The following is a 57,671-nucleotide window of genomic DNA, read 5'->3' as shown; positions in this document are numbered from 1 at the left end:
CTAGGTGAGGGCCGCTTGCCAGGAGGTGCCGTTGCTGGTGGCGTCGCCCCGGAGGCGGTCACGGGCGGCGGTGTCGCCGTACAGGCTCCAGCGGAACCAGGCCGGGAAGGTGTTCTCCGTCTGGGCGTAGTACGGGTATTGCGGAGTCAGGAACGAGCCGTGGTCGGCGCCGTTCTGGGGTGCCTGCTGGGTTGCCCATGTCCACGCAGGCGACCGGAACGGCGGCGACGATGCGGTTGTCCGGCCAGGCGGTGAGCAGGCCGTGGGTGGTCATACCGCCCATCGAGTGGCCGGATACGCCGACCCCGGCCCTGGTGTCGATGTGCCCGGCGAACGCACAGCCCCCGCGGCATGTACAGCGAGACCGCGATGGCCACCGCACCGACCACGACGAGGTACCAGACACCGCTTTGCGCGAAGCGCCCCGACGCCGCTCATCCCGAGCCGTCGGTGAAGCGCCGTTCCAGCGCCAGCTCCCGTGCCAGCTCGACGCCGGTTTCCACACCGCCGTACAGGATCCCCTGATCCCCGAGGGTCGACACCGCCAGCCGCGGGGGTTCGAAGGGCACAATCTTGGACAGCTCCGCCCTCAGTGCGGGGATGTAATCGTGGAGCTGGCCGCCCACGCCGCCACCCAGGATGATCAGCTCGGGGTCCACGACCGTGATGACCGAGGCGAGGGCGAGAGCGAGGGTACGGGCCTCGTCGGCCATGATGTTGCGGGCAGCCACATCTCCCGCCTCAGCGGCCGCCAGAACGTCTTCGGCCCGTGTGGCGCTGGTCAGGCCATGCCGACGGGCCGCGTCGACAAGGGCGTCGGCGGCAGTGGCGGTCTCCAGCATGCCGCGATCCCGTACCGCTTGGGACAGGCCGAGCCGCGGGATGGGGTGGACGGGCATGAACGCCACCTCGCCCGCCATGCCACGGGCCCCGCGCAGCGGCTTGCCGTTCAGCACGATGCCCGCGCCGACCCCGGAACCGATGTGCAGGTAGACGAAGTTGTCGATGCCCCGGCCCAGTCCTCTGGCACTCTCCCCGAGCGCGCCCAGATCCACGTCGTTCTCGAAGCGGACGCCTCCGGCCTCGGCGAAGAACCCGGCGAGCTTCCTCACATGCAGCGCGTACTCCCAGCCCGGCAGGTTGGAGGCGAGCTTGAAGGACTGCTCCTGCGGATCGTAGACGCCCGGCGAGCCCACGACGACCTGGAGCAGCTCGGTCATGGTCAGTGAGCGTTCCGTGAGGGCGGAGGACACCACGTCCTCGATGACGCCGACCAGCCCCTCCGCGTCCCGGGCCGAAGGAACCCGGGCCAGATGCACCACGTCGCCGACGAGGTCGCAGAGCGCCAGCCTCACCCAGCGACGGCCGATGTCCAGGACGATGACCCATCCCGCGGTGGGTTCCGGCCCGAAGAGCTGCGGTGCCCGCCCGGCCTTGCCGGTGCGCACGCCCAGCCGCCGTACGAGTCCGGCGTCGACCAGCACGGTGACCGCGGCGCTGACGGTCGGCTTGGACAGCCCCGACACCGTGACGAGTTGCGGGATGGAGATGGAACCGGCCGCGTACACATGGTGGAAGACCGATCGCTCGTTGAGGTGGCGCATATAGGTGGTGCTGGTGGCGACCGGAGTCAGCTTTGCCAATGGCTCCCCCTCGGCTCTGGGACGTGGCGACAGGATATCGCTCGCTACCTCTTGTTAATTTAGGAGCCTCCCTTACAATCAACGCTCATGAAAGCGCTTCCGCCATCCGGCCCTGTCGTGGCCATCGATGTGGGTGGTACGAAGACCGCCCTCCTCGTCACGGGTCAGGAGGGCGGCTCGGCCCCTCGCACGGATCGCGTGCCGACACTTGCCGCCCAAGGTCCTCGGGATCTCTTCGCGCGGATCGAGGCGTCGGTGGCGCACCTGCTGGGCCCTGGCACGGGACTCACGGATGTCGTGGGCGTCGGCATGGTCTGTCCTGGGATCGCCACCGACGACGGGGTGCTGTTCGCGCCGAACACCCCTGGCTGGGAGAGCCTGCGGGTGCGCGAGGTGCTGGCCGCGATGTTCCCCGCGGCGCGGATCACCGTCATGAACGACGTGAAGGCGGCTGCCCTGGCCGAGGTCCGGCAGGGCCTGCTGAACGGGGTGGAATACGGCCTCTACCTCAACATCGGCACCGGACTCTCCTGCGCCCTGGTGGTGCGGGGGACCGTGCTGGACGGCGCGAACGGAGCGGCCGGCGAGATCGCGTACCAGGCTCTGGACCCTGACGACCTCGGCGCACACGACGGCAGGGCTCCGCTCGAGGAGACGTTCTCCGGCGCGGCGCTCGCCGAGGCGGCGCGCGCCTGGTCGGAAGGCGCCGCCACCCCCGGTACGGCGTTCGACCTGGCGCGGGCCGAGCCCGATTTCAGCGAACTGATCAACGAGCGTATGCGGCGGTTCGCCACCGCCGTCGCCAACCTCGCCACCGCCTTCGACCCGGCCCGGATCGTCGTAGGCGGTGGGATGGCCGAACGCCCCGAGGTGTTCGCCGGACTCGCCGTGGCTCTCAAGCGGCTGGTGCCCTTCCCGCCCGTGCTGCTGCGCTCGGACATGCACGACGATGCCTCGCTCACCGGCGCCCTGATCGCCGCCCGTGAGGCGGCACGACCTGGGCGTACCGCCGCCGCCCCGGGCGATACGGCGTCTTCCGTTCCGTTATCGGGCCGCGCCAGTGCGCCCTCGTCCGAAATGCGGACAATCTGCGGCTGATCCTCGGATCCCACTGCTCGCCCTGGGGGCGGCAGTACGTCTCACGTGAGCGCTAAGAAAGTTGGACGGCATGCGAAACAAGCTCATACCCATCGCGGCGGTGTTCGCACTCAGCCTCACAGGCTGCGCGTTCGGTGGTGAAAGCACCAGCGGAAACCAATCGGACACATTGAAGTTCTGGCTCTCCGGCGACGGGGCCCAGGGCGGTGGGTTCGCCGCGATGGCGAAGGAGTACACCAAGGAGACCGGCGTCAAGGTCGAGGTCGTCGACATCCCCTACGACGACCTGACGACCAAGCTGCGCAACGCCGCGCAGGCAGGCGATCTGCCGGCACTGGCCCGCGTGGGGACGGTCGACCCGGTGTGGGCCGACTCCCTGCTCGACCTCGGCAAGATCGCCACCACGAACCACATCAAGCCCGACCTTCTGTCGAAGTCGCCCAAGGGGCATATCGAGGCGCTTCCGACGGACCTCACGGCAGTCGGGCTGTTCATCAACAAGAGCCTGTTCGACAAGGCGAAGGTCAGCTATCCGACATCGGCCGACCACCAGTGGACCTGGGACGAGTTCACCGCGGCGGTGAAGAAGGTCCAGAAGAACACTGATGCCAAGTACGGCCTGGTGATGGACTCCTCCAGCCACCGGCTGCGTTCCTTCCTCTACCAGTTCGGAAGCAACGGCTTCCCCCTGGACGCCCAGGGCAAGTTCACGACCAACAAGCAGACCGCCACCGCGCTGGAGCGCTTCAAGGCGATGAACGACGACAAGCTCATGCCGCGCTCGGTGTGGCTGTCCGACGGTGACGCCGGCGCGTTGTTCAAGAGCGGACGGGTCGCCGCGTACTACTCGGGTGTCTGGCAGGTCACCGACTTCTCCAAGAACATCAAGGACTTCGCGTGGGCGTCCGTCCTCATGCCGAAGCAGCCGGTGCGTGCGACGAACCTGGGGACGAACTACCTCGTCGGATACGACGGTCCCAACGCGGCGAAGACGCGGAAGTTCATCAACTGGCTCTACAGCCCGAAGAACTACACGAAGCTGTGTGAGATCTCCGGCTTCCTGCCGGTGGAGGACGGCGTCCAGGTCGGCTACAAGGACCACAAGGAGGCGTACGACCTCTACAACGACGAGATCGCCAAGTCCGCTCCGGTGTCGGCACAGCAGATGAAGAACGAGCTCACCTACGCCTACAAGGGCATGAGCGGCGACAGCGACCCGATCAAGGACGAGACCGTCAAGTACCTCAGCGGCAGCCAGGACGTCCGCAAGACGATCAACGCGATCGAGAAGCAGATGGACGACCAGCTCACCGGATGACGCGAGGGAAGACGAGGAAGTGGAGAGGCCGACGCCGATGACGATCACCGCGGAACACCACCGCATCAGTCCGCCGTTGCCCGAAGTGACCCGGCGGCGCCGGCGCAGCCGTTACGTGCTCGCACCCGTCGTGTTCGCGGCGGTCAACATCGTCATGTTCCTGCTGTTCTTCATCTGGCCAGGGGCGCTCGGCCTGCTCTACTCGTTCACCAACTACCGTGGGTTCGGGCAGCCCGACTTCGTGGGGTTCGACAACTACCGCACGCTGTTCTCGGATCCGGAGTTCTACGCGGCCCTCCGACGTACCGCGGTGTACGTGGCGCTGTCCGTCCCCCTGACCTACGTGCTGTCCCTGTCCGTGGCGGTGCTACTCGTCAGCAAGTTCACCCGCGGCAAGACCCTCGCCAAGACCGTGTTCTTCTTCCCCTGGCTGATCTCCCCGATCGTCACGGGCGTGATCTGGCGCTGGCTGTTCGGCGAGAACTTCGGCTTCGTCAACTTCGTCCTGGGCGAACTCGGCTTCTCCGAAGTGGCGTGGTCGTCCAACGCGGACCTGTCCCTGGCCATCGTGATCTTCGCCTCCGCCTGGGCGGCCACGGCCTTCAACATGCTGCTGTTCATCGCGGCTCTGAAGAACGTGCCACGCTCGTACTACGAGGCGTCGGAGCTCGACGGGGCCGGCGGGTGGCAGCGGTTCCGGTACATCACCCTGCCCGCGATCGCACCCACGTCCTTCATGGTGATCCTGCTGTCGACGATCAACTCCATGAAGGAGTTCGCGATGATCCAGGCGCTCAACGGCGGTGGTCCGGGCACCGAGAACCGACTGATCGTGCAGTACATCTACGAGACCGGATTCAAGCAGGCCAAGGTGGGCTACGCGAGCGCCGTGTCCATGGTCCTGATGGTGATTCTGATGGTGATCGCGCTGGTTCAGATGCGTGTGGGCAGGGGACGGGGAGCGTCGTGAAGGACGGCAGAAGCGTGGTGAAGGACATCGGCGGCGCGAGCGCGCGGCGGCGTCCCCGAGGCGCGGGAACGGCCACGCGCACGGTCGGTTTCACCCTCGTGCTGTGGGCCATGGCCGCCCTGTTCGCCTTTCCGGTGCTGTGGTTCGTCCTCAGCGCCTTCAAACCGGGCAGCGAACTGTTCAGCTATCCCCTCTCCATCCTCCCGCGCCAGTGGACCCTTCAGGGGTTCGAGGACGCCTGGCAGCGGATCGACTTCGCGCGCTACTTCACCAACACCCTGGTTGTGGCGAGCCTGACCACCGTCCTCACGGTCCTCGCGAGTGCCACCACGGGCTATGCGCTCGCCAAGTACTCCGCGTGGTGGATCAAGGCCTTCTTCGTCTGCGTGCTGGCGACGACCATGCTGCCCACCGAGGTCATCCTCACGCCGTCCTTCACCGTCGTGCGGAACCTCGGGCTCTATGACTCCCTGGCGGGCGTCATCGTGCCGTCGATCATCACCGCGACCGGCATCTTCATGTTCCGCCAGTTCTTCCTGACGGTTCCCGACGAGCTGCTGGAAGCGGCCCGTATCGACGGCGCGAGCGAGTTCGGCATCTTCTTCAGGATCATGCTGCCGATCGCCCGGCCGATCGTGGTGACCTTGGCCATCTCCTCGTTCCAGTGGCGCTGGAACGACTACATCTGGCCGCTGATCGTGCTCAACGATCAGAACAGGTTCACTCTCCAGGTGGCCCTGCGCAATCTCGTCGGGGCCGAGACCATCGAATGGTCCGTCCTGCTGGCGGCTTCCGTCATCTCACTGCTGCCGCTGGTACTGATGTTCTTGGTGTTCCAGCGCCACATCATGAACGCCGATCTGGACGCGGGGCTGAAGGACTGACATGACACCGACCCCTCTCCTCGGCCCGGGCACCGACCTGGCGTTTGTGGACGCCCTGGTGGGACCGCTCGACCGGCGCGTCCCCGGCATCGTCACCGACTGGGCGGACGGTCGCTACGAGACCGCCCAGCACCGCACGCTCGCTGCCGACGCCAAGGCACTCCTCACCGCCTTGGCGTGCCCCCGCTCGCGCTGGCACGGCGCCGCGGACACTCTGCTCGGCCCCGTACAGGGCCTGATCGACCAGCTCACCACCGCTCAGGGAGACGACGGCCTGTTCGGCGGCGACAACCTCGCCTCCCCGCCCGACTCGTCGTTCACCGTGGGCGACGTCTGTGTGATGACCGAGCTGATCAACGCCACCGACCTCGGAAACGTGCCACGGATGGGCGAGGTGTACGCGGCGCTGGCCGGCATCCGGCGAGCCGTGACCCCGGCGCTCCTGGCCGGGGGAGTGCACACGCCCAACCACCGCTGGGAGCTGTGCGCGGCCCTCGCCCGCCTCCACCGCATCGAGCCCGACCCGCGGCTCCCCGCCCGCATCGACCAGTGGCTCGCGGAGGGCATCGACATCTGCCCGGACGGGATGTACTCCGAGCGCAGCCCCCTCTACGCCGCGTTCGTGACGAACCCCTCGCTCCTCGTCATAGCGGACGTGCTCGCCCGTCCCGAACTGGAGGAGAAGGTGCGGCGCAACCTCGACGCCTTCGCCCCGCTCTTCGACGAGGACGGCACGGTGGAATCCCTGCACTCCCGCCGGCAGGACCAGCGGATGCGCTTCGACGGCGCCGGATTCCTGCTTCAGTTCCGGCGCTTCGCCCTCCGGGAGTCGCGCGGTGACCACGCCCGGCTGGTCACCGACATCCTCGCGCGCGGGGTCGACGGCCAGATCGCGAGCCACGCCCTCGCGGAGGTACTCCTGGATCCCCGACTGGCCCGGCCCCTGCCGCCGTCCGGCCCCGCGAGGCCCGCTGTCGGGCAGACGGTGCTCGCCGACTCGGGGCTGGCCCGGGTCCGTGCGGGGCGGCGCTGCGTCACCGTCTTCGGTGGCAGTGACATCGCCCGGTTTCCGCGCATCGCCTCCGGCCTGTCGACCAACCCCACCTTTCTGCGGTTCCGCCAGGGAGACGCGGTCCTGGAGTCGTTGCGGCTGTCAGTCGCCTTCTTCGACCTCGGGCCCTTCCGCAGCGAGGGCCTGTACGTCAAGGGCGAGGGTCAATACGCGCTGACCCAGACCACCCGAGCCCACTTCTACCAGCCGCTCCCGACCGACCGGCACCGGGCCGACGGCAGCTATGAACTGGGCGACGACGGACGCTTCTTCGCCTCCATGGACTTCTCCCACCGCCCCACCGACGACCACCAGCTACGGATCGACGCCGACGTCGACGTCACCGATTCGGGTGTCGATGTCCGGCTGGATCTGCGCTCCATCCCGACCTCGTACGTCCTGGAACTCGTCTTCCGCCCTGGCGGCACGCTCAAGGGCGTCCGATCCCTCAGCGACCCCGACTCCTACGAACTGGTCGAGGGCATCGGCAGCTACACCGTGGGCGGGGACACCATCCGGTTCGGCCCCGGCAACGGCTCGGGTCCCGCCCAGCCGGCGGTTTTCGACGACGGCGAGCAGTTCTCCTACCTCGGCGCCCGCGACACCGTACCCGGGACACGGGTCTACATCACCGGACGGGTCCCGGGCACCTACACGCTGTCCCTCACCGGGACGCAGCCCTGAAACCGCCCCCGGCCTCGGCACTGTCCACGAGCCGGGAGTGAGATCGTCCTGCTCAGATGGCGGGAAGCGGGGGGAGCGGTTGCTCGGTCCGGATGGTCTTGTCCCAAGTGCCGTACCTGACTCCCCAGCGGTTCGCGAGGGCGTTGATCAGTTGTCCCTGCCCTTCTTCTGGGTCGGCAGAAGGGCGGACACAACGGAGTCGCAGAGCGTCTCCAGGCTGGACCGGGCCTCGTCACCGGCCGCCGAGGCCAGGATTTCGGTGAATCGGCCGACACACTCGTCGATGTCCTGGCCGGGTGACTCCACCAGGCCGTCGGTGAACAACGCCACGAGGCCCTTGTCCGGTATTTCCATCCGGACGATGTCGAACGGCGGTGTGGCGGCGCCCAGAGGAGCGTTCGGGGGGACCTCGGGGATGTGCACGGTGTGATCGGGTGGATGACGACGTGCCGCCGCCGACGTTGCCGGTGGACGGTGAAGTGTCCCCCTGCCACTGGGGAATGGGCGCTGCCGCGATGTCACCCACGAGGTAGCCGGGGTGTTCCAGTTCGCCGAGGGCGCCAACGACGTCTGCACGGTGAGCGGCACCGTCTATTGCCTGCGCAATGACCTCTCCCAGGCGGTGCTCTGGTACAACGCGCCGCTGCTGAAGAAGTTCGGCTACCGGGTTCCGACGAGGTCGCCTCGTTGTTCTGGGAGCTGAAGACCACGTCCGGTCAGCCCTTGCGGGTGCGGTTGAAGGGCTGGACCTTGGTCTGGAGGTAGTTCGAGCCGTTGGCGTCGCCGTCGTAGGTGGCCGCGCAGCAGGCCAACCATGCCGAACGTCTCCTGCTGACCACCCTTACCTGGCTGAGCGACGGCTTGTTGACGGTCATGTGCGACTCTCCTGGGTTTGCAGGCGGCCCGGGCAGATCGGCAGAGCAGCGGCGTGGATGGGGTGACGCCGGACCGGCCCGGCCGGGCGTCGGGTACTGCGGACGGCTGTTCCGCTGCCGTCCCCGAAGAAATTAGCCGCCTTATCGAGCTATCCGTCAAGAGTGTGTGTGGCTGTCTTCTCGGTGATTTATGGATGCTGATGACTCAAAGTTGAGGCCGGGCCAGGCCCAATAGATCGGTAAATGTGCCGATTAGAGCTAGAACTCTATGGCGTGGGTTCCTCTTCAGATGAGTACGACTCATTATTGGCTGAGGTACGATGAGCGCGGCTGCACAGCGATCAGCCGCCCTCGTCGCAGTCACCCCGGAGGCACGACAGATGAACGACACGCCTGCAGCCGAAGCGGCCTTGCCGGCGCAGGTCTCTCACGCCGAGGCGGCAGCGGTGGACGGCCCGGACCAGCGGCGTGACTATCGCCCCGGTTACGAAGTCGTCGCGGAGCGGATCCTCGAGTTCATCGCCGAGGCCCGTCTGGTGGCGGGCGATCGGCTGCCCACAGAGAACGACCTGGCCCAGATGCTGAAGACCAGCAGGGCGGTGGTGCGGGAGGCCGTGAAGATCCTTTCGGCGCTCGGCCGGGTCCGGGCGCACAAGGGGCGCGGACTGTTCGTCGCGGACGACGAGGGCATGCTCCTCACCAGCCGTTGGGGCGGCTCTTTCCGCCCCGTCGACCTTGATCACGTCCTCATGCTGTTCGAGTTCCGCAGGATTCAGGAGATGGCTGCCAGCAGCCTGGCCGCCACCCGTGCCACGCCCGCCGAGCTCCGTACCATCGAAGCCGCCACGCAGCAGTGCCGAGACGGGTTCGTCCACGGTCAGGTCGATGTGTTCAACCAGGCGGATGAGGACTTCCACGCGGGCGTCGCCGCGGCCTCGCACAACACCTTCCTCGTCAGCGCCGTGCGGGACGCACGACGACTGCAGCGGCAGTCGAGCGCGATCGGGATCCACGACAGGCTCGGCGAGGGCACCGAGTCGGCGGTCGAGGAGCATGAGGCGATCTACCGGGCCATTCGTGACGGCCGGCCCGACGAGGCGGCCCAGGCCACGGCGGCACATCTCGACAGGACGCTCGAGGACTACCGGCGGGAGATCCAGCGGCGTCTGTTCGGATAGCGTTCCCCGTCGGACCCCGCCGCGACACGCGGTCCTCTCGGCCGCCTGTCACGCGGCATGTCGGCGCCCGGGGCGGCAGGCGGCAGTCCGCTCCAGCCGCCCCGGGCGCCGGGAGACTCACTGGGCGGCGGCTTCCTCGGTGGTGAGGAAGCGGAGGTTGTGGACGTGGTCGTTGGCGAACATGGGCACGCCGTCCGAGGCCAGGTACCAGTTCGGTTTGCCCCCGCTGTCGCGGATGACCCGCCCCGTTGATGACAACGTTTTCGAAAGTGATGTCCTTGATGACGTGGTCGGCGTCGAGGCCGATGCGCAGCGACGTGCCGGCGTGGGAGCCGGTGTAGGTGAGGTCCTTGATGTAGACGTTCTCGATGCCGCGCCCGGCTGCCTCATTCCACTTCGGGTTGAAGGTGACCCGCATGTGGATCAGCTGGCCCCACCGGATGTCCTCGACGTGGAGGTTGTCGACCTTGACGTTCCGGACGAGGTTGCCGTCGCCGGGGTTGATGGCGATGCAGCCCTGGTAGAGCATCTGCGGTTCGCGGTGGTCGAGGATGTCGATGCCGTCGCCCCAGCCCTGCTGGCTGAAGGAGCGCAGATTGCTGATGGTGACGTTCTGGGACTCGGCGACCGTGATGGTGCCGTACCGGGGGTTGAGGACCGTGATGCCGTCGACGTGGACGTTCTCGGCGTCGTGGACGAGCATCGCGCCGCCTGGCGTTGTAGATGACGCCGTGGCCGGTCAGCCGGCAGTTCTCCACCCCCTCGAAGACCACGTTGGAGGTGAGGACGGCGCCGGCGGCCAGGTGGACGGTGGTGCCGCTGGGCACCTTCAGCGTCCGGTCGGGGTGGGTGTGCAGGCCGGGCCCGAAGTAGATGACCTTCGGATCGCCCTGCTCGGGCGGGTTCTGCTCGACGGGGTCGTCGAACCCGGGCTCCTGGAACCCTTCGGTCATCTCCCGGACCGACGGGTTGAGCCGGAACCGCCATCGACCGTCCAGATCGATGCTTTGGGCGTCGCTGCGGGTGCTGCCCTCGGTGCCAGACAACCCTCACCCGGGTGGTACGAAGCAAGCCGTCGGCTCGTTGTGGTGTGCGGGGTCATGGGGTGCGTCCTTCGTAGCGGGGTCAAACGGTTGGTGTTGCCCTCGGCAGATCGAGTCGGACGGGCTCGTCGCGGTCGCAGTGCAGTCTGCCGTCGACGACTCGCGCCGCGGCGACCTGGAGCGAGGAGCGACGGGTGGCCTGGGTGCCGTCGTCCTCGTTGGTGTGCGCGGGGCGGCCGGGGTGTGTGAAGTAGAAGATGTAGGCCGTCTCTCCCTGGACGACCACATCGGCGTGGAGGCCGATGTTGCCGTCGTCGGGACGACTGCCCGGCGTGTCCAGGATCAGTCCCTGGTGTTCCCACGTCGTCAGGTCGTCCGACCGCAGCACTCCCTGTCCGCGCCACTCGTCGACGATCATCCAGTAGTGGCCGCCCAACTCGAAGACGTTGGGCCCCTCGTGCCCGCGGTGATCGAGCACCACGCCGGTGGGCCGCCAGTGGTAGAGGTCGGGGCTGTCGGCGGCGCAGGTGATCGAGCCCCGGGAGCCGTCCTTGAACCACATCCGCCAGCCACCGCCCGGCAGTGGGTACACGCATGCGTCGATGACCTGGTCGGAGTCGAGGTCGAGCTCCCCGTGATACGTCCACTCCAGCATGTCGGGGCTGGTGTAGTGGCGGATTTGGGCGGCTCCGGTCCAGGAGTCGGGCACGCCGCGGATGTAGCTGACGTACATGTGGTACAGCCCGTCGTGCCAGATGATCTCCGGTGCCCAGAAGGTGTTTCTCCCCCACTCGGTTTCCAAGCCGGTGAGAGTGCCCCGGTAAGTCCAGGTGCGGCCGCCGTCTGCGGAGGCGGCCACACCCAAATCGGTACCGTGCACCCAGGCGAAGCCAGGGCCTGGGGCCGTGGCGCGGCGGTTGGTGTAGACGAGCCACCATTCGCCGCTTTGGCGGTGGTGGACGGCGACGGGGTCCGCGGCCCCGTCATATACGGGGTCGCGGAAGAGAGGGGCGTCGGCTACGGCGTTCACCGGTGGTCTTCCTTACTCATGGAGTGGTCTTGAGAAACCGGGGTGCGGCGACGGCACCCACCGCCCGGCCGGCGGACAGGCGAGGCATGACGTCGTGCGAGGAGAGACGCGGCGCCGGCCCTGTGGGGCCGACCGTCCGCACACCGCGGGGGACCTCCGCGGGGCCGCGCCAGGCCACGGCCCACGTTCAGCCGCCTGTCGACTCCCGGATCACCACGGAGAAGGGGCTGACGAACTCTTCGTGCTCCGCTCCGGGTTCGGTCTCCTCGATTCGCCTGATCAGCAGGTCGACCGCCCGTTCGGCCATCGTGTCGTGGTCCGGGTCGACAGTGGAGAGCGAGGGGACGAGAAACTCGCTCTCTTCGACGTTGTCGAAGCCGATGACCTTGACCTGATCCGGCACCCGCACCCCGGCACTCGCCAGGCCCCGCAGCGCGCCCATGGCCACGGAGTCGTTGACGCAGAACAAGCCGTCGAAGTCGAGCCCGCTCTCGACCATCTCCCGGGCCTGTTCCACACCCTCGCGCATGTCCGGCCTTTCCACCGTCTGTATCAGGGCCGGGTCCGCCGGCAGACCGGCCTTGTCCAGCGCCTGCCGGTAGCCCGCGAGGCGCAGGCTGGAGACGTCGACTTCCTCCACCGGACCGCACAGGATGGCGATGCGTCGGCATCCCCGCTCGATCAGGTGGCGGGTCGCCGCCTCGGCGGCGTCGACATTGGGCATGGCGACGTGGTCGACGGGTCCGCCGAAGATCCGCTCGCCCAGGACGACCACTGGGTGATCCACCTTGAGCCGCTCGGCGTCGGCCGGCCCCAGTCCCGCGGCGCTGAGGATGAGCCCGTCGTAGAGCCGGTTGCGTGACAGGGACAGGGCGGCCAGTTCGTTCTCCCGCGAAGCGCCGGTCTGCTCGATGCTCACCCGTAGGTTGTGGCGCTCGGCCGCGGTGATGATGGTGGCGGCGAGCCGGCTGTAGTAGGGGCTGTTCACCTGGGGGACGGCCAGGCCGATGGTGCCCGTGCGGCCTTTGCTGAGATTGCGGGCCGCGACGTTGACCCGGTAGTCGAGGCGGGCCATCGCCTCGAGGACCTTGTCCCGCGTTGCCCGGCGCACGTTCGGATGTTCGTTGATGACGTTGGAGACGGTCATCGCCGAGACTCCGGCCGCCTTCGCCACGTCGCGAATCGTTACCACGTTCGCCCCTAGCTGCGGTCTCAAACATCACCCGGGTGCTGTGTCCCGCGTTTGCCTGTGCCGAGCCCCAGTAAAGAGGAAGAGTTCCTCCGGCGCCGTGCCGCTGGTCCGGCGGGCCGCTTCCGACCCTCCAGCGCCAGATCTGGAGGCCGCCGTGGCTGCGTCGGCCGGGGGCGCTCAGCGCGGTGGCCGTACAGGTCGCGGCTGATCTTCGGTCGCTCGATGCCGAGGTTGGTGACCAGGGTCGGGGTAGGCACGGACGTGCTCCAGCTGTGCTGTGGCGGGTTGGGATCACGCGGTGGTCTTTGGACCGCCGGCCGTGGCCGGCGAGCAGGGGACGGTACGGCGTTGCCATCCCACGGCGCGCTGTTCGGCTGACAATGACCCACTATGGGGCCCTTGCTTGTACCGGTAAAAACGCTGCCATCGCGGTGCCCGAGCAGTCAAGAGTCGTGCGACGACTTGCTCGGCCGCAGGGCCGACGGCTCCCGCCGGACCGGTGTTCCGGCGCACTTGACAGTCTCAGATCAACGCACCTAGCGTTCGCCGATGTCGCTCCGCAACCGGTGTCGCGGTGCGGTGGTCGCAGGGCATAGTTCCGCCGAGCCGAAGGACCGGACCCGCTCCCTGAACACTCATAACCGCCACGTCGGTGCGGAGCCGACGGTGGCCGAGGTGTGCCATGAACCAATCCTGAAAATGCCCAGCAGTCGCCATGGCGGCCGCTGGACATCCGTGTCACTGCCCGCAGTTCCCTGATGAGGCGCCAGGCGCGCTACTCGCCTGGCCACTTCCTCCGCTCTTGGGCCGCCGTTCAGCTGCCGTGTTCACTGCCTCCCCCCGGCAGCGGGAGCCCGCCCGTGCGTGGGCAGCGGTGACGGTGCCCCGGCTTCGTCACTCAGAGGCAGAAGGACGGCCGTGACAGGCAATAAGACGCGCTGCTTCCGCTTGCAGGCCCGGAGAGCCGGTGCCGTCGACCGCCACGGACGGCACCGGCCGCCTCGGCCGACACCCCACGGACGCACGGGCACAGGCCCTTGAGAAGAACAGAGGAAACTCCTTGTCCTACAGCATCCGCGCGGGCGGCCTGGAACGCCACACCACCGAGGAGATCCTGCGCATCGAGCCCTGGGGCCCGCACGCGGTCCACGCCGGTCCCCGTGTCCATGCGGCGGGCGGCCGGACGGAGCAGCACTTCGAGGCGTACGACGGTGAACGGCTGCACGGCCTCGGGCAGCATCTGCACGGGCTCCTGGACCAGTTCCTGCTCGGCCCCGATGTGCTGGTGGCGCCCGTGTACGAGGCCGGCGCGCGGGCCCGCCGGGTGTATCTGCCGTGCGGGGCACGCTGGCTCGACCCGATGACCGGACGCACCGTCGAGGGTGGTACGACGCTCGACGCGGAGGCCCCGCTGGAGCGCATTCCCGTCTTCGTGCGCGATGGAGCCGACGTCGCAGCTCGGCTCGGCTGACCCCTCACCAGCCCGGCACGCGTCGGCTCCTCCCCGCTGGGCCCGCATGCCCGGAACATCTTCCTCCCCACAGCTCAGGAGCGTTTGTGCATCAGCCGAAATCGGTCCACGCCGGCTACCTGCTCGTCTATTTCACCGGCAGTCCCGCGGCCGACGACGAAAGGATCCGGATGGCACTCAGCCGCGGCAACGACCCGCTGCACTACCGGGAACTGAACGCCGGAGAGCCCGTCCTGACCTCAAGCCTCGGCACCAAGGGACTACGCGACCCCTTCGTGATCCGTTCCCCCGAAGGTGACAGGTTCCATGTGATCGCCACGGACCTGTGTACGTCCGGCAGCGAGCATTCGACGCGGTTCACCTGGGACAGGGCCCAGCGCACCGGCAGCAAGTCGATCGTGGTGTGGGACTCCGCGGACCTGGTCAACTGGACGGGTCACCGCCTGGTCAGGGTGTCTCCCGACACCGCGGGCAACACCTGGGCACCAAAGGCCTGCTACGCCGACGAACTCGGCAGGTACGTCGTCTTCTGGGCCTCGAAGCTCTACGCCCAGGACGACCCGGACCACACCGGAACCAGCTACAACAGGATGCTCTACGCGACCACCACCGACTTCCGCACGTTCAGCGAGCCCAGGGTCTGGCACGATCCGGGGCACGCGGTGATCGACTCAGCCGTGATCAAGCACAACGGGGTGTACTACCGCTATACGAAGGACGAGCGGGACCAGACGCCTTCCGTGCCCAGCGCCAAGCTCATCATCGCGGAGAAGTCGCGCGAACTGGCCTCCACCACATATGACTTCGTGGCCGACCGCATCGGCGAGGGGGAGATCACCCGCGGTGAGGGCCCGGCCGTGTTCAAGTCGAACACGGAGGAGAAGTGGTACATGTTCATCGACGAGTTCGGGTGGCGCAACTACGTCCCCTTCGAGACCACCGATCTCGACTCCGGGAAGTGGACCCGGTCGACGAGCTACCAGCTGCCCCCTGGAGCCAAGCACGGCTCGGTGCTCCCTCTCACCCAGGCGGAGTACGACCGGTTGCTGAGTGCCTATGGCGGGCAGACAAGCGATTCTTGATCACGCACGATCAACCGCGATGCTCTCCGCCGCACGGCAGAGCGTTCGAATGAAGGAAACGAGCACTCATGCAGTCACTCCCGCACAGCGCGGTGCGCCTTCTTCCTGGCCCGTTCCTGGACACGCAGGCCACCGCCCTCGACTACCTGCTGTCCCTGGACACCGACCGGCTCCTCGCGCCCTTGCGGCGCGAGGCCGGCCTGCCGCCGGGTGCCGAGTCCTACGGCAACTGGGAGAGCTCCGGTCTCGACGGCCACACCGTCGGGCACGCGTTGTCGGGCGCCGCTCTGATGAGCGCGGTGACGGACGATCCCCGGCCGAGAGCCATGGTCGAACGTCTGGTGCAGGGCGTCGTCGAGTGCCAGGACGCCCTGGGCACCGGCTACGTCGGGGGCGTCCCCGACGGCGTGCGGCTGTGGCAGCGGGTGGCCGCGGGGCAGGTCGAGCGGGACTCGTTCGAGCTCGGTGGTGCCTGGGTCCCGTGGTACAACCTGCACAAGCTCTTCGCCGGCCTGCTGGACGCCTACCGGCACACCGGCTCCGAGCCGGCGCTGACCGCCGTCCGACGGCTGGCCGACTGGTGGGACCAGGTGGCGGCGGGGATGGACGACGACACCCACGAAGCCATGCTCCGCACGGAGTTCGGTGGCATGTGCGAGGTTCTGGCGGACCTCGCCGAGGTCACCGGCACGGACCGGTACGCCGCCCTGGCACGGAGGTTCCTCGACCAGGCGCTGCTGCGCCCGTTGCGCGAGCACCGTGACGTCCTCGACGGGATGCACGCCAACACCCAGATCGCCAAAGTCGTCGGGTACCAGCGGCTCGGCGAGGTCGCGGGCGACCCCGGCCTGCGGGACGCTGCCCGGTTCTTCTGGCAGGTCATGACCAGGCACCGGACGTTCTCCTTCGGCGGCAACTCCGTGCGCGAGCACCTGCACCCCCGAGACGACTTCGGCTCAGCGCTCCAGTCGCCGGAGGGCCCCGAGACCTGCAACACCTACAACATGCTCAAACTGAGCCGCGCCCTCTTCCTCGAACGGCCGGACACCGAGGTGCTCGACCACTACGAGCGCGCGACCGTCAATCACATCCTCTCGTCCCTGCATCCCAAGGGCGGACTGGTGTATTTCACACCGGTGCGACCGGGCCACTACCGCGTGGTGTCGACGCCCCAGAACTGCTTCTGGTGCTGCGTCGGCACCGGGCTGGAGAACCACGCCAAGTACGGCGAGCTGGTGTACACCACCGAGGGCGAGAACCTGTTCGTCAACCTGTTCATCGCCTCCCGCCTCAGCCGGCCCGAACAGAACCTGGTGCTCGAGCAGACCGGGACGGCGCCCTACGACGAGGAGGTGAGACTCGTGGTGCGCGGCGCTCCCGCCACCCCTCTGCCGATCCACATACGCGTGCCCAGCTGGCACGAGGGGACGCCGCAGGTCCGCATCAACGGCGCACCGCCCGAGGACGGGCCGGCCCCGCTCACCACGCGCCACGGAGCGGGCGTACAGCCCCTGACCTACGTGCGCCTGGAGCGGCAGTGGCGCGAAGGCGACACGGTCACCATGCGCCTTCGCCCGCGCATCAGCGCCGAGCTGCTCCCCGACGGCTCGCCGTGGGTGTCGTACCGCTTCGGGCCCAGCGTGCTCGCGGCCGAGGGCGACCGGACCGATCTGGCCGGGCTCTTCGCCGACGACTCCCGGATGGGGCATGTCGCCGACGGCCCGTTGCGCCCCCTGGAGCACCTGCCCGTCGTGCTCGCCCGGAGCACCTCCGATCTGGCGGCCGGCGTGCGCCGACTCGCCCCGGACCGGTTGATGTTCGCCCTGGACCATGTGGACGCGCGACCGGGCGAGTCCGTCACCCTTCTCCCGTTCGCCGGCATCCACGGCTCCCGCTACCACCTCTACTTCCCCGTGGCGGAGCCGGAGCGGATCCAGGAGCGGCGGGCGGAGCTGCGCGCGGCCGACGAGGCGGCGCTTGCGCTGCACGACCGAACCGTTGACGCCGTTGCCGCCGGCGAGCAACAGCCCGAAAGCGACCACTGGTTCGAGGGGCAGGACACATGGTCGGGCCTCACCGACGGACTGAGGTGGCGGGCCGCCACCGGATGGTGGTCCTATCGCCTGACAGACCGGGACGGTGCCGCCACCGGCCTCCAGGTGATCCACCTCTCGGACGGAAGTGCCGGGCCGACCCGCGTGCTGGTCGACGGGCATGTGCTGGGCACGCTCACACCCTCGACCGGCCCGGAGAGCGAGGAAACATCCCAGGTGCTCCCGCTCGACGCGGACCGTCCGGCCGGGCCCGTCGAGGTCCGGTTCGAAGCGGTCGGCCCGGCGCCCACCGTCCGGCTGCGCCACCTGCGCCTGATGCGCTGATGTTGTGGTCAGAACCGGTCACCGGCGCCGGGGGTGAACTGCCACCAGTTCACGTTGACCAGGTAGCCGCTGCCGCCGGCGAACCGCAGATACAGGTCCTGGGTTCCCGTCGCCCCGCTGACCGGGCAGGACACCGTCGTCCAGGTTTGCCAGCCCCCGGTGTTCGGTACTGCGCACCGGGCCGCGACCGTCCCGTTCGGACCGCCCAGTCGGACTTCGACGGTGCCGCCGCCGGTCGCCGAGGCCACGCGGGCGGTGAAGGAGGACGCGCCCGTGCCGAAGGCCACGCCCTTGACCTTGACGTAGTCGCCGTTCTCGAGCCATCCGAGGTTCATACCGCCTTCAGACGACGGCTCGGTTTCGATCCCGGAGCCCCAGGCGATCGTCTCGGCCTCCTGGCGTACGTACGGGTTGAGCGTGCCGACCTGGGGCGCGCCCGTGCCGGTCATGGTGATGGTCGGGATCGTGCCGTCGGCGTTGTAGGTGAACTTCTCCACCGCGACCGAGCGGGTGTAGCCGCCGCCTCCCGGGAGGGCGCCGTTGTGGTAGAAGAAGTACGAGTTGCCCTTGAAGTCGATGACACCCGGGTGGTTGGTGAAACTGCTGCCCTGTGTGGGCATGACCGTCCCGCGGTAGGTCCACGGTCCGGTCGGGCCGGGCGCCGTGGAGTAGGCGATGAACTCCGAGCAGCACTTGGCCGCGAACACCATGTAGTACAGGCCGCCTCGCTTGTAGACCCAGGGCGCTTCCTCGAACAGGGTGGGCCGGTTGGGGTCGCCGGCGCGGGTGCCGAAGCCCGCGGTGGTGAGCGGGATTTTGGCCGGGCTGCCCGAGTACGAGGTCATGTCGGCGTTCAGCTTGACGTACCAGAGGTTCGGGTTGCCCCAGTACAGGTAGGCCTGGCCATCGTCGTCGACGAAGACGGTGGGGTCGATCTCGCCGTTCTCCACCAAGGGGCGGCCGATGGCGTCACGGAACGGTCCGGTGGGGCTGTCCGACACCGCCACGCCGATGGCCATCCGGCCGGTCGCCCGGTTCGTCACCGGCACGTACCAGTAGAATTTGCCGTTGCGGTAGGTGGTCTGTCCCGCCCACGCGTTGGAGGACGCCCAGCTGAAGGTGGCCAGGTTGAGCGGCGAGCCGTGGTCGGTCCAGTTGACCATGTCGTCGGAGGACCACACCCGCCACTCCTTCATGGTGAAGTTGGTGGAGCCGTCCTCGTCGTGCCCGGTGTAGAGGTAAACCCGGCCGTTGTGAACCAAAGGGGCAGGGTCGGCGGTGTAGATGTGCTGCACGATCGGGTTGTCCGCCCTGGCCGCCGTGGGCTGTACCGCGGCGGGGACGGCGGCGAACGCCAGGACGAGGCCCACCACCCAGGCCACGGCTCGGCTGAGCCTCGCGTGGGTGGGGAGGGGCCGGGCCGGGAGCATCGTGGTCTCCACGGGGGGCTGGTCGACGAGTGACGTTGGACGGCCGCCGGGGCGGACACCGCCGCGATCGGGCCTCACGCCCGGCTCCATTTCTGTCCGGCCCGGCCGTCGCAGGTCCACAGGACGAGCGGGGTTCCGCCAGCGGTGCCGGCTTGGTCGACGTCCAGGCACAGGCCGGCGTGCACGTTGCGGATCGACCCGTCGGAGTTCACGGTCCACTTCTGGTTGTCCTGTCCGTTGCAGGGCCAGGTGATGACACGGGTGCCGTTGGTGGTGCCCTGGTTGTAGGCGTCCAGGCACTTGTCGCCGAAGACGCGGATCTCGCCGCCGTCCCATGTGGTCCACAGCTGGTTGGCGGCCGTGTGGCAATCCCAGATCAGTACCGTGGCCCCGGCGGCGGTGGAGGCGTTGTCCACGTCCAGGCAGCGACCCGACCCGTTGCCGCGCAGCCGGGAGGTGGTGGCGGCCAGCGGGGTGCCACCGGTCACCCGGAACACGGCGACGCCGTGTGCGGGCACGCTCGCCGAGATCTGGCCGGTCGTGTTCGAAGTGCCGCCGGTCCACAGGTCGGTGAGGGTGAACGACCCGCCGGACAGACCGACCTGGGCAGCCGTGGTGGTGACCGTCGCCGTGCCGCTGCCCCGGTTGAACAGGCCCACGGCGACCGAGCCGTCGGACAGGGGCTTGGCGAACACCTCGGTGTTTCCGTCGTCGCGCACCCTGCGCCCGCCAGCGCCCAGGGAGTCCTGGTTCACCGCGAGCAGGCGCGGGTTGCGCAGGATCGCGCTCACGTCGGCCGACATGGTGCGGATGTCGTTGCCCGCCATGAGCGGCGCGGCCATCAGCGCCCACAGGGCGAAGTGGGAGCGGGACTCGGTCAGCGACAGGCCGGGTCGGCCGACCACGAGCATGTCCGGGTCGTTCCAGTGGCCAGGACCGGACTGCGCGGCCAGCGGCGCGGTGACGTCCAGGACGTTGCCCACGCCCATCGGATAGCTGTTGGTGTTGCCGTTCTGCCATATGTCGAGCAGATCCTCGGTCGTCCGCCACAGGTCGGCGACCTCGCCCCAGTTGTACCTGTCGCCGGTGATGGCGTGGAAGCTGTTCGGGTTGATGCTGTAGACGATCGGGCGCCCGGTCGCGCGCAGGGCATCGCGCATGAGCGTGAACCTCGCGACCTGCTCGTCCCGGGTGCCGGCGGAGGAGCACCAGTCGTACTTGAGGTAGTCCACGCCCCACGAGGCGAACGTGCGGGCGTCCTGCGCCTCGTGACCCTTGCTGCCGGTGGAGCCCGGGTAGCCGCCTGTGCCCTGGGCGCATGTGCGCTCGTTGGGCACCTGGTAGATGCCGAACTTCAGGCCCTTCTGGTGGATGTAGTCCCCGAGTGCCTTCATCCCGCCGGGGAACTTGGTGGGGTTGGCCCGCAGGTTGCCAGCGGCGTCGCGCTGCGGGTCGAACCAGCAGTCGTCGACGACCACGTATCGGTAACCGGCGTCCCGCATGCCCGAGGACACCATCGCGTCGGCGGCTTGGCGGACCTGCGCCTCGGTGACCCCGCACCCGAAGCTGTTCCAGCTGTTCCAGCCCAGCGGCGGGGTGAGCGCCGGACTGCCGGGCGCGGCCTTGGCCGGCGAGTGGACCGAGGCCGTGGTGAACGCGGTGGCCGTCAGAGCGGCGGCCACAAGGAGGCGGAGCAGTCGTCCGCGTGGTCGTATGGGCACCGTGGTTCCTTTCCCGGAGGGGTGCCGCAGGGGCGTCACTGACGGCACCCGCCTGTGTGTTGGATGGAGTGACCGGGGCGATCGGGAGGGGCCTCGGCGCGGTACGCGTCCCAGGGGCTGATGTCCGTGCCGAGGCCGGATGTCTCCGCGTCGGTCAGCAGGAGGTGTTGGTCTGGGTGAGCAGGCCGAGCCGCCACGGCAGGGTGTTGTAGTCGCCACTGGCGTTGGGGTTCATGCCCTGGTACAGGTACTGCATCTTGCAGGGGTTGATGGTGAGGGTCTGGTCGTACCCGGCGCGGACCAGTTCGCCGTGGCTGATGTCCCGGGTCCAGGCCCCCGAGGGGAAGGCGGTGTTACTGGCCCGGGCGAAGGGGTTGTTCTCGGAGGCGGCCAGGGGTGTCCAGGAGCCGCCGATGCTGCTGGAGGTCCAGGAACGGAAGTAGCGCCGTCCGTCCGAGCCGATGGCCTCGACGATCAGCAGGTACTGGTTGCTGCCCTGTACCTTGTAGACGTTGCTGGCTTCGAAGAGGGCGTATTTGTTGGAGTCCTGGGCGGCGATGACGGTGTTGGTGAACCCGTTCGGGAACTGGGCGAGGGTGGTCTGGGAGCGGTACAGGTGTCCGTTGTCGTCGGAGGAGAACAGGTAGCAGTTGGCGCTGTCGCAGATCACCCACATGTCGACCCAGTAGCCGTTGCCGATGTTCTGCTTGATGATGTCCGGCATGGAGGAGTAGAAGTTGCGCGGGGCGCTCCACCCCTTCGGGTTGCTGATGTCGGTGTTGGTGGAGTACGAGGCGTTGCCGGTCTGGTAGACGAGGTACCAGGTGCGCTGGGGCGCGAAGTAGAACACCTGGGGTGCGGCCCGGTATCCGGTGCCGATGCCGCTGCGGTCCAGGTAGTAGTGCGGGGCGGAGGCTGCCTGGGACCAGTCGGTGAAGTTCAGGTAGACCAGGCTGTATCCGGAGGCGCTGGCGACGCTGGCGAACACGTGGTACTTGCCGTTGTAGTAGACCACGGTCGGGTCCTTGAGCCCGGCGATGTTGTGGCTGGAGTCCGGCTTGGGGGACATCAGGACCCCGCTGGAGCTCCAGCTGAAGCTGCCGGGCAGGGCGGCCGCCGGCGAGCCTGGGGAGGCCGCGTTCTTCGCCGGGGCCTGTGCTGCGGCCCTGGTCGCGGTGTTCGGCGTGGCCTTCGCCGCGGGGGTGCCGCCGAGCGCGGTCAGCGCCGCGTTGTAGGCCGGCTTCTTGTTGCCGTTGCCGTCGAAGAGCAGTGGCTTCTCCCCGGAGCGCCAGGAGTCGGTGTCCCGGATGCCCCAGACCGTGATGCCGTTGCACCGTGCCACGTTCATGCAGGCCTTCACCGTGTTCGTGTACGCGGTCGTCGGTGCCTGCGCGATGTCGAGTTCGGTGATCTGCACGTCCACGCCGAGGGCGGCGAAGTTGGACAGGGTGGTCTGGAAGCTGGCGGGCGGGCCGCCGGTGCCGAAGTGGGCCTGGAAGCCGACGCAGTCGATGGGCACGCCACGGGACTTGAAGTCGCGCACCATGCGGTAGACGCCCTGGGTCTTCGCGTCGCTCCAGTTCTCGATGTTGTAGTCGTTGTAGCAGAGCTTGGCCGACGCGTCGGCCGCCCGTGCGGTGCGGAAGGCCTGCTCGATGAAGCCGTCGCCCAGCAGGTTCTGGAAGACCGAGGGGCGGTGTGCTCCGCTGCCGCCGTCGGCGAACGCCTCGTTGACCACGTCCCAGGCGTAGATCTTGCCCTTGTAGTGGCTCATCACGCCGTTGATGTGGTTGTTCATCACGCTGCGCAGGGTGTTGGGGTCGCCGATGGAGCTGACCCAGCTGGGCAGCTGGGAGTGCCAGACCAGGGTGTGGCCGCGTACGCGCTGGCCGTGCGAGGTGGCCTGGTTCACGATCTGGTCGGCCGGGCCGAAGTTGAAGGAGCCGCGGGAGCGCTCGGTGGTGTCCCACTTCATCTCGTTCTCGGGGGTGACCATGTTGAACTCGCGGTTCAGGATGGTCGAGTACGTTCCGTCGCCGAGTCTGCCGGCGGCCACGGCGGTCCCGAAGTACCGCCCGGACTGGGCCGCCTGAGCGCCCAGGGTGGACGCCTGAACGGAGGCGGAGGCGGAGGCGGAGGCGTCAGTGGCCGTGGCAGTGGCGGACGCCGGCGCGGCGGTCGCGGTCCCGGCTACCGCCATCACGCCGGCGGCCAGCAGACCTAACGCCGCGTGTCGGCGCCGGCCGGGTGGCTTCACAGCAGTCATGGTTCTCCTTGGAGGTCGAGGAGTTCTCATTGGGAGCGCTCCCAATTACGGCTGTGGTGCGGTCATGCCTGTGTTGAGGAAGGCTGCTGACGGCCGGGTGGCCGCGGTCGCCGGTCGGGTGGGGGTATGGGGAAGCTCCCTGTGTCGGCTGGGAATGGCTCTCCTGAACGCTGCCGCCCGCGTCGTCGAACTCCGGCGCGGTGACGTAGGGGGAAGCGCACCGGATACGGCTGTCAACGGTGGTCTGTGGGGCCGACACAAACCTGTCCACCCCGCATTGCCGTTCGAGATAACGAACAGCAATCGGAAGACCGGACAAGCATGGATGATAGGCGGACTCCGTGGGACGTCAACACCCCTCGCGCCAACCAGCCCGCCGATGGGCGATGAAGGCTGTTTGTGTGTCCGGCACTTGGCTTACGTGGCCGGAACGGCACTCGCGCTGCCGTTTATTCGCCGGTCCCGCGCCACGGGCCGGTGCTCTCACGGACGATCAGGGCGGGCTCGTCGCAGGGGTCGGGAGCGGGGGCCGCGGGGTCGAGCAGCCTGTGCAGCAGTCCGAAGCAGGTGCGGCCGAGCCCCTCGAAATCGAGTCGGACCGTGGTCAGCGCTGGGGCGAGGAAGGCCGCGACGGGTATGTCGTCGAAGCCGGCCATGCTCAGATCGTCGGGGATGTGACGTCCGGCTTCGCGGGCCGCCCGCATCACCCCGGCGGCCACGTCGTCGTTGCCGCACAGCACCGCGGTCACCGACCGGTCCGCGACCAGCTCCCGCGCGGCGAGATAGCCGGTACGCGGCGTCCAGCCGCCTTCCACCACGGGCGGTTCCGGGGCATCGGCCGCGCGCAGCGCGTCCAGCCAGCCCTGCGTGCGCTGGGCCACGTCCGCGGTCGAGGAAGGCAGCGCCAGGTAGTGCACGGTGCGGTGGCCCAGGCCCAGCAGATGGCGGGTGGCGTGGGCGGCGGCGAGCCGGTCGTCCAGCCAGGCCTGCGGCCGAGACGAAACCGGCTCGCTGCCGGAGGGGTGCTCTACCGCGGCCACCACCGGTGTGTCCGCGGGCAGCAGCCGCAGGGCATGCACCCCGGGGGCGTCGAAGGCGATGACCACGACGGGTTCGCCCGGCCGGGCGAGGCGGGCGCGTAACTCGGCCCGGTCCGGATGGGCATGCCGGTCCAGCACACTGACCGCGACCGTGAATGAGGCGGCTCGGGCGGCCTCTTCGATGCCGCGCAGTGTCGAGGCGGCCCCGTACAGGCTGGTGTCGCTGGTGAGGACGGTCAGCGAGCGGGCTGCCTTGCCCGCGAGTTCGCGGGCTGCGTGGTTGGGCCGGAATCCGAGCGAATCGATGGCGGCTTCGACCCGGTGACGGGTGGCATCGGCCACGGCGGAGTGGCCGTTGATGACGCGGGAGACCGTCTGGTGGGAGACGCCGGCTTCCCGCGCGACATCGCGGATGGTCACGGTGGGGGCGCCACTGGTGTCAGGGGCCGTGCACATCAAGCTGTGCCGACTCCGGGAAGGCGGCGGTAGCCGCTCGGCATGGCTGGCTCCTCGCTCCTTGTCGGTGCGCCTGTGTGACCGGTCACTCGGGCGTGGGTTCGTCCTCAGCGATCATCTGCACGGCCGCCGGGCCCGGTCCGGCGGAAGAGGCCCGGAAAAATCCATGGTGCGCGAGCTCTTGACACTTCGGATTCCGACGCCACAATCATGCGGTGATGTGACCGTTAACACAAGTGGTCGGGAACGGACGGAAACCGAACTCCCGCCGTGCCTGGGGCTGCCGTACCCCGACGACCACTCCTGAACGGGTCCACGGTCGCCAGGGCCGGCGCCGTGAACCCGTGATCGACGGCTCCCAAGGGCAGCGGCTGCTCAGCCCCGGAGCCGAGTGAACAACATCGACGGTACTGGGACGGCTGACGAGGGAGGGGGTCAGCGTCCCAGCCATCCGCCGTCGACCGGAAGCACGGTGCCGTGGACATAGGCGGCCGCGTCGGAGGCCAGGAACACGGTGGCGCCCGCGAGGTCGTCGGCGGTGCCCCAGCGCCCGGCGGGGATGCGGTCCAGGATGGCCTTGCTGCGCACCGGATCGTCCTGCAGCGCCTGGGTGTTGTCAGTCGCGATGTAGCCCGGGGCGAGAGCGTTGACGTTGACGCCGTGCGGTGCCCACTCGTTGGCCAGGGCCTTGGTCAGGCCGGCGATGCCGTGCTTGGCGACGGTGTAACCGGGGACGGTGATGCCGCCCTGGAAACTGAGCAGTGACGCGGTGAAGATGATCTTCCCCTGGCCGCGGGCCACCATCGCCGCGCCCACCGCCCGGCTCAGGGCGAACTGCGCGTTGAGGTTCACCTGGAGCACCAGGTCCCAGTCGGCGTCGGTGTGTTCGGCCGCGGGTGCGCGACGGATGGTGCCGGCGTTGTTGACCAGGATGTCCACCGGCCGCGCCCGTCCGGCGAGGTCCTCGCCCAGAGCACGCACGGCGTCGACGTCGGCGAAGTCCGTGCGGATCGCCTCGAAGGTGCGTCCCGCGGCGAGGACATCCTTCTCCACCTCGCTCCCGGACTCCTCCAGACTGGCGCTGACGCCGATGACGTCCGCTCCGGCCTCGGCCAGAGCACGGGCCATGGCCCGGCCGATGCCCCGGCGGGCTCCCGTGACGACAGCCAGTCGGCCCGTCAGGTCGAACGCGCTCATGCGGCGGCTCCTTCAGTCTCGCCGGTGCAGTCCACGAGGATCTTCATCACATCGCCACCGGCCTCCAGCGCCTCGAACGCGGCAGGGGCCTCGGTGAGCGGCACGACCTTGCTGATCAGCCGAGCCGCGGGAATCGTGCCGTCCGCCACCAGGGCGACCGCCCTCTCGAAGTCGGAGCGGTCGTACAAGCGGGCCCCGACGAGGGTGAGTTCGCGCCAGAAGAAGCGGTGGAGGTTCACCTCGCGGGGACGGGGGTGGATGGCCACCAGGCACAGCCGACCGCGCACCCCGAGGACATCGACCGCCGTATCCACGCCACCCGCCGAGCCGGAGACCTCGAAGGCGACGTCGGCGCCCGCATCGCCGGTCCACTGCCGCACAAGCTCCGGCACGTCGTCGGCGGCCGGGTCCCAGGCGAGCAGACCCAAGTCGGCCGCGAGCCGCCGCCGATGGGCGCTCAGCTCGACGACGCGGACGTCGGCTCCTTCGGCGCGCGCGACCAGCGCGATGAGAACGCCCACCGGCCCTCCGCCGACCACGACGACCTTCTCCCCGCCCCGGATGCCGGCCCGGCCGACATCGTGCACGGCGACGGCGGTGGGTTCGACGAGCGCGGCCCGGTCCAGTGACACGGACTCCGGCAGGCGTACGAGCGTCGAAGCGGGCACTGTCCAGCGCTGCTGCATCGCGCCGGGCGAGTCGATGCCGATGAAGTCGAGTTTCTGGCAGACGTGCTGGTGGCCGGTCCGGCAAGCGGGGCAGGTGCCGTCCCAGCGCAGCGGCATCACGGTCACCGCGTCACCGGGCTGCCAGCCCTTCACGTCCGGTCCGACGCGTACGACACGGCCGGACATCTCGTGTCCGAGGACCGCGGGTGTGGCGACCCGGCTGTCCATGTCGCCGTGGAAGATGTGCAGGTCGGTGCCGCAGATGCCGACGTAGGCGGGGGCCAGTTCCACCTCGCCGGGGCCGGGGGAGCGGGTATCGGCCGGCCCCGTGTCCAGGGTGCGGGCGGCCGTGTAGCGGACTGCGAGTGTCATCGTGGAGTCAGGGTCCCTTCAGCGCGGACGCCGATGGTCAGCAGCAGATTGGCGTAGGTACGGATGTCGGCGGTGACGATCGTCAGCGCGAGGTCGGAGGAGCGGGCGGCGTCGTAGAACTCGAACCGGCCCAGTGCCTCCACCGGGGCGGGCGCCAGGCGGGAGCGGTACTCGGCGACGGCCGGCGGCTCCGGTTCGCCCTCGGGCCCCACCATGACATGGGCCGACTCGACGGGGATCGCCCGCAGCAGGACATCGAGCACGGTGGTGACGTCCAGCAGGCCCGGCCGCAGATTGAGGTGCACGGTCGGCGCCCACTCCCCGGTGGCCGTACTGGCGGGGTAGTGGCCGTCGGCCAGCAGGACGCGGGCGCCGTGGCCCGATCCGGCCAGGGATGCGAGGATTGCGGGGTGCAGCAGTTCCGTCAGGAGCACGGCGTCCCCTCCTTCGTCGGGGCGGGCGTCAGATGGTAGAAGGCCGTCGCGGTACCGGCGAGCACCGCGTGGATCTCGGTGGCCGACCAGCCGTCCAGGAGTTCCTCGACGGCGGCGGCCCAGTGGTTCCACCCGCCGGCGAGGACACAGACCGGCCAGTCGGAGCCGAACATCAGCCGGTCGGGGCCGAAGGCGGAGAGCAGGACGTCCCACACCGGGCGGATGTCGTCGACGGTCCACTTTTCGTGGTCGGCCTCCGTGACAAGCCCCGAGACCTTGCAGTGGACCTTGGGATGCCGGGCGAGCCCGCGCAACTGCCGGGCCCAGTTGGCCGGTTCCCGCCGTGCGAGAGGTGGCTTGCCCGCATGGTCCAGGACGAGCGGTAGCTCCGGCAGCCTTTCCGCGAGCCGGATCGCCTGGGGGAACTGGTGGCTGCGAATGAGCACGTCGTAGCCGAGACAGCCAGGGCTGCGGCCGGAGGTCCAGGTTCCATACGTGGTGGTGGGTGTCGACAAGGGCCAGGGCGTCAGCCACGGGCGGTCCAGACGGGGCCGTCGGGGTACGCGTACTCCTTCAGGGAATCGGGATGCATCTGCGCGCTCAGCCCGGGGAGCTCCGGCGCCAGGTAGTGGCCGTCGGCGATGCGTACCGGGTCGACGAAGTGTTCGTGGAGGTGGTCCACGTATTCGATGACCCGGTCCTCCAGGGTGCCGGAGACGGCGACGTAGTCGAACATCGACAGGTGCTGCACCATCTCGCACAGACCGACGCCGCCGGCGTGGGGGCACACCGGTATGCCGAACTTCGCGGCGAGCAACAGGATCGCGATGTTCTCGTTGACTCCGCCGACCCGTGCCGCGTCGATCTGCACGATGTCGACCGCGCCGGCCTGGAGAAGCTGTTTGAACACCACCCGGTTGGCGATGTGCTCGCCGGTGGCGACCTTGATGGGGCCGACGGCCCTGCGGACCGCGGCGTGACCGAGGATGTCGTCGGGGGAGGTGGGTTCCTCGATCCAGTACGGCTGGGACGGCGCCAGAGCGCGCATCCAGTCGATGGCCTGCGCGACATCCCATCTCTGGTTGGCGTCCACGGCGATGCGGACACCGTCGCCGACCGTCTCGCGGGCGGTGCGCAGGCGCCGTGTGTCGTCCTCCAGGGACCCGCCCACCTTCAGCTTGATCTGGGTGAAGCCGTCGGCGACGGCCTCGCGGGCCAGGCGGGCCAGCTTCTCGTCGGAGTAGCCGAGCCAACCGGGGGTGGTGGTGTAGGCCGGGTAGCCGCGTTCCAGCAGGCGGGCGATCCTTTCGTCGCGTCCGGGTTCGGCGCGGCGCAGGATGTCCAGGGCCTCCTCGGGGGTGATCGCGTCGCTGAGCCAGCGGAAGTCGACCTGCGCGACCAGATCCTCGGGGGACATCTCGCCGAGGAACCGCCACACCGGCTTGCCGGCACGCTTGGCCGCCAGGTCCCAGGCGGCGTTGACCACCGCGCCGATGGCCATGTGGATGGCGCCCTTCTCGGGTCCCAGCCAGCGGAGTTGGGGATCGTGCACGAGGGAGCGGGAGAACCCGCCCAGGTCCGAGCAGACCTCCGCCACGGACAGGCCGACCACGTGTGGGGCGAGGGCCGCGATGGCGGCGGCCTGCACGTCGTTGCCGCGTCCGGTGGTGAAGGCCAGGGCGTGGCCCTCCAGCCCGTCACCGGCGTCGGTGCGCAGGACGACGTAGGCGGCTGAGTAGTCGGGTTCGGGGTTCATCGCGTCCGACCCGTCCAGATGCTCGGATGTCGGGAACCGCACGTCCAGGACGTCGAGGGCGGTGATACGGGCAGATGCCGAGCGAGGGGACACGGCAGAGGGCATGACAGCGACTCCTGTGAGAAGCAGGTGGGAACCCGGCTCCCCGCGAGGGAAGGGGGGAGCGGCGGGCGGTGTGCGGCGGCGACGGCCGCCTGATTCACTCCTGGACCTTGCCACCCGTGATGGTGGAGCCGCTGCCACACGCGCCGAGCAGCGCCAGTGCGGACAGGGTGGAGACGGCGGAGCAGAGGACGGTTCTGAGTCTCATCGATGGTTCCTCGCGCTGGTCCCGTAGCGGGAGATGTTTCGCTTCGACGACATCTGTCTATCGCCGCACAGCAGAGATGGGATGTATTTATAGGCATGCTCCCGCTGGGCTGTCCAGTCCCGCACTTGCCCTCTTGTAAAGTCCCAGTTCAAGGCGCATTTGAAGTGAGAGTCCGGGAAGTTGGAGGCAAGATGCATCCCATCAATCTTGTCTCCTTGGTGAGGGAAATCGGCTGCGAAGCAGCTGCCAGACATGCCATGTTTCAGCAGTCACCAACGCGCATCTAAGGGTGTAAATGGCGCAAATCGACTGGTCGTGCGGTGCTTTTCATCCCTGCACGCCCGTTGACATCCCAGGGAGACATGGCCGACCTTCGTGAATAACAAGCGACGCTCCAGGCACAAGCAGCCACGCCCATTGCTGTCCCCTGATCCCCCTTCCTCTCCGCCCCAGGGATGTGTCCATGCCGAGCTCGATCAACAGACGCCAGTTCCTGGCCAACGCCACCTGCGTGGCCGCGGCGGCCGTCTGCGGAGGTGCGTTAGGCGCCGGCGTCGCCCAGGCGGCGCCCAGCACGTACACACCCGACTGGAACTCGGTCGACCAGCACCCGCCGGCCCCGGAGTGGTTCCGGGACGCGAAGTTCGGGATCTACTTCCACTGGGGCGCTTTCAGCGTCCCCGCCTTTGACAACGAGTGGTACCCGCGCAGCATGTACCAGGCCGGCAGCCGGGCCAACCAACACCACACCGCGACCTACGGCCAGCCATCGGCGTGGCCCTATCACAACTTCATCAACGGAGCGCGGGACCTGGCGGGCAACGTCGTGAAGTTCGCGCCGAAGCTGAAGTCGGCCGGCGGGAACTTCGACCCCGATGAGTGGGCGCAGCTGTTCGTCGACGCCGGCGCCAAGTTCGCCGGCCCGGTCGCCGAGCACCATGACGGCTTCTCCATGTGGGACAGCCAGGTCAACGAGTGGAACTCGGTGAAGAAGGGTCCAGGTCTCGATCTGCTGCGGCTGTTCTCCACGGCCATCCGCGCCAAGGGCCTGAAGTTGCTGGTGGCCATGCACCACGCGTACCACTTCAACGGCTTCTATGAATTCGTCCCCGCCCAGACGGACAGCAGCCTCAAGAAGCTCTACGGGCAGCTGGGGCCGGCCGCGGAGAACCAGCTCTGGTTCGACAAGCTCAAGGAGGTCATCGACCGCGCCCAGCCCGACATCCTGTGGCAGGACTTCAAGCTGGACGCCGTCGACGAGACCAAGCGCCTGAACTTCCTGTCGTACTACTACAACCAGGCGGGCAGCTGGGGCCGTGAGGTCGTCGCCACGTACAAGGACGGCATGAACAGCAAGGGCGAGGTCTTCGACTACGAGCGCGGCGGCCCGGCCGACATCACCACCCCGTACTGGCTGACCGACGACAGCATCTCCAGCAGCAGCTGGTGCTACACCCAGGGCATCGGGTACTACACCATCCCGCAGATGCTGCACTCGTTCATCGACCGGGTCAGCAAGAACGGCAATATGCTGCTGAACATCGCGCCGATGGCCGACGGCACCATCCCGCAGGCACAGAAGGACATCCTGCTCGGCATCGGAGACCACCTGAAACGCTTCGGCGAGTCGGTGTACGCGACCCGCGCCTGGACGGCGTACGGCGAGGGTCCGACGAAGATGGGCGGCGGCGCGTTCACCACCCCGCATGCCGGCACCGCGGAGGACATCCGCTTCACCCGCAACAAGGCCGACAACATCCTGTACGCCACCGTCCTGGGCTGGCCCGGCAGCTCGCTGACGATCAAGACCCTCAACTCGGACCGGATCAACATCTCCTCGCTGACCTCGGTGAAGCTGCTCGGCTCCACCGCCGGCACCTACATCGACCTGCCCACGCCGGCCCAGAACACCTCCGGTCTCACGGTCGCCCTGCCGTCCTCAGCTCCGTACCGCGCGGGCGCCTACGTCCTCAAGCTCGCCTTCTCCGGCAGGATTCCGGGTCTGCGGCCGCTCGCCGGCGCCGTTGCCTTCAAGGAGGTCGACTACAGCGGCGACGCCGCCGTGCTCGCCCTCGGCGACTACACGGCGGCCGGCCTGATCGCGGCCGGACTGGGCGCGCGCACCCTCTCCTCCCTCCGGCCGGCCCCCGGCTATCAGGTGATCGGCTACTCCGGGGACAACTTCACCGGCACCTCCTGGACCTTCCCCACTGAAAACCCGGACCTGCGGATCACCGGCAACAACGACCAGATCACCTCGCTGAGAGTCCAGTTCAACCCGGCGACGCACTTCCGGATCACCAACGTCACCAACGCACTCGCCTTGGACAGCGGCGGCAACGTCGCCTCGGGCTCCAACCTCAAGCAGTGGACCTGGGACGGCAGCTCCAACCTGCAGTGGCAGGCGGTGGAGGTCCCAGGCGGCTACTACAAGCTGGTCAACCGCGCGAACGGCATGGTCGCCGACGGCTGGGGCGCCACCGCCGACGGCTCCGCGGCCAGGCAGGCAGCCTGGAACGGTGGCAACAACCAGCAGTGGACGATCACCCACCGGGGTGGCGACCAGTATTCGATCGCCAACCGGGCCACCGGCCTGGTCCTCGACGGCGGCGGCAACGTCGGCTCGGGCTCGGTCACCAAACAGTGGACCTACGGGAGCAGCACCAACCTGCTGTGGACGTTCACACCCGTGTGACCAGCACGTACGCGGCCGTGAGCGTGTGTCCTCGGCTTGTGCGGCCAAGATGATCCCTCAAGGAGACATGGGATGAATTTATAGGGCGCCCCGGAAACGGTGTCCGTCCCTCTCGCGCGCAAAAGCGATCGAGATGCGGATCACCTGCGAGTACAGGGGAGCCGATGCGAACCCTGATGATGTGATCACTCCGCTCCTTCCTGGGTTGTGGGATGTATTGGTACGCTGCCGAGGCCCAGGGATGAGCAGGGGGTAGCGCAGCATGTCATTGACCGACAAGGCCATCGACCGCATCAGGGAGCTCGTCCAGTCGGGCGAGCTTCCCCCGGGTGCCAAGCTGCCGCCCGAACAGCAGCTCGCCGCGGAGCTGGGGCTGTCCCGCAATCTGATGCGGGAGGCGGTCAAGGCGCTGGCCGTCTCGCGGGTGCTGGAGATCCGGCGCGGCGACGGCACGTACGTGACCAGCCTGGAGCCGGAACTGCTGCTGAGCGGTATCGGATCAGCGGTGGAACTGCTGCGCGGCGACACTCTGCTGGAACTCACCGAGGTCCGCCGACTGTTCGAGCCGATCGCCACCGGCCTGGCCGCCGGCCGCATCTCGGCCGAGGGGCTCGCCGAGGTGGAGCGACACCTGGAGGCGATGCAGGCGGCCCGCGACGACGTCGAGGAGCTCAACGAGCACGACGCCGCGTTCCACCGCGCGGTGATCGCGGCCACGGGCAACGCGACGCTCGCCACTTTGCTGGAGGGCATCGCGAGCCGGACGCTGCGCGCGCGTGTCTGGCGCGGACTGGTCGACGAGGATGCCGCCGGCCGCACACTGGCCGAGCACGAGGCGATCTACCACGCGCTGGCCGCCGGCGACGCTGCCCTCGCCCAGGCCGCCGCCCTCATGCATGTCAGTACCACTGAGCAGTGGCTGCGCGAGTACCTGGCCCGGGACGGCGCCTCGTAGCCGCGAGCGCTGCGCGTGGGCCCGTGGGCTCCGAAGCCCCATGGACCGCTGGTACGTGGCACTGGGCGGTCGGGTAACGGACGATCGTCACCGAGAAAGAACGACACAAATTGCGACGTCACACCATCCAACTGACCGAGCCGGCGACGGCGTTCCACGACAGTTTCCTGATCGGCAACGGATCACTGGGCGGGACCCTGCGCGGAGCCGTGGGAACCGAGCGCATCGACCTGAACCTCGACAGCCTGTGGTCGGGCGGCCCGGTGACCGCTGCGGACACCGGGTCACCGGCCGACCTGCTCCCGCAGCTGCGCGAGGCCATCCGGGCCGAGGACAACGTCCGGGCCGAGGAGCTGGCACAGGCCATGATGGGACCTGGCTGGACCGAGTCCTACCAGCCCCTCGGGTGGCTCGAATGGCACTACGCCGACACGTCGGACGCCACCGGATACCACCGCCGGCTGAACCTGGCCGACGCGGTGGCCACCACCGGCTACGGGCCCGCCGGAGCGGAGGTCGAGATCTCGGGCTTCGTCTCGGCCCCCGACAACGTGCTCGTGGTCACGGTGACCGGGCCCGGTGCCGCCGCGCACCCTGTCCTGCCCACCTTCGTCTCCCCCCATCCGGTCACCACCGCCACCCCGCGACCGGGCCTGCTCGTGGCCACCGGCCGGGTGCCGATCCGTGTGCTGCCCAACTACGTCGACCAGGAACCCGCGGTCGTCTACGGCGACGACGAGCCGGACGAGGCCGGCACCGTGGCCGCCGGCGCCGGGTTCGCGGTAGCGGTGGCGGTCGAGAGAACCGGACCGCAGGAACTACGCCTGATCGCCGCAGCCGCCAGCGGTTTCCGCGGCTACGACCGGCGGCCCAGCGCCGACCTCGCCGCCCTCGCCCGCTCTGCGGAAGAGACCGTGACCCAAGCCCTGACCCGCACGGTCGAACAGCTCGTCCAACGTCATGTCCACGACTACCGGAGCTACTTCGACCGCGTCGACCTCGACCTGTCGGCCTCACCCGCCGCGGCCCACGGCGACCCCGCGCGGGCGGAACTCCTCTTCCACTTCGGCCGCTATCTGCTGATCTCCAGCTCCCGCCCGGGCACTCAGGCCGCCAACCTCCAGGGAATCTGGAACATCGACGTCCGCCCCGGCTGGAGCGCGAACTACACCACCAACATCAACGTCGAGATGAACTACTGGGCCGCCGAGAGCACCGCCCTGCAGGACGTGCACGGCCCGATGCTCACGCTCGCCGACGACCTCGCCGAGAGCGGCACGGCCACCGCCGCGCGGTACAACGGCGCCGCGGGCGCAGTGGTCCACCACAACACCGACATCTGGCGGTTCTCCACGCCCGTCAAGGGCGATACCCAGTGGGCCACCTGGCCGACGGGCCTGTACTGGCTGGCCGCCCACGTGTGGGACCACTACGAGTACGGCGGGAACGACGACTTCGGCGCGGGGTGCGCCCTGCGGGTGCACCGCTCGGCCGCCCTGTTCGCGCTCGACATGCTCGTACCCGACGACGACGGCTCGCTCGTCATGAGCCCCTCCACGTCACCCGAGCACCGCTTCGTCCTCCCCTCGGCGCCGCGGGGGGCCGCGGTTACCGAAGGAGCGACGATGGATCAGGAACTGGTCCATGAGGTGCTCTCCCGGTACGTCACCTTGGCCGAACACTTCGGACATGGTGACGACGACGGGCTGCTCGCCCGCGCCCGACACGCGCTGGGTGCCCTGCGTCTGCCCGGCATCGGCGCGAGCGGTGAACTGCTCGAGTGGAAGGACGAGCGGCCTGGTGCGGAGCCGGGCCACCGCCACCTGTCCCACCTCTACGGCCTCCACCCCGGGACGCGTATCACCGAGGGTGGCACTCCCGAGGTGTTCGCGGCAGCCAGGAAGGCTCTCGCGACCAGGCTCCAGCACGGCAGCGGATACACCGGCTGGAGCCAGGCGTGGATCCTGTGTCTTGCCGCGCGACTGCGGGACACCGGGCTGGCCGAGCGTTCGCTCGACGTCCTGCTGAACGACCTGACGTCGTGGTCCCTTCTGGACCTGCACCCGCACTCGGAGTGGCCGGGCGGCTATATCTTCCAGATCGACGGCAATCTCGGCGCCGTCGCGGGCATCGTGGAACTGCTGGTGCAGAGTCACGAGGGAGCCGTCAGCCTGCTGAAGACGCTCCCGCGTGGCTGGCGGAACGGTCACGTGGCCGGTATCCGCTGTCGCGGCGGACTGACCGTCGACGTGGACTGGGACGCGGGAGAACTGACCACCGCCACGATTCGCACGGGCCCCTCGGGGCCCGTCGTCGTGGAGATCCCGGCCACCGGGGGCGACCTCACCGTCACGGACGTGGACGGTGAGCCGGTCAATGCCGTCGACACACCATGTGCGGTGCCCGGACGCCGTCGCCTCACGTGGGACGGACGTGCCGCTTCGTCCTACCGGCTCGTGAGGTGACGGTTTTCGGATCGCGCCAGGAGATGGTGGCTTCGCTGTGAGGCGGCGAGCCATGAGGTCGGTCATGGCGAGGTGGGCCATGGCTTCGGAGCGTCCGGAGAGGGTTTCGTAGTCGCGGGCGAGCCGGCCGAGACGGCTGCCGAGGTCGAGCACGCGGAGCCCCTTCACGTCGCCGAAGAACTCTGCGCCGGGGCCGGTGTCGGGGATGTCCCAGGCCCATCGGTCCAGCTCGGGCAGCTCGATTCCGCTGGATCCGGTGGGCGCCGTAGGTGGTCCAGACGCCCTGGTTCTGTGTGTCGATGTCCGGCATGAGGCGCTCTCCAGCAGCAGAGGGGTGGTCAGGGACGCAGGGCGTAGCAGCGCAGGACATCGAGGTCGGCGGTGCGGACGGTGGACCATCCGGTCGTGAGCAGCTCGGCGTCCGCGGGGGTGATGCCGAGCCTTTGGAGGGCCGGGGCGGCGGCCGTGCGGCGGCCGGCGATCTCGGTGACGACCCAGCAGGTGCCGCCGGGCGCCAGGAGGCGGCGAACACGGTCGACGAACGCGGCCTTGTCCTCCATCCACCGGTAGACCAGCCGGCAGGTGATGACGGCGTACGCCGGGTCCGGCAGGGCGGCCAGGTCGCCGGTGGTGATGTCCAGGCACCGCCAGGCCGGCCCCGGGACGGCGCCGGTATCTTCGGCGACGGCGAGGGAGATGGCGCTGGGGGAGCAATCGACGCCGGTCGTGCGGTATCCGAGTTCGTGGTGGAGATGGCGGGCCAGGGCGCCGGCGCCGCTGCCGATGTCGAGGGCGGCGCGGGCGTGCCCCGGGCCGAGGTGCTCGTCCATCAGCCGCTTCTCGGCTCCGCACACCTGCCGGTATCGGCGGCCTTCGGCCCAGAGCGGTTCCCAGTAGGCGGCGCTCCCGCTAGTGGACTCGGCGGTGGTCACGATTCTCCTTCTCGGATGGCCGGTGCGGCCGCGGCCCAGCAGGGCGGCCATGGTCCGCAACACTCACGCGGTCCGTAGCGGGTGATGCCGGGGTGACGGGGGATCCGAGGTCGATGGTTCTGCCTCCTGGGGAGGACGTCGAGTGCGGGCGCCGGGACGCCCCAGCCCGTTGGGTCAACAGGTGGGACGCCCCGTCGCCGGGCTCGGGTTGCTACTGCGGGCCGTAGACCTCGAGTTCAACGAGGCGCGAGTAGTTGCTGCGGCCGAAGTGGATCAAGGCGCGCACCGCGTCGGTCTGCTCGGTGGGGAACGTGGTGACGACGTGCTCCTCGGTGTTGCCCACGACCTGCGCGACGGTGCGCCAGGTGTCGCCGTCACGGACCTGGATGTCGAAGTCCCGGATGCCGCTCGTGGCGGCCGGCGTCTTGGTCCAGAGCTCGACCCGGTCGACCGTCTGGACCGTCGGCCACTCCACGCCGTACCAGTCGGGGAAGACGTCCCGGGTGGCGTCGTTCCAGCCGGTCAGGGTGTCCCAGTGGCTCTGGTCCTTGTCACCGTCGACGGCACCGCAGAGCGTGAAGTTGCCGTGCGTGGAGGAGGCGATGGCCTGCTCGCCGTAGGCGAGGTTGGCCCCGGGCCCGCGCTCGGGGACCGGCTGGACCGTGACCGGGACGACCTCCCTCTGCTTGCCGCTGGTCACGGTGATGTCGTACGTCCCTGGTTTCGTCCCGCGCGGAACGAGCACGCCGAACGACTTGGTCACCGGCTGGGCCGGGTTGTTGGGCGGCAGGTACGTCTGGAAGACCGTGTCGGAGAGGACGAGCGGCGCCTCGGCCTTCAGGGTGGCGTCCGCGAAGACCGGTTCGGTGCCGGTGTTGGTCAGGGTCACCGCGATCGAGGTGGGCAGGCACGGCAGTTCGTTGGCGGACACCGCGGCGGGCGAGGCCCACATCACGACGTTCGAGCGGGACTTGCCGCCCGCGGCAACGGCGTTCTCCGCGGGAGCGGCGAGGGTCACGCCGGCGGTCAGCACGCCCGCGACCGCGGCGGCGGTCAGGGTCTTCTTCATGGTTGTTCCTCTTCTCAGGCCTGCTGAACGGCGGCGACGCCGCTCTCGACGGCGAGCTTGGTGCGGGTGCTCACGGTGCCTTCGCGCACCGTGACCCGGTCGCACACCCGGAACTCGGACATCCAGCGGTCCGGGGTGATCTCGCAACTGATGTAGCCCCGCTGGAAGTTGCCGAACTTCATGTGCGGGTTCTCCTCGAGCAGCACCCGCCCTCCGGCGTCCAGGTCCTCGCCGTCCTGCGCCGAGGTGAGGGAGGTGCCGACGAACTCGGTGGCTACGACCTTCGAGTCCGGGTCGGTGAAGTCGAGCGCGAGGTCGCTGACCACCGTGCGGTGCAGGTCGCCGGCGAGGCTCACCACGTTCCGGATGCCGCGCTCGTCGATGCCGCCGAGGAGGCGGTCGCGCGATGCGCTGTACCCGTCCCAGGCGTCCATCGGGACGGCCACGCCGGGGCCGGAGACCGTGTCGAGGAGAGTGATGGCGGTCTGGTGGCCGAGGACGTTCCAGGTGGACTGCGACGCGGTGAGGCCGTCGAGCAGCCATCTCTCCTGGGGGAAGCCGAGGATGGAGCGGCTGGGGTCGGCCGTGGCCTCGTTGGGCGCCTTGACGCCGTCGCCGTTCACCTGGTCGTTGCGGTACTGGCGGGTGTCGAGCATGGAGAACTCGGCCAGCCGCCCGTACCGCAGGCGGCGGTAGAGCTGCATCTCGGGACCGTCCGGGAACTGCGGTGCGCGCAGCGGCAGGTTCTCCCAGTAGGCGCGGAACGCGTTGGCCCGCCGGACGAGGAACTCGTCGGTGGGCGTGCTCCCGGCGTACCGGTCGGCCCAGTTGTCGACGACCTCGTGGTCGTCGAAGACCACGATCCACGGGGCGGTGTGGTGCGCCGCCTGCAGGTCCGGGTCGGTCTTGTAGTACGCGTAACGCTGGCGGTACTCGTCCAGGGTGACGGTCTGACGGGTCCGCAGCGGGTCGTCGTCGCCGGGGCGGACGCCGCGGTCGTTGCCGAACTCGTAGATGTAGTCGCCGAGGAACAGCACCACGTCGTGGTGGCGGGCGGCCAGGTCGCGGTGGGCGGTGAACCAGCCCTCCCAGATGGCCTGGCAGGAGGCGACAGCGAGGGTCATGCTCGGCAGCAGCTGGTCCGGCGCCGGAGCCGTCTTCGTCCGGCCGGCCGGGCTGACGAACCCGCCGGTGCGGAAGCGGTAGTAGTACTCGCGGGCCGGCTTGAGGCCGCGGACGTCCACATGCACGGAGTGGCCGTACTCGGGTGCGGCCTTCGCCGTCCCGCGCTGGACCACCCGGCTGAAGCGCTCGTCGGCGGCGATCTCCCACTGGACCGAGTAGGTCCGCTGGTCCATGCCGCCGAAGGGCGCCAGCGGGTCAGGGGCGAGACGGGTCCACAGTACGACGCCGTCCGGCAGCGGGTCGCCGGAGGCGACCCCGAGCGTGAACGGGTCCTGCTTGGTGGCGGAGGTGGTCGCGGCGGTGGCGGGGCTGATCCCGGGCAGCATGCCGGAAAGGGCGAGCCCGGCGGCGGCACCCGTGACTGTGAGGAAACGCCGCCGCGTCGCCGCGCTCAGCGCTGGAGGAAGAAATGAAGAGTGTTTCACGTGCGTGGACGTTGGCGGTGTCAGGTGAAGAACCGGGCAACATTTGGTAACGGTATCGTCAGTACTTCACCACGAACTGGCGCCGGAGAGGAGGTCCCGTTGACTACCGCGCGAGTCATGCGGTCGAATGCGGCATCAATCGCCTCAAGAGACACCGGGCGGTGGCCACGCGGTATGACAAGTTGGCGGTCCGCTACGAGGCGACCCTCGTCGTCGCGACCATCAACGAGTGGCTATGCCCCGCGCATTCGATAGCCCGATTCCTCGCCAGGGAAACGCTCCCAGGCGGACTTGCGGGTCATCCCCAGAGTCTCCCCGATACGCGCCCAGGTGACTCCCAGCGCACGCGCCTTGAGCACCCATTGGCCCGCCGTTCCGGCTGGACTAAGACCTCGCCCGGAGATGCGGCCGTTGAGGCCCCGGTCGATTGGAGTTCAGCGCCTGCTGCATGGCCGCGGGGGTGCCGACGCACTTCAGCACGCTGTCGGCGCCGACGCCGTTCGTCAGTTCCTTGAGGCGGGCGATGTCTTCCTCGCCGCGCTCGGTGAGGACGTCCGTGGCGCTGGCCACCGCTCGTCGGGGCACCTATCCGAGCAGCTGGCCCGCCACGCGACACTCCACGACGTGGAGCAGCCGCTTCCTCCTTATCAGCACTGGCTGGACCGACTCGCCGACTTCGACCCACGGCGTGTGCTCTTCGCCCACGACTGTTCGGTCTGGGAACCACCGCTGACCGCTGACCGCTGACCGCTGACCCCGATTCTCACGGCGTATGCCACGCGCGCGGAGCTGGTGCGGGGTGACCCTCCCCAGGCCGGCCTGAGCAACACGGTGGACGTCCGAGCAGGTCAGGTGGCAACTCCATCGCGTGACCGCCCTTCGAACCCTAGGAGCGTGGGGGCCCCGTCGCTGTTCTTCGTGATCCGGGAGTCCGGGTCGGTGAATTTGGCCTGCGCCTTCTCCAACGGCCGCGCAACCTCGGCGGCCTTGTCTCCGGCGGCCTGCACGGCGCCGGGAGTTGTGCTTTGAGGCATTGGCCTCAAGCTTCGGCGGCCAGGTAGCGGAAGGCCACATCATCGGTGCACTTGCGCTCGATCGCCCGCGACGAGCGCACCCGGGTTGTGTAGCCGTAGATCAGCAGCCGAACCATCAGACGCGGGTCATACCGCGGGAACCCGCGCTTCTCGGTGTAGGCCGCCAGGATCGGGGCCAGGTCCAGGACCTCGTCGACCAACTCGGCGACGAACCCCGCCAGATGGTTCTGCGGCAACCACTCATCCAGCGACGGCGGCAGCAACATCATCTGATCGGGGACGAACACCCGGAACGTGTTCTTCACCGGCACCGCCGGCGCGGTCTGCGGCTCAACTACCGCCGCCGGATCCACCTCGAACAGGCCATCCCCACCAGACATACCAGGATTCTTCCATGTGGAAGATCACGAACAGGAGGCGGCGTCGGGCTCAACTGCCTGACTGACCGCCAATGTCCGCGGCCAGCGCCGCGTAGATGTACTCGCTGCCCCAGCGATCCCCGTCGAGGTCGTTCTCGACCAGGTGCGCCTCCCGGCGCATCCCGAGGCGCTCACAGACCCGCACAGACCCGGTGTTCTCCACATCCAGCCGTGCGTAGAGCCGGTGCACGCCCAGCGTGTCGAAGGCAAACCCGGCCAGCGCCGCGGCCGCCTCGGTCGCGTAGCCGTGCCCCTCGTGACGTGGGTCGAGAGTCCAGCCGATCTCGGCCTGGGCGGCGCGGGCATCAGCCAGGGCGAGGCTCACCTCGCCAAGGACGCCGGGCTCATCGCGTCGGCAGACAGCGAGCGCCAGCTTGTCCCCGTCGGCACGCCAGGCCGTCTGCGCCGCGCGCTCGGCGGCAACCTGCTCGCTGCGCTCACGCGTGTGCGCCGGCCGGTACAAGTAGCGCGCCACGCTCGGCAGGCTCTGGTAGGCGTACAGGTCGTCGGCGTCGCCGGGAGTGAACAGACGCAGCGACAACCGGGCCGTGGTCAACGGCAGCAGCGAGGCGACGTCCATGCGGACCTCCGGGATGCGGATGTGGATCAAGACGCGGACTGATTTTCGCATCACGACTGCCCGGCAGCCACGCCTTTTCAACGGCAGCGCCCGACAGCCGCACTCCACCACGAGGCGCGGCATTCCAGGAGTTGTTTACTGCCATCTGTTCTCCTACGGAGACGCTGAGCTCTGCGTCTGTCGCTGCCGTCGCGTCACGCTGATCAGCGTGCAGACCTGGCGAGACGCCATCGAGCTTCCTGTTCCCGGAACGACGACACTCGCCACGTTCGCCGGGCCTCTCACTGACACTCAAGTCAAGGCGGGCTCAACGCAATTGCACACCCCCGGCAATCGACCCTCCAGATGACGGCTTCGGCATGTGATCGAACCCGGTCCGACCGACTCAGACGAGTACGCGGACAGCCGCCGCGGCGGGCCGGGTCGTCCTCTTCGCGGCTCGCTCGCTCGCCCGCCCGCCCGGCCGGCCTGGCCTTCCACCAGCTGGTCACCGAGCTCCAGGCATACGGGGGCCGCGTCAAAACTCGGGCCGTCTTCTGGCTGAGTTGGGCAAATGGGCCGCTCAGGTGTCGAGGGACTCGGGGATGAAGATGTCCTGGCTGGTCAGCAGGCGCTTGGAGAGGCCCTGCTCGTGGTGGTAGCGCAGAAAGGTGTCGACGGCCTTGCGGTTTGCGCTCAGCCCGTAGGGCCACCAGTCCTTGCCGAGCAGGTTGCGGTTGCTCTCGAACAGGCTGCTGAACCAAGGGGTGAGCAGGCTCATGTGCTGCTTCGAGGCGTCCTTGAGGTGTTTGCGTTCGGTCAGGTCCTTGGCCTCGACGAAGGCGCGGTAGACCGAGCGCAGGTCCTCGGTGCGGTGCACCAGCTCCTTGCGGACCGCGACGAGGTGCATCGGGGGGAAGATCCCGGTGCGCCGGTAGTAGTCGCGCTCGACATTCTCGTAGTCGGGGAAGAGCCGGGCGATCTTCGTCGATCCCTGCAGTAGGGCCTGGGGCACGTCGACCGAGATGAGCGCGTCGATCTCTCCGGACTCAAGCATGGCGCCCAGGGCCTGGCCGTCGGCGGCGTGCCGCACGTGCACGCCGTCCGGCACCGGCTGCGGGAGCCAGTCGAACGCGGGGATGGGATGGTCGGTGCCACCGATGACCCAACGGCACTGGTCGACGGTCACGCCGTACTCATCCGACAGGATGCCCTTGGACCAGACCCCGGCGTCGTGTCCGAAGAGCGCGAACTCGCCGAGTGTCTTGCCGGCGAGGTCCTGCGGCTTCCCTATGCCCGCTTCGGTGTTCACGAAGATGGCCGAGTGCCGGAAGTTGCGGTTCGGGAAGATCGGCAGCGCCATGAATGGCGCGTCCTCCAGGTCGAAGGTGCGCAGGAAGTAGGTCAGGCCGAATTCCGCTATGTCGTAGCGGCCTTCGAGCATGTGCCGGAAGAGGTCCGAGACCAGCGGCTCCGTCTCAAAGGTGGCGTCCACGCCGTCGATCTTCACGCGGCCGTCGAACAGCGCCTCGGTGTGCTCGTACCGGTAAGTGCCGATGGTCAGCTCAGCACCCATCAAGAATCCTCACTTCCGTGAAGCGCCTAACGACGCCAGACGACATCCGCAGATCTTGGTACCACGGACGCCGACCGCCGCGTCACCGGATCCGGCGAACGTATGCGGTCACAGCACTAGCCGCCATGGCACGGGCCCGAAACCTGCTGCGGCGGCGATTCGCCCTGGCCCGGGTGGCGGGATGCAGCCGCTTTGCGCTGTATCGGGGCTTCCGCGCGGCGTACGGCTTCGGACCCAGCGACTATCAACGCGATGTCCGGGGTCTACACGTGGGAGGGTGCTGCCCAGCGCGCGCGAAGCTTCTGCCGACTCGCGGGGTGCGATGCGGAGTCGCCGGATCATAGTCCCTCGTGCAGCAGCTTGTCGGGGGTGATCGGGAGGTCGCGGATCCGGATTCCGGTGGCGTTGTGGATTGCGTTGGCGACCGCGGCGGCGGTGCCGACAATGCCGATTTCGCCGATACCCTTGGTGCCCATCGGATTTACGTGCGGGTCGTTCTCCTCGATCCATTCGGCCTCGAGGTCGCGGATGTCGGCGCAGGTGGCGACGTGGTACTCGGCCAGGTCGTGATTGACGTAGTGGCCGGTCACGGGGTCCATCGTGCTCTGCTCCCAGAGCGCCGTGGACAGACCCATCGTCATGCCGCCGAGGAACTGCGAGCGCGCGGTACGGGGGTTGACGATGCGGCCGGCCGCGAAGACACCGAGCGCTCGCTCCACGGTGACCTCGCCCGTGTCCGGATCCACCTCGACCGCTACGAACTGGGCGCCGAACGCGTGCATGGCGTAACGCTCTGCGGCCTCGTTGCCGCCGGCGCTGCCTGTGGCAGAGGCGCCGGCGTCGGGGCGATGGCCGTGCCGGTCACGCAGATTGTGTGCCGCGTCGTAGATCGCGGTTCCCCACGTCGTGATGCCCGACGAGCCGCCCGCGACGGACGCGTGCGGCAGTGACGTGTCGCCGATCTGCAGGTCGATCTGATCGAGCGGCACGGCCAGCGCCTCTGCCGCGACCTGCGCGAGCGCGGTCCACGTGCCCGTGCCGATGTCGACGGCGCCGATGCGCACGCGGTAGCGGCCGTCGGGCATTACGTCGATGGCCGCCTCGGAGCCCGGCAGGCGGTGGACCGGATAGGTGGAGGCAGCGACGCCGGTGCCGGCCAGCCGTCCGTCCGGGCCGGGCTTGCGCGACGGCGCGTGCTCGCGGTCGGCCCAGCCGAACCGCTCGGCGCCACGGCGCAGGCAGGCGACGAGGTTGCGGCTCGAGTAGGGCTTGCCGGTCTCGGGGTCCACGTCCGGCTCGTTGCGGACGCGGAGCTCGACCGGGTCCATCCCGAGCGCGATCGCCAGCTCGTCGATCGCGCACTCGCCCGCATACATGCCAGGGTTCTCGCCTGGCGCGCGCATCCAGGACGGGATGGGCACGTCCAGCGGCGCGAGCCGGTGCGTGGTCCGCCGCGCCCGCGAGGCATACATCACCCGGCTCGGGACGGCGGTCTGCTCGGCGAATTCCTTGATCCGCGAGGTCTGTTCCCAGACGTCGTGGACGAGCGCGAGCAGGTGGCCATCCGCGTCGGTGGCGAGCCGCAGCCGCTGCACGGTCGGGGTGCGGTAGCCGGCGACGGAGAACAGCATCTGCCGGGTCAGCGGCAGCTTGACGTCCCGGCCCGGGATCGCGCGGGCGGCCAGACAGGCGAGGACATTGTGCGCGTGCGGCGTGCCCTTGGAGCCGAAGCCGCCGCCGATGTGCGGCGCGATCACACTCACTTGCTCGACCTCCAATCCGAACAGGGGCGCGATCAGCTCCCGCACACCGTGGACGCTCTGCGTCGAGTCGTGCAGGGTGAGGTGCCCGACCCGGGCGTCCCAGCGGGCCACTGTGGTGTGCGGCTCCATCGGGTTGTTGTGGTAGGCGGGCGTGGTGTAAGTGGCGTCGACGGTCGCGGCGGCGGATGCGAGGCCGGCCTCGACGTCGCCGTCCTCCGTGTCGGTGGGGAAGGCCGGGTTGACCTGCTCGGGCGCGTAGAGGTCGGGGTGGTCGGTGCGCAGGACGACGTCGTGGCCCTGCTCGTCGTAGGAGACCTCGATCAACTCGGCCGCTTCGCGCGCTGCCTCCGCGCTGTCGGCGACGACTACGGCAGCGAACTGGCCGCGGAAGAACACTTCCGGCGACTGCAGCACCCAGAACTCCTTGTCCTCGTCGGAGGCGAGGCGCTCGGCGTTCCGGTGCGTGAGGATCGCGAGCACGCCGGGGACGGCGGACGCGGCCTCCGTGTCGATCGCGGTGATCGTGCCGCGGGCCACCGTGGCCTGCACGGGGTGCGCATAGGCGGGAGCGGTGAACGGGTGCTCGGCAGCGTAGGGCGCGGTGCCGGTCACCTTCGCCGGACCGTCGCGCCGCTCGCGGTCGGTGCCGATTTCGCGCTGCTGGACGGTGGTCACCGCCTACCTCCGCTCGGCCAGGTCGCGTAGTACGGCGACGATCGTGCGCAGCGCCAACGGCACCTTGAACGCGTTGCCTTCGGTCGGTGTCGCCGCCTCGAGCTCCGCCTCGGCCGCGGCGCGGAACGCCTCCTCGGTGGCCGGGCCGCCGCGCAGCCGTGCCTCGGCCACCGACGCGCGCCACGGCTTGTGGGCGACTCCGCCGAGCGCGATCCGCACATCCTCGATCGTGTCGCCGGCGACATCGAGCACGGCGGCGACGGAGACCAGCGCGAAAGCATAGGAGGCCCGGTCCCGGACCTTGCGGTAGGCCGAGCGCCCGGCCACAGGAGGCAGGTCGACCGCGGTGATCAGTTCGCCCTGGGCAAGCGTCGTGTCCCGCTCCGGCGCGTCTCCGGGAAGCCGATAGAGATCGTGGATGGGGACGCCACGTGATCCCTGTGGCCCCTGCACCTGTACCACCGCGTCCAGCGCCATCATGGCCACGGCCATGTCGGACGGGTGGGTGGCGATGCAGTGGTCGGAGACGCCGAGAATGGCCAACTCGCGCGAGTAGCCGCCGATCGCCGAGCAGCCCGAGCCAGGCGCACGCTTGTTGCACGGGGTGGTGCGATCTTGGAAGTACACGCACCGCGTGCGCTGCAACAGGTTGCCGCCGGTGGTCGCCAGGTTGCGCAGCTGGCCGGAGGCGCCCGCCACCAGGGCCTGGGCGAGCACCGGATAGCGCTCGCGCACCACAGGGTGCGCCGACAGGTCCGAGTTACGCACGGTGGCGCCGATGCGCAGGCCCCCGTCGCGCTCCTCGACGAAGTCGAACGGCAGCCGGGTGACATCCACCAGCAGCTCCGGAGCGGCGATCCCGAGCTTCATGTGGTCGACGAGGTTCGTGCCGCCGCCGAGGAACGCCGCACCGGGGCGGTCCGCGACGAGCGCCACCGCGGCCTGCGCGTCGCTCGCCCGCTCGAAGTCGAACGCCTTCATCGTGACGCCCCCTGCTCGATCGCGGCGACGATGTTCACATACGCTCCGCAGCGGCAGAGGTTGCCACTCATCCGCTCGCGGATCTCCGCCGGCGTCCGCTCGGGCGCCGACCCGACGTCGGGCGTCACGTGGCTCGGCCAGCCGGCCTCCAGCTCCGCGAGCATCCCGACGGCCGAGCAGACCTGACCGGGAGTGCAGTACCCGCACTGAAACCCGTCCTGGTCCAGGAACGCGCGCTGCATCGGATGCGGCGCGTCCGCCGTGCCGAGCCCCGCGGCAGTGATGATCTCCGCGCCGTCGTGCTGGACCGCGAAGGCCAGGCACGTCGTGACGCGTCGGCCGTCGAGCAGAACCGTGCACGACCCGCACTGGCCGTGGTCGCAACCCTTCTTCGGCGCCGCCGTCCGCAAGTACTCGCGTAGCAGATCGAGCAAGGTCACGCGAGTGTCCACCGTCGCGGTTCGCTTCTCGGCGTCAACCGTGATCGTAATCGTCGCTTCCATGGCGCTCCCCTCGGCTCGCCCGACCGCGTACCAGGACCGGTCAGCCGTTGCGGACCACCGGCGTGCAGGACGTGCTGCCCTGTCCGGCTCCTTCTCCCGCGGTGACAGTGGACGTGCTGCGCGTCCCCCTGCGCGTCCCCGCGGTGCCTCGCCCGGGTACCCAGCCTGACAGCCAGGAAACCGTTGCCCGGCTCACGTCGAGGGCTGGCGCCACGGGCTGGTCCGCCCCCCCGGGGCCGACCGCTGCTTTGCGCGGCAGAAGGCTGCTCGATCCTCCAGGACGGGTGGGTCGCTCCGGCCTCTCGGTGCAGGCCTCCGACCAGGGCGTCGTAGGCGCGTCGCTCGGTCGTGGAGGTGGCCTTGGCCTCGTCGCACTCGGGGGCGACGAACACCACCCGGGCGGTGGCGCCATCAGCGGCCGTGTTTGGCGCGGGCCCATGGACGTGATGGCGCCCCAGGCGCTCCGGGCGTGCGGTGACCGCACGTGACCGGTCTCGAGCCTGCGCGGTCCTCCCACAGCTCTCAGGAAGGGGATGCCGTGCTGGGCTCAGACGCACCGGCGGCTGTGTCCGGGGCGGTAGCCGAGTAGAAGACGGCCCTCTGCTGCTTGGTGCGGTGTGCCTGCCCCTTGGCGACGAGCGACTCGAGAGTGCTGCGCACGACCGTGGCCTTGATCTCGCGCTCCGGAAGAGCCTGGCTGAGGGCAGTGGTGACCTCGGCTGCGGAGCGCGGTTCGCCGTGCTGGGTGAGGTCATCATGGACGAGGTCCCGGAGTGTGGGCACACTCGCTGCTCGTGCCCGCTTGGGACGGCTCCTGTCAGACTCTGCCCCCTTCCGCTTGCCGATGGTCGTGTTGGTCTTCTGCTTCGGCTTGCGTGCTGCCGGCAGTGCCGCGGACTTCAGCGCAGTGGACGAACCATCCTCAGAGCCGCTGACGTCGGTGTTTCCCGGCACGCCGACGGCGGCTTCGTCGCGGAGTGTCTGTCGCATGCTGAGCAGGAGCGCCCGGTTGTTTTCGAGTAGCGACAGTTGTTGTTGCAGCGCCGAGATTTCGGTGATGAGGCGCTCGTGTTCCGCGGAGTTGCGTTCGAGATCGGCTGTGATCTGTGCCGCGTACTGGGACTTCAGGCTGGTGTTATCGGCAGAGGTGTCCACCACAAGCTCCCTTGTCTGGGGCGCAATCCATGTTGGTGGTGGATATTACATCCGCGCGATGGCACGGCTCCGCCAAGAGGTGGCTTCGATGCCGCAGACTCCGCGCACTGCGGGGATGCTGCCGCTGGCGATGTCACCGCCGCCGTCCATCGGTGGCTTGTCGAAACCGGCCGCATCCACGAAGCCGCACCCATTGTCATCTGCAGCGGACCGGGAGTTGACACCGTCAGGCCAACCAGGTCACGGCCCTGTGGGCTGCAGGGTGCCACGGGTGTACTTCGGCGGGGTCTGCCGCTCAGCGCGAACAGCGGCACGCCTCCCCGGGGCCAGTCGCTCGGCGCGGGGGGACACCGACAGCTTGCGACAGGTCGCCACTTCGGCCGATGAGGCCGGTTCGAGTTCCTTTGGCCAGTCTTGAGCGCGGGCGACTTGTGCATCGCCGTACGGCCACGCCGTCGACGAGGTAGTTGTACAGCTGCAGGAACGCCAGGGGCGCCCGCGTGTGGGCCAAACTGCACCGTCTGGTCCTGGACGAGCTCGGCTCAGCCGTAAACCGTTTCTCCCGTCCAGGTGTGACAGGAGAAACTTGCCAGGACAGTGAGCAACGCGATCGTCGGTCGTCTCACACGCCGCACCGACGCCGACGGGAGGAGGGCCATGGCGAGACCCGTGGTCGGGGCGGCTCTACGCCGCTGTGCCGAATGCGGCGGATACGAGTACAGCGGTGCACCTGCCTGTACCACCTGTCGCGAGCTGGTGGACAGCATTCTGGAAGACGAATGGTCCGCCTTCCTGCACCAGTGGGGCGCCAGCGACCCCCAGGAAGCCGCGGCGCTCGCCGAAATGGTGGCGGCCGAACCCGACCGTCACGACTGGCGGGTGGTGGATGCCGCGCTCGACAGACTGGTCTGCCCCGAATGCGGTGACCGACTCAGCCGCGGCCCTGTCGGCTGCTCCGCATGCGATCTTGCTCACGGCTTCCGCTATGCCGCGATCGAGACGGACCGGCCGGGTGCCCCGCCGGGCAATGAGCACGCCATCCGGGTCAACGTCTCGGTCGTGCGTCGGCCACAGGTCACCTCCGAAAACGAAGTCCTTGCCCGTCGCCTGGGGCTACCGCTCCTCTTGGTGGGTCTCCTGCCGACCATTGAAGAGGCCCAGCGGATGAGCGCCCTCATCAAGGAAAGCCCCCCGACACAGATGATTCACTTCATTGAGCAGGCCATCAAGGAAACGCTCGAGCGTCAACGCGGCAGGAGCCGCCCTACCCAATGAGATGACCTCTGATCGACCGGTGTCGGCCGGCGGTTTGTGAGGCGGGTGATGAGACGCCGGATCTCCATCCGGCGTGCCGAGGTGCTCGGCGATGTATGCCTGCAGGTCATCGCGGATACCGTCGGCATCCCAGCGGCTTTGGGCCAGCAGATGCTGCAGCCCGTCCGGAGTGGCGTGGCCCGCGTACTCGGCCAGTTGCCAGCCGCTGTTGCGGCCCACTGGCCCGAGCAGGCCGCGCACGTAGTCCGCATACGGCGGCGGGGCTCCACACGGGTGAAACGGGCCCCGACGCGCAGAAAGAGTTCTTCCGTCCTGAGCACCGTCACCGCATGCGACACGGCCACACCTTTCGAGGGACAGCCACACAAAGACCGCCCCGCACCCGCTCCCACCCACCTCACCCCTCTCAGGCCGTTGACCAGCGGAAATGGAGAACTCTGGCTGCATTATCAGCCTCTTACGAGTGAATCCAGCCGTCCGGTGGGTGGCGGCCGATGGGACAGCGGGAAACCCATTCTGCGTACCGGACAATCAATGGGCAGGGAGCGTCCCTATGCCGAAGTTCCTCATTCAGGCCAGCTACACGCCCGAGGGCACGAAGGGCCTGCTCCAGGAAGGCGCGAGTGGCCGCCGCGCCGCCGTCGACCAGGCCGTCACCGAATTCGGCGGGAAGGTCGAGGCCATGTACTTCGCCTTCGGGGAGGACGACGTCGTACTCATCGTCGACTTCCCCGACTCAATCTCCATGGCCGCCATCAGCCTCGCAGTCAAGGCCAGCGGCGCCCTCCACACCCGGGCCACTCCTCTCCTGAACCTCGACGAGATCGACGAGGCCACCCGCCGCCAGGCAACCTTCCGCGCCCCCGGCATGTAATCCAAAGAGTGAGTGAAGGAACCAAGCGCGGATCACTGCGCTGATGAAGCGCTACGGGGCGCAGAAGCGGTAGGCACTGGCGAGCAGTAGATGACGACGGCACGCACCACAACCCGCACCAAGGTCGAGCGGGTCTGCCCGAAGCTGCCCACTGAGTGCGTGTTTCTAAGCCCCGGTTCTGAGTAGCCTGGAGCCCTACCCTTGCGAGGTGTCCGAGGACGCTGGCCGTGTCACAGAAAGGAGCGTCGGCTGCGTCGGCTTCTGGTGGCGGCTCAGCACGGCGATGGTGAGGCGGAGTGCCCGGAGTGCGGGGTCCGGTGGGTGGTCGAGGTCGACCGCCGTTCGGATGCCGTGTACTGCTCGACGCGGTGCAAGGTGAGGGCCTGGAGACGACGGGCGGAACCGTACGACGAACGGTCACAGTAACCGCTGGGCGTACGCATCCCGGATCCAACTCCGGTCACCATCGATCATTTATGGCCATTCGTTGCGATCTGCAAAGGCCCCCGGGCGGTCGCTACCGTAATCGACTCCCAGAGCGTGAAGGCCGCCGAGACCGTCTCCAAGGCCACCCGCGGCTACGACGCGGGCAAGAAAATCAACGGGCGCAAGCGCCATATGGCCGTCGACACCCGCGGGCTTCCCCTCATGCTCATGGTCACCCCCGCCGACCTTCACGACTCTGCCGCAGCCAAGGAAGTCCTCTTCCGCCTACGCCTCATGCACCCCGAGATCACGATCGTGTGGGCCGACTCCGCTTACGCCGGAAAACTCGTCGACTGGGCGAAACAGCGCCTCAACCTCACCGTCAAGCCGGTCAGCCGTCCCAAGGACGCATCCGGCTTCGTCGTGCTGCCCCGCCGGTGGGTCGTCGAACGCAGTCGTGCGTGGATGATGCACGCACGCCGCCATGCCCGAGACTATGAACGGCTCGTCCAGCACTCCGAAACGTTGATCACCTGGGCCGCCATCACCCTCATGACCAGGCGCCTGGCCCGGAAAGGCGCCATCCCTAGCTGCCCGAGGAAACCGGCATCAGCCGACACCTAACGGCGCCTCTTCTACTCGGCGCCTGACCCGAAGTCCGGCAGCCTTGAAGACCGCCGGATGACGGTGAATTCCGGCTGAACTCCCCACCGCTACCCGGCGAGCCGTGGTGTCCGAGACGCCGGGAACAGGAGTGCCAGTGCTAACGGGTGGCCAAGGTGAGGTCCCACACGCGGATGCCGTCCTCAGAAGCGGTGACGGCGACGGGAGTTCCTGCTACCTCGGTGACCATCTGGAGATCGTGGCCGGTGATCGGATCTCCGATCTGCTGGCCACTGGCCAGGTCCCACAGGCGGGTGGTGCCGTCATTGCTGCCGGTCACGGCGATTGCGTGGCCTGCGACGGTCGCGGTGCCCAGTGTCTGGATGCTGTCGGTATGGCCGGCCATGGGCGCTCCGATCGGCTCCTGCGTGGTGAGGTCCCACCTGTGCAGCGCGTTGTCGTCGCCGCCGGCCACCACCACCGTCCGGCCGTTCACTTCGGTGATCGCGATGGCCCGCACAGCGGGCTCGATACCAGTGAGGTTCTTGCCGATCTGTTCACCGTTGAGGAGGTCCCAGCCCTGAAGGAAGTCGTCGTCGCCTCCCGTGACGGCGACCGGTCGGCCGTCGACCAGACCAGCTCCCATCCCTCCGTTGTAGCTGCCCTTGATTTCCGTGACCTTTTCACCTCCCCGGGTCAGATTCCAGGCCAGCAGCTTGCCTTCCTCGCTGCTGCTGACGGCGATCAGCCCCTGGCCGGACGCCACGGTAGTGAGCGAGTGGACGCCCAGGCCGTGACCGGTCAGCGTCTTCCCGATCTTGCGTCCGGTGCGCAGGTCCCAGACACGCACGGCCCCGCCCATCGTTTCAAGGTCGGGATGAGAAAGGTCGAACCGACCGCCACCGGTGACGACCACAGGACGCCCCTCGAGATGTGCCACCGTCAGTACAGAGACGATCTCAACGGCTTCTGCTTCAATCTCCGTCCTCTCTTCATCCTCATCCTCGTCGGTGTCGTCCTCACCCCAACCCAGACCGCCGTTCTGCTCATACCAGTCGTCCTCTGGACCAGCGGCGTCGAGCTCCAGGTCCCGCTTGGCGCATTCGCCACCGAGCAGGTCGCAAGTCCACAGCGTCCCGTCATCGTCAACACTGACCGTAACGAGAACACCGTCCAGCTCAAGCACAGGCGTGGTCTCGTGTGCGCAGGCGTGGGAGTGGCCGGAGAAACGACACATCATTCGATCATCAGTCATGTTGGGCACCCTAACCGTCAGCACTGACCGTCCAGTTGCCCACGGTCACACACTTCAGACAGCCGAACGGCATCACGACCAGAGTTGGAAAACACGCACTGAGGTTGAGCTCGTGATGTCGTGCGAGTGTTCAGGCGGGTCTGATGGTGGCGATCACAGGTCCCGGTAGTCGCGCCAGGAGCAGATCTTGCGTCCGTCGCGCCGGTCGTCGTCCCGGCGCGGCCGGTAGACCAGCCGAGACCGAGGGACAGGCTGGTAGCAGGTCAGCGCGGCAATGGACACCCGTCTGCGCGGCCGGCCGCGGACCGCACCACTGGGCTCCGGCCGCGCTGTGACCAGGTCTTCGCCTGCGGTGGCGTCATGGAAAATCCGGCTGGACGAACTGGACGACGAGCGTGACGAACAGACGCCGGATCTCGTTGCAGGTGAGCGGTATCAGCCCCTCTGGCTTGGGGTGGCGGCGGTGTTCGTCGGCGCGGACGACGGCAAGGAAGGAGTGGGCGAGCATCGCGAGGGTGACCGAGCGGTGTCAGGACGTCCAGCGTCTGACCTGGTGTGTTCATCCGGTCCGGCCAGGCCCTTGCCGGACTGGAGAAGGTTTCCTCGACAGTTCATCTGCGTCCGGCGACCCGCACCAGGGTTGACAGCGGCACCCGGGTGGCTGAGTAGCGGCGCTGAAAGCGAGTTCGCCAGTGCGCCGGTTGCGGCGGACGAGCGGTTGGTGGTGGCCCGACCGGCCGTCGACGAGGTAGGCCAGGGCCCAGTCATTTCCCCTCGTCAGGCGGAGGCTGGGAGAATCAGCCGGATGGGGCAGGTGTCGAGCAGCCTTTCCGCTCGGCTGGGCACGGCGTACCGTCACCTCATGACCAGCGGCAACCGGCAGCGTCGCCGTGACGGCGCCCCCAAGCGCGTACAACTCACCAGCGGGGACCACGGCGTGCCGAAGGAGAAGCGCACGAAGAAGGGCAAGACGAGCGTCGTCCAGCCGCCCGGACAGCAGAAGAACTTCAGCTGCAGATCGCGATCCTGCTGGAGGGCTCTCGTCCGGAGCGCTGATCAATATTCGATCGCGCAGGACAGAGGTGTGCTGCCAGTCTGCGGCCATGGATCACGCGGAAGTGCTGCTCATCGGAGGGCGGGCCGGGGTTGGCAAGACCACGGTGGGGTGGGAGGTTTCGGCGTTGCTGCGTAGTGCGGCGGTCTCTCACGCGGTCATCGACGGAGACTTCATGGGGCAAGTGCATCCAGCTCCGGAGGGAGATCCACACCGTGCGGAGATCACTGAGCTCAATCTGACTGCCGTGTGGACGAACTACGCCCAGCGCGGTTACCGGCGTCTGATCTACACGAACACGCTGAGTGTGATGCCCGAGGCAACCGGCATGTTCGAACGGGCCATGGGCAGCAGGGTGCGGATCGTGCGAGTTCTCCTCACGGCCACCGATGCCACCACGCGGGCACGGCTGGAGCGCCGGGAACTGGGCTCGGAGCTGGATACAGAATGGGAGAGCAGCATGCGTAAGGCGCGATTGCTGGACCAGCGGATTCCTCCGGATGCGATGAGAGTCGCGACGGACGGGCGGACTGTCGCAGACATCGCGCGCGAGGTGGTGGCCGCCACAGGCTGGGCCGGGCAGCACCCCACGACCAGGCCGTGGGCAACCTGAGCTGTTGCGCGAAGGTGAGCGCAACTCGGTGGCGTCTGGAGTGGAAGTGAGGAAGGCTGGCGCGCATGGTTTCGGTATTGCAGAACGTGGCGATTGACTGTGCGGATGCCTACGAGCTGGCCAGGTTCTGGAGCAGAGTGACTGGCCGTCCACTGCATCCGGAGGACAAACCGGGTGACCGGGAGACACAGGTGCTGCTGGCGGAGGGCCCAGTGCTGTACTTCAACCAGGTGCCCGAGTCCAAGAAGAGCAAGAACCGGATCCATCTGTGTTTGCGCCCTGAGACATCGCGTGAGCAGGAGGTGGAACGGCTGCTCGGCCTCGGTGCCACCTTTGTGACCGATCACCGGAATCCCGATGGCTCTGGCTGGGCAGTCCTTGCTGACCCCGAAGGCAACGAATTCTGCGTTCTTCGCAGCGAGTCCGACCGAGCCGCGATGGGTTCCTGAGGCCCACGCGCCATCCTGGCCAGTATCCCCGCGGACCGGGTCCGCAACCGTCGGAAACTCGGCTCCCGAGGCGGTCGGCCACCGACGTTCGACAAGACCGACCACAAGCAGCGGCATGCGGTCGAATGCGGGATCAACCGGCTCAAGCGCCACCGGGCCGTGGCTGCGAGGTACGACAAACTCGCCGTCCGCTACGAGGCGACCGTACTGGTCGCAGTCCTCAACGAGTGGCTGTGACCAGCACTTGCACAACAGACCCTAGTCGGCCGTCGCAGAGCGACACTGCCGGTCCGCAGTCCTTGCCGAATCCGGGTCGTGCGTCACGACGACGAGTGCACAGCCCCATCTCTGCGGTACGTCCAAGAGCAGCGAGGCCACTGCCACCCGGTCTCGGCGTGCAGCGATCCGGTGGGCTCGTCGGCGAGGAGAAGGGGCGGCTCAGATCTGGCGCGCGGGCCACTGCGACGCGCTGCCGTTCGCCGCCGCGACAACCGGGGGGAACCGACGGGACCACGGGGGACACGGGGTCACGACGGGGGACAACGGGGGAAGCGGGACTGGAGGGCCGGGGGTCCGTCCAGTCCCGCTTTTGTCCGCTGCCGCGGCCTTCAGGGTCGCGTCCGGCCGGTCCTACTCCTTGTAGAAGGTGGCGTCCTGCCGGCCGAGCGTGGTGGTTACCGGTTGGGTGTAGAGCAGGTGGTTGTAGTGGCGGATGTACCGGCCGGGGAAGTTGTACGACTCGTACGACACACCGGCCGCTGAGTCGGCGAGACCGGCCCGCTCGTGGAACGAGGCGTCGTTGTCGAACAGGGTGGTGCCGTCGTCCTTCTCCAACCACACCTCGTTGTTCTTGTGGCGGAGGTAGTAGCCGGGGTTGTTGGCCGATTCGAGGGAGACGGTGCCGTTGCCGGCCAGGCCGGGGACGACGCGGAACTGCGAGTCGGCGAGTTCGGTGACGTTGGGCTCGGTCTTGGCCCGGAACTCCGAGTGCCGGATGAACCTGTCCGGGTAGTTGTACGAGGAGAAGCGGACGGGGGTGACACCGTCGGCGACGGGGATGCCGAAGTTGGGTGTGCCGTCGGCGTTCCAGTAGATCTTCTGGTAGCGGGTGCGGCGGTTGGGGTCCTTGAGCGCGTCGCCGATGATGTCCTTGTAGTTGCGGTCGTGGTAGACGAGGATGTCCGACTTTCCGTCCTCGGAGACCGTGAAGGAGTTGTGGCCGGGGCCGTACTGGCTGGTCTTGTCGTTGCTCTTGAAGACCGGCGTGGGGGTTTTGCTCCAGGAGGCCGGGTTCATCAGGTCGGCGGTGGCGTCGGCGGTCAGCAGGCCGAGGCAGTAGTTGGCGTTGGTGGCGCTGGCCGAGTAGGTCATGAAGACCTTGCCGTTCTTCTGGATGACGGCCGGGCCCTCGTTGACATTGGCGTTGACCTTCTCCCAGGCGTGCTCGGGCTTGGCGATCATGACCGGGTCGCCCTCGATGGTCCAGGGGTTGGACATCTTCGCCAGGTACAGGTTGGTGCCGCGGCCGAGTGCCGGGTCTTCCTGGGCCCAGCTGAGGTAGCGGGTGCCGTTGTGGGTGAAGGTGGTGGCGTCCAGCGAGAAGGTGTCCATGGGCAGGCTGATCCTGCCCTTCTCGGTCCAGGTGCCGGTGAGCGGGTTGGCGGCGCTGGTCTCCAGGACGTACGGGCGGATCCTCCAGACGTCGTTGGACCAGCCGGCCGTGAAGTAGATGTACCACTTGCCGTCGATGAAGTGGATCTCCGGGGCCCAGATGTGGGCGCCCATCTCACCGGTGGCGTGCTTGGTCCAGATCGTGGTCTCCGGGGCCGTGGCGAGGCCCTGGAGGGTGGTGGCCCGGCGCATGACGATCCTGTCGTACGCGGGGACCGTGGCGGTGAAGTAGTAGAAGCCGTCGGTGTGCTTGAAGATGTGCGGGTCGGCCCGCTGCTCGGCTATCGGGTTGGTGAAGGTGACGGCGGGGGACGCGGGCGCGGCGGCCTGGGCGGGGGTGGTCACGGTGGTGAGCACGGCGAGCGCGGCCGCCGCGGCCACCAGAACCCGTCTGGCGAGGTGTCTCATGTTCCTGTTGCGGCCCTTCGGGATCAGGCGGTAGTGGGGACGAGCCGCCACTGCCGACAGTTGGTGCTGAGCCAGCTCCACCGGCGTACGCCGGTGCCGATCGCGTGCCGCGGTTGGCGACGTCCATGACCTTGTCGGTGGAGGCGTTGACGATACGGGGGTAGTCGCCGCCGAGGTGGACCACGCCGAACCGCGTTCGAAACTACGAACAATGTGCGGAACTGCGGACGCAACGTAAAGGCGGCTCAGGGACGCCGTCAATGGGTAGAGCGAAACCAATATCCCGAACGCCGCCGACCACCCGCTACTGTCACACACGCCCAGGCCACGCGCCGCGACAAGTCGCACGCCGTGTCGGCCCGGACCCGATCCGGGCGCTTGCGCGGGCTGCTGATCCCCAGCTGGGGAACGTGGATGGCTTCCAGGACCGGGTCGAACTGCGGGGAGCCGCCCCGCTGCCCGGCCGTGACCACGACAGGCAAGGGCTTCCGCCCCTGCTCGACCGCGAGATGGATTTTGCCGGCCAGTCCGCCGCGGAAGCGTCCGAGGCCGTAGTCGGCCGGCTCGACGAAGATCCCGCCGCGCGGCTCCTTCTGGAGGTCCCCTTTTAGGGCATCCACCTGGCCGACGGCGGCGCGCTCTGCTGATCGATCTGCTGCTCGACCACGGACAGCACACGCTCTGCGTCCCCGGCCGAGCCGTCAGTCGCGCCTCCAAGGGCTACCGAGGTGAAGGCAAGACCGACGCCAAGGACGCCGCAGTCATCGCCGACCAGGCCCGCATCCGCCGGGACTTGCAACCCTTGCGGGCCGGTGATGAACTGGGCCCCGAGATCAAGGTCCACACGGTCATCGCCGCGACCTCGCCGACGACCCACCCGTTTGATCAACCGGCTCAAGCGCCACCGGGCCGTGGCCGCGAGGTACGACATGCTCGCCGTCCGCTACGAGGCAACCGTACTGGTCGCAGTCCTCAACGAGTGGCTGTGACCAGCACTTTCACAACAGACCCTAGCTTGATCTTTAACCTCGGGAGTCGAATCGTCCCCCGAACTTGATCGCTCGGTTCGGTATCCAGCAGACGTGCAGGCGGCCTTCGGCTGATC

At 68.5% G+C, this 57,671-nt stretch carries 42 protein-coding genes and 11 pseudogenes; 22 read left to right on the top strand and 31 right to left on the bottom strand.

Features of this window, described 5'->3' with window-relative positions; translation table 11 throughout:
• Positions 1-434 precede the first annotated feature (434 nt).
• A complete protein-coding gene (locus ACFZDL_RS35155) occupies positions 435-1,643 on the bottom strand; it encodes an ROK family transcriptional regulator (RefSeq protein WP_353595453.1) in 1,209 nt (402 codons plus the stop codon).
• Positions 1,644-1,730: 87 nt separating this feature from the next.
• Between ACFZDL_RS35155 and ACFZDL_RS35150 the strand changes: the two genes are divergently transcribed.
• From ACFZDL_RS35150 to ACFZDL_RS35130, 5 genes are all read left to right on the top strand, one after another.
• The gene (locus ACFZDL_RS35150) at positions 1,731-2,741 is read left to right on the top strand and encodes an ROK family protein (RefSeq protein WP_353595454.1); all 1,011 of its coding nucleotides are present in this window, start codon (positions 1,731-1,733) and stop codon (positions 2,739-2,741) included.
• 70 nt (positions 2,742-2,811) lie between these two features.
• Positions 2,812-4,059: a sugar ABC transporter substrate-binding protein gene (locus ACFZDL_RS35145; protein ID WP_353595455.1), complete on the top strand. Its 1,248-nt coding sequence runs from the start codon at positions 2,812-2,814 to the stop codon at positions 4,057-4,059.
• A gap of 37 nt (positions 4,060-4,096) precedes the next feature.
• Positions 4,097-5,029, top strand: a complete 933-nt coding sequence (locus ACFZDL_RS35140; RefSeq protein WP_353595456.1) for a sugar ABC transporter permease — start codon at positions 4,097-4,099, stop codon at positions 5,027-5,029.
• On the top strand, positions 5,026-5,913 hold the full coding sequence (locus ACFZDL_RS35135) for an ABC transporter permease subunit (RefSeq protein ID WP_391193327.1): 888 nt from the start codon (positions 5,026-5,028) through the stop codon (positions 5,911-5,913). The genes ACFZDL_RS35140 and ACFZDL_RS35135 overlap by 4 nt, the downstream gene beginning before the upstream one ends.
• 1 nt (position 5,914) lies before the next feature.
• Positions 5,915-7,648 carry a hypothetical protein gene (locus tag ACFZDL_RS35130; RefSeq protein WP_353595457.1) on the top strand — a complete coding sequence of 578 codons (1,734 nt, stop codon included), beginning with the start codon at positions 5,915-5,917 and terminating at the stop codon, positions 7,646-7,648.
• A gap of 147 nt (positions 7,649-7,795) precedes the next feature.
• Here ACFZDL_RS35130 and ACFZDL_RS35125 read toward each other — a convergent pair whose 3' ends face one another.
• On the bottom strand, positions 7,796-8,071 hold the full coding sequence (locus tag ACFZDL_RS35125) for a SpoIIE family protein phosphatase (protein ID WP_353595458.1): 276 nt from the start codon (positions 8,069-8,071) through the stop codon (positions 7,796-7,798).
• A gap of 115 nt (positions 8,072-8,186) precedes the next feature.
• On the opposite strand from ACFZDL_RS35125, the gene ACFZDL_RS35120 reads away from it, so the two are divergent.
• Entirely contained in the window at positions 8,187-8,351 is a 165-nt protein-coding gene (locus tag ACFZDL_RS35120; RefSeq protein WP_353595472.1) for a hypothetical protein, read from the top strand.
• Between the two features lie 13 nt (positions 8,352-8,364).
• On the opposite strand, the gene ACFZDL_RS35115 is transcribed toward ACFZDL_RS35120, so the two are convergent.
• Positions 8,365-8,523 (bottom strand): hypothetical protein, encoded by a 159-nt coding sequence (locus ACFZDL_RS35115; RefSeq protein WP_391193325.1) that lies wholly within the window; start codon positions 8,521-8,523, stop codon positions 8,365-8,367.
• Between the two features lie 380 nt (positions 8,524-8,903).
• Between ACFZDL_RS35115 and ACFZDL_RS35110 the strand changes: the two genes are divergently transcribed.
• Positions 8,904-9,701 (top strand): FCD domain-containing protein, encoded by a 798-nt coding sequence (locus ACFZDL_RS35110; protein ID WP_353595459.1) that lies wholly within the window; start codon positions 8,904-8,906, stop codon positions 9,699-9,701.
• A gap of 117 nt (positions 9,702-9,818) precedes the next feature.
• Here the strand turns inward: ACFZDL_RS35110 and ACFZDL_RS35105 are convergent, their stop codons facing one another.
• A complete protein-coding gene (locus ACFZDL_RS35105) occupies positions 9,819-9,959 on the bottom strand; it encodes a hypothetical protein (protein ID WP_353595460.1) in 141 nt (46 codons plus the stop codon).
• Between the two features lie 28 nt (positions 9,960-9,987).
• Between ACFZDL_RS35105 and ACFZDL_RS35100 the strand changes: the two genes are divergently transcribed.
• Positions 9,988-10,428 (top strand): hypothetical protein, encoded by a 441-nt coding sequence (locus ACFZDL_RS35100; protein WP_353595461.1) that lies wholly within the window; start codon positions 9,988-9,990, stop codon positions 10,426-10,428.
• Between the two features lie 398 nt (positions 10,429-10,826).
• Here the strand turns inward: ACFZDL_RS35100 and ACFZDL_RS35095 are convergent, their stop codons facing one another.
• Entirely contained in the window at positions 10,827-11,774 is a 948-nt protein-coding gene (locus ACFZDL_RS35095; RefSeq protein ID WP_353595462.1) for a family 43 glycosylhydrolase, read from the bottom strand.
• Positions 11,775-11,961: 187 nt separating this feature from the next.
• A complete protein-coding gene (locus tag ACFZDL_RS35090) occupies positions 11,962-12,966 on the bottom strand; it encodes a LacI family DNA-binding transcriptional regulator (protein WP_353595463.1) in 1,005 nt (334 codons plus the stop codon).
• Between the two features lie 1,255 nt (positions 12,967-14,221).
• On the opposite strand from ACFZDL_RS35090, the pseudogene ACFZDL_RS35085 reads away from it, so the two are divergent.
• The 3 genes and pseudogenes from ACFZDL_RS35085 to ACFZDL_RS35075 all read left to right on the top strand — a co-directional run.
• Positions 14,222-14,437, top strand: a pseudogene (locus tag ACFZDL_RS35085) (family 31 glucosidase); the annotation flags it as partial.
• Positions 14,434-15,495, top strand: a pseudogene (locus ACFZDL_RS35080) (glycoside hydrolase family 43 protein); the annotation flags it as partial. The pseudogenes ACFZDL_RS35085 and ACFZDL_RS35080, both read left to right, overlap by 4 nt.
• A gap of 92 nt (positions 15,496-15,587) precedes the next feature.
• Entirely contained in the window at positions 15,588-17,897 is a 2,310-nt protein-coding gene (locus tag ACFZDL_RS35075; RefSeq protein WP_353595464.1) for a glycoside hydrolase family 127 protein, read from the top strand.
• A gap of 8 nt (positions 17,898-17,905) precedes the next feature.
• Here the strand turns inward: ACFZDL_RS35075 and ACFZDL_RS35070 are convergent, their stop codons facing one another.
• From ACFZDL_RS35070 to ACFZDL_RS35030, 9 genes and pseudogenes are all read right to left on the bottom strand, one after another.
• Positions 17,906-19,327: a family 43 glycosylhydrolase gene (locus tag ACFZDL_RS35070; protein ID WP_391193351.1), complete on the bottom strand. Its 1,422-nt coding sequence runs from the start codon at positions 19,325-19,327 to the stop codon at positions 17,906-17,908.
• A gap of 74 nt (positions 19,328-19,401) precedes the next feature.
• Positions 19,402-21,048 carry an RICIN domain-containing protein gene (locus ACFZDL_RS35065; protein WP_353595466.1) on the bottom strand — a complete coding sequence of 549 codons (1,647 nt, stop codon included), beginning with the start codon at positions 21,046-21,048 and terminating at the stop codon, positions 19,402-19,404.
• 154 nt (positions 21,049-21,202) lie between these two features.
• A complete protein-coding gene (locus ACFZDL_RS35060; protein WP_391193322.1) occupies positions 21,203-23,314 on the bottom strand; it encodes a non-reducing end alpha-L-arabinofuranosidase family hydrolase in 2,112 nt (703 codons plus the stop codon).
• A 449-nt stretch (positions 23,315-23,763) separates the two neighbouring features.
• Positions 23,764-24,810, bottom strand: a complete 1,047-nt coding sequence (locus ACFZDL_RS35055; protein WP_353596974.1) for a LacI family DNA-binding transcriptional regulator — start codon at positions 24,808-24,810, stop codon at positions 23,764-23,766.
• A 435-nt stretch (positions 24,811-25,245) separates the two neighbouring features.
• The gene (locus ACFZDL_RS35050; RefSeq protein WP_353596973.1) at positions 25,246-26,007 is read right to left on the bottom strand and encodes an SDR family oxidoreductase; all 762 of its coding nucleotides are present in this window, start codon (positions 26,005-26,007) and stop codon (positions 25,246-25,248) included.
• Positions 26,004-27,047: an alcohol dehydrogenase catalytic domain-containing protein gene (locus ACFZDL_RS35045; RefSeq protein WP_353596972.1), complete on the bottom strand. Its 1,044-nt coding sequence runs from the start codon at positions 27,045-27,047 to the stop codon at positions 26,004-26,006. Before ACFZDL_RS35045 ends, ACFZDL_RS35050 begins: the two co-directional genes overlap by 4 nt.
• Complete coding sequence (locus tag ACFZDL_RS35040) at positions 27,044-27,481, bottom strand: RbsD/FucU family protein (RefSeq protein ID WP_353596971.1); 438 nt, start codon at positions 27,479-27,481, stop codon at positions 27,044-27,046. Before ACFZDL_RS35040 ends, ACFZDL_RS35045 begins: the two co-directional genes overlap by 4 nt.
• Positions 27,472-27,939: pseudogene (locus ACFZDL_RS35035) on the bottom strand (amidohydrolase family protein); the annotation flags it as partial. The gene ACFZDL_RS35040 and the pseudogene ACFZDL_RS35035, both read right to left, overlap by 10 nt.
• A 68-nt stretch (positions 27,940-28,007) precedes the next feature.
• Entirely contained in the window at positions 28,008-29,342 is a 1,335-nt protein-coding gene (locus ACFZDL_RS35030) for an enolase C-terminal domain-like protein (RefSeq protein WP_353596970.1), read from the bottom strand.
• 668 nt (positions 29,343-30,010) lie between these two features.
• Between ACFZDL_RS35030 and ACFZDL_RS35025 the strand changes: the two genes are divergently transcribed.
• From ACFZDL_RS35025 to ACFZDL_RS35015, 3 genes are all read left to right on the top strand, one after another.
• Entirely contained in the window at positions 30,011-32,242 is a 2,232-nt protein-coding gene (locus ACFZDL_RS35025) for an alpha-L-fucosidase (RefSeq protein ID WP_353596969.1), read from the top strand.
• 262 nt (positions 32,243-32,504) lie between these two features.
• Positions 32,505-33,197 carry an FCD domain-containing protein gene (locus ACFZDL_RS35020; RefSeq protein WP_353596968.1) on the top strand — a complete coding sequence of 231 codons (693 nt, stop codon included), beginning with the start codon at positions 32,505-32,507 and terminating at the stop codon, positions 33,195-33,197.
• Between the two features lie 110 nt (positions 33,198-33,307).
• Positions 33,308-35,662, top strand: a complete 2,355-nt coding sequence (locus ACFZDL_RS35015) for a glycoside hydrolase family 95 protein (RefSeq protein ID WP_353596967.1) — start codon at positions 33,308-33,310, stop codon at positions 35,660-35,662.
• A 338-nt stretch (positions 35,663-36,000) separates the two neighbouring features.
• Here ACFZDL_RS35015 and ACFZDL_RS35010 read toward each other — a convergent pair whose 3' ends face one another.
• The 4 genes and pseudogenes from ACFZDL_RS35010 to ACFZDL_RS34995 all read right to left on the bottom strand — a co-directional run.
• A complete protein-coding gene (locus ACFZDL_RS35010) occupies positions 36,001-36,594 on the bottom strand; it encodes a class I SAM-dependent methyltransferase (RefSeq protein ID WP_353596966.1) in 594 nt (197 codons plus the stop codon).
• Between the two features lie 211 nt (positions 36,595-36,805).
• Positions 36,806-37,663: a hypothetical protein gene (locus tag ACFZDL_RS35005; RefSeq protein ID WP_353596965.1), complete on the bottom strand. Its 858-nt coding sequence runs from the start codon at positions 37,661-37,663 to the stop codon at positions 36,806-36,808.
• Between the two features lie 14 nt (positions 37,664-37,677).
• Positions 37,678-39,174, bottom strand: coding sequence for an alkaline phosphatase D family protein (locus ACFZDL_RS35000; RefSeq protein ID WP_353596964.1), 1,497 nt, complete (start codon positions 39,172-39,174; stop codon positions 37,678-37,680).
• A 516-nt stretch (positions 39,175-39,690) separates the two neighbouring features.
• Positions 39,691-39,834, bottom strand: a pseudogene (locus ACFZDL_RS34995) (IMP dehydrogenase); the annotation flags it as partial.
• Between the two features lie 27 nt (positions 39,835-39,861).
• Between ACFZDL_RS34995 and ACFZDL_RS34990 the strand changes: the two are divergent.
• A pseudogene (locus ACFZDL_RS34990) lies at positions 39,862-40,020 on the top strand (N-acyl homoserine lactonase family protein); the annotation flags it as partial.
• Positions 40,021-40,318: 298 nt separating this feature from the next.
• On the opposite strand, the pseudogene ACFZDL_RS34985 reads toward ACFZDL_RS34990, so the two are convergent.
• The 7 genes and pseudogenes from ACFZDL_RS34985 to ACFZDL_RS34955 form a co-directional block, all read right to left on the bottom strand.
• Positions 40,319-40,669, bottom strand: a pseudogene (locus ACFZDL_RS34985) (transposase); the annotation flags it as partial.
• A 67-nt stretch (positions 40,670-40,736) separates the two neighbouring features.
• Complete coding sequence (locus ACFZDL_RS34980; RefSeq protein WP_353596976.1) at positions 40,737-41,306, bottom strand: GNAT family N-acetyltransferase; 570 nt, start codon at positions 41,304-41,306, stop codon at positions 40,737-40,739.
• 562 nt (positions 41,307-41,868) lie between these two features.
• Entirely contained in the window at positions 41,869-42,861 is a 993-nt protein-coding gene (locus ACFZDL_RS34975) for a 4,5-dihydroxyphthalate decarboxylase (RefSeq protein WP_353596963.1), read from the bottom strand.
• A 338-nt stretch (positions 42,862-43,199) separates the two neighbouring features.
• Complete coding sequence (locus tag ACFZDL_RS34970) at positions 43,200-45,299, bottom strand: xanthine dehydrogenase family protein molybdopterin-binding subunit (protein ID WP_353596962.1); 2,100 nt, start codon at positions 45,297-45,299, stop codon at positions 43,200-43,202.
• A gap of 3 nt (positions 45,300-45,302) precedes the next feature.
• On the bottom strand, positions 45,303-46,280 hold the full coding sequence (locus ACFZDL_RS34965; RefSeq protein ID WP_353596961.1) for a xanthine dehydrogenase family protein subunit M: 978 nt from the start codon (positions 46,278-46,280) through the stop codon (positions 45,303-45,305).
• Entirely contained in the window at positions 46,277-46,783 is a 507-nt protein-coding gene (locus tag ACFZDL_RS34960; protein WP_353596960.1) for a 2Fe-2S iron-sulfur cluster-binding protein, read from the bottom strand. Before ACFZDL_RS34960 ends, ACFZDL_RS34965 begins: the two co-directional genes overlap by 4 nt.
• 522 nt (positions 46,784-47,305) lie before the next feature.
• Positions 47,306-47,938: a hypothetical protein gene (locus ACFZDL_RS34955; RefSeq protein ID WP_353596959.1), complete on the bottom strand. Its 633-nt coding sequence runs from the start codon at positions 47,936-47,938 to the stop codon at positions 47,306-47,308.
• A 597-nt stretch (positions 47,939-48,535) separates the two neighbouring features.
• Here ACFZDL_RS34955 and ACFZDL_RS34950 point away from each other — a divergent pair.
• Positions 48,536-49,213, top strand: coding sequence for a hypothetical protein (locus ACFZDL_RS34950; RefSeq protein WP_353596958.1), 678 nt, complete (start codon positions 48,536-48,538; stop codon positions 49,211-49,213).
• A 78-nt stretch (positions 49,214-49,291) separates the two neighbouring features.
• On the opposite strand, the pseudogene ACFZDL_RS34945 reads toward ACFZDL_RS34950, so the two are convergent.
• A pseudogene (locus ACFZDL_RS34945) lies at positions 49,292-49,509 on the bottom strand (transposase); the annotation flags it as partial.
• 257 nt (positions 49,510-49,766) lie between these two features.
• Between ACFZDL_RS34945 and ACFZDL_RS34940 the strand changes: the two are divergent.
• A complete protein-coding gene (locus ACFZDL_RS34940; protein ID WP_353596957.1) occupies positions 49,767-50,087 on the top strand; it encodes a GYD domain-containing protein in 321 nt (106 codons plus the stop codon).
• A 498-nt stretch (positions 50,088-50,585) separates the two neighbouring features.
• Positions 50,586-51,134, top strand: a pseudogene (locus tag ACFZDL_RS34935) (transposase); the annotation flags it as partial.
• A 142-nt stretch (positions 51,135-51,276) separates the two neighbouring features.
• On the opposite strand, the gene ACFZDL_RS34930 reads toward ACFZDL_RS34935, so the two are convergent.
• The 3 genes and pseudogenes from ACFZDL_RS34930 to ACFZDL_RS34920 form a co-directional block, all read right to left on the bottom strand.
• Positions 51,277-52,371, bottom strand: coding sequence for a hypothetical protein (locus tag ACFZDL_RS34930; protein WP_353596956.1), 1,095 nt, complete (start codon positions 52,369-52,371; stop codon positions 51,277-51,279).
• Positions 52,372-52,527: 156 nt separating this feature from the next.
• Positions 52,528-52,733, bottom strand: a pseudogene (locus ACFZDL_RS34925) (IS630 family transposase); the annotation flags it as partial.
• 26 nt (positions 52,734-52,759) lie between these two features.
• A pseudogene (locus ACFZDL_RS34920) lies at positions 52,760-53,146 on the bottom strand (IS701 family transposase); the annotation flags it as partial.
• 328 nt (positions 53,147-53,474) lie between these two features.
• Here ACFZDL_RS34920 and ACFZDL_RS34915 point away from each other — a divergent pair.
• On the top strand, positions 53,475-54,038 hold the full coding sequence (locus ACFZDL_RS34915) for a hypothetical protein (RefSeq protein WP_353596955.1): 564 nt from the start codon (positions 53,475-53,477) through the stop codon (positions 54,036-54,038).
• A 65-nt stretch (positions 54,039-54,103) separates the two neighbouring features.
• Positions 54,104-54,487 carry a VOC family protein gene (locus tag ACFZDL_RS34910; protein WP_353596954.1) on the top strand — a complete coding sequence of 128 codons (384 nt, stop codon included), beginning with the start codon at positions 54,104-54,106 and terminating at the stop codon, positions 54,485-54,487.
• Positions 54,488-55,117: 630 nt separating this feature from the next.
• Here ACFZDL_RS34910 and ACFZDL_RS34905 read toward each other — a convergent pair.
• Positions 55,118-56,566: a family 43 glycosylhydrolase gene (locus tag ACFZDL_RS34905; RefSeq protein WP_353596953.1), complete on the bottom strand. Its 1,449-nt coding sequence runs from the start codon at positions 56,564-56,566 to the stop codon at positions 55,118-55,120.
• Between the two features lie 410 nt (positions 56,567-56,976).
• On the opposite strand from ACFZDL_RS34905, the gene ACFZDL_RS34900 reads away from it, so the two are divergent.
• Together ACFZDL_RS34900 and ACFZDL_RS34895 are read left to right on the top strand one after the other, a co-directional pair.
• Positions 56,977-57,177, top strand: coding sequence for a hypothetical protein (locus tag ACFZDL_RS34900; RefSeq protein ID WP_391193314.1), 201 nt, complete (start codon positions 56,977-56,979; stop codon positions 57,175-57,177).
• A gap of 29 nt (positions 57,178-57,206) precedes the next feature.
• Positions 57,207-57,347: pseudogene (locus tag ACFZDL_RS34895) on the top strand (transposase); the annotation flags it as partial.
• Positions 57,348-57,671: the final 324 nt, after the last annotated feature.

This window comes from Streptomyces sp. NPDC007917, assembly GCF_042959105.1.
In the GTDB taxonomy this organism is placed as follows: Bacteria; Actinomycetota; Actinomycetes; order Streptomycetales; family Streptomycetaceae; genus Streptomyces.
This window is presented reverse-complemented; position numbering and strand designations above follow the sequence as displayed.

What these genes read in the sequence shown, in the direction of transcription:
- ACFZDL_RS35055 (WP_353596974.1), bottom strand. Translation starts at nt 24,810, where the DNA reads ATGTGCACGGCCCCTGACACCAGTGGCGCCCCCACCGTGACCATCCGC.
- ACFZDL_RS35140 (WP_353595456.1), top strand. Translation starts at nt 4,097, where the DNA reads ATGACGATCACCGCGGAACACCACCGCATCAGTCCGCCGTTGCCCGAA.
- ACFZDL_RS34910 (WP_353596954.1), top strand. Translation starts at nt 54,104, where the DNA reads ATGGTTTCGGTATTGCAGAACGTGGCGATTGACTGTGCGGATGCCTAC.
- ACFZDL_RS34965 (WP_353596961.1), bottom strand. Translation starts at nt 46,280, where the DNA reads ATGAAGGCGTTCGACTTCGAGCGGGCGAGCGACGCGCAGGCCGCGGTG.
- ACFZDL_RS34905 (WP_353596953.1), bottom strand. Translation starts at nt 56,566, where the DNA reads ATGAGACACCTCGCCAGACGGGTTCTGGTGGCCGCGGCGGCCGCGCTC.
- ACFZDL_RS35050 (WP_353596973.1), bottom strand. Translation starts at nt 26,007, where the DNA reads ATGAGCGCGTTCGACCTGACGGGCCGACTGGCTGTCGTCACGGGAGCC.
- ACFZDL_RS35150 (WP_353595454.1), top strand. Translation starts at nt 1,731, where the DNA reads ATGAAAGCGCTTCCGCCATCCGGCCCTGTCGTGGCCATCGATGTGGGT.
- ACFZDL_RS35145 (WP_353595455.1), top strand. Translation starts at nt 2,812, where the DNA reads ATGCGAAACAAGCTCATACCCATCGCGGCGGTGTTCGCACTCAGCCTC.
- ACFZDL_RS35070 (WP_391193351.1), bottom strand. Translation starts at nt 19,327, where the DNA reads ATGCTCCCGGCCCGGCCCCTCCCCACCCACGCGAGGCTCAGCCGAGCC.
- ACFZDL_RS34940 (WP_353596957.1), top strand. Translation starts at nt 49,767, where the DNA reads ATGCCGAAGTTCCTCATTCAGGCCAGCTACACGCCCGAGGGCACGAAG.
- ACFZDL_RS34975 (WP_353596963.1), bottom strand. Translation starts at nt 42,861, where the DNA reads ATGGGTGCTGAGCTGACCATCGGCACTTACCGGTACGAGCACACCGAG.
- ACFZDL_RS35115 (WP_391193325.1), bottom strand. Translation starts at nt 8,523, where the DNA reads ATGACCGTCAACAAGCCGTCGCTCAGCCAGGTAAGGGTGGTCAGCAGG.
- ACFZDL_RS35025 (WP_353596969.1), top strand. Translation starts at nt 30,011, where the DNA reads ATGCCGAGCTCGATCAACAGACGCCAGTTCCTGGCCAACGCCACCTGC.
- ACFZDL_RS35130 (WP_353595457.1), top strand. Translation starts at nt 5,915, where the DNA reads ATGACACCGACCCCTCTCCTCGGCCCGGGCACCGACCTGGCGTTTGTG.
- ACFZDL_RS35110 (WP_353595459.1), top strand. Translation starts at nt 8,904, where the DNA reads ATGAACGACACGCCTGCAGCCGAAGCGGCCTTGCCGGCGCAGGTCTCT.
- ACFZDL_RS34915 (WP_353596955.1), top strand. Translation starts at nt 53,475, where the DNA reads ATGGATCACGCGGAAGTGCTGCTCATCGGAGGGCGGGCCGGGGTTGGC.
- ACFZDL_RS35075 (WP_353595464.1), top strand. Translation starts at nt 15,588, where the DNA reads ATGCAGTCACTCCCGCACAGCGCGGTGCGCCTTCTTCCTGGCCCGTTC.
- ACFZDL_RS35020 (WP_353596968.1), top strand. Translation starts at nt 32,505, where the DNA reads ATGTCATTGACCGACAAGGCCATCGACCGCATCAGGGAGCTCGTCCAG.
- ACFZDL_RS35045 (WP_353596972.1), bottom strand. Translation starts at nt 27,047, where the DNA reads ATGACACTCGCAGTCCGCTACACGGCCGCCCGCACCCTGGACACGGGG.
- ACFZDL_RS35000 (WP_353596964.1), bottom strand. Translation starts at nt 39,174, where the DNA reads ATGCTGCCCGGGATCAGCCCCGCCACCGCCGCGACCACCTCCGCCACC.
- ACFZDL_RS34960 (WP_353596960.1), bottom strand. Translation starts at nt 46,783, where the DNA reads ATGGAAGCGACGATTACGATCACGGTTGACGCCGAGAAGCGAACCGCG.
- ACFZDL_RS35060 (WP_391193322.1), bottom strand. Translation starts at nt 23,314, where the DNA reads ATGACTGCTGTGAAGCCACCCGGCCGGCGCCGACACGCGGCGTTAGGT.
- ACFZDL_RS35005 (WP_353596965.1), bottom strand. Translation starts at nt 37,663, where the DNA reads ATGAAGAAGACCCTGACCGCCGCCGCGGTCGCGGGCGTGCTGACCGCC.
- ACFZDL_RS35030 (WP_353596970.1), bottom strand. Translation starts at nt 29,342, where the DNA reads ATGCCCTCTGCCGTGTCCCCTCGCTCGGCATCTGCCCGTATCACCGCC.
- ACFZDL_RS34930 (WP_353596956.1), bottom strand. Translation starts at nt 52,371, where the DNA reads ATGACTGATGATCGAATGATGTGTCGTTTCTCCGGCCACTCCCACGCC.
- ACFZDL_RS34980 (WP_353596976.1), bottom strand. Translation starts at nt 41,306, where the DNA reads ATGGACGTCGCCTCGCTGCTGCCGTTGACCACGGCCCGGTTGTCGCTG.